General features: G+C 60.4%; 39 protein-coding genes and 2 pseudogenes. 33 read left to right on the top strand and 8 right to left on the bottom strand.

All coding sequences use genetic code 11. The annotated features are described in order from the left end of the window. Positions 1 to 106: 106 nt before the first annotated feature. On the bottom strand, positions 107 to 1204 hold the full coding sequence (locus AB5Y97_RS04145) for a calcium:proton antiporter (protein ID WP_042019692.1): 1098 nt from the start codon (positions 1202 to 1204) through the stop codon (positions 107 to 109). Positions 1205 to 1478: 274 nt separating this feature from the next. On the opposite strand from AB5Y97_RS04145, the gene AB5Y97_RS04140 reads away from it, so the two are divergent. After that, a complete protein-coding gene (locus AB5Y97_RS04140; protein ID WP_098971056.1) occupies positions 1479 to 2129 on the top strand; it encodes a methyltransferase in 651 nt (216 codons plus the stop codon). On the opposite strand, the gene AB5Y97_RS04135 is transcribed toward AB5Y97_RS04140, so the two are convergent. After that, positions 2126 to 3652 carry an EAL domain-containing protein gene (locus AB5Y97_RS04135; protein WP_368157272.1) on the bottom strand — a complete coding sequence of 509 codons (1527 nt, stop codon included), beginning with the start codon at positions 3650 to 3652 and terminating at the stop codon, positions 2126 to 2128. The two genes, AB5Y97_RS04140 and AB5Y97_RS04135, sit on opposite strands and share 4 nt — an antisense overlap. Before the next feature lie 503 nt (positions 3653 to 4155). Here AB5Y97_RS04135 and AB5Y97_RS04130 point away from each other — a divergent pair. Beyond that, the gene (locus AB5Y97_RS04130; protein WP_368157271.1) at positions 4156 to 6084 is read left to right on the top strand and encodes an EAL domain-containing protein; all 1929 of its coding nucleotides are present in this window, start codon (positions 4156 to 4158) and stop codon (positions 6082 to 6084) included. Positions 6085 to 6160: 76 nt separating this feature from the next. On the opposite strand, the gene AB5Y97_RS04125 is transcribed toward AB5Y97_RS04130, so the two are convergent. Next, entirely contained in the window at positions 6161 to 7084 is a 924-nt protein-coding gene (locus AB5Y97_RS04125; RefSeq protein ID WP_368157270.1) for a 1-aminocyclopropane-1-carboxylate deaminase/D-cysteine desulfhydrase, read from the bottom strand. An 87-nt stretch (positions 7085 to 7171) separates the two neighbouring features. On the opposite strand from AB5Y97_RS04125, the gene AB5Y97_RS04120 reads away from it, so the two are divergent. The 26 genes and pseudogenes from AB5Y97_RS04120 (at position 7172) to tldD (ending at position 35740) form a co-directional block, all read left to right on the top strand. Further along, positions 7172 to 8035, top strand: a complete 864-nt coding sequence (locus AB5Y97_RS04120; RefSeq protein WP_047434655.1) for a hypothetical protein — start codon at positions 7172 to 7174, stop codon at positions 8033 to 8035. Further along, positions 8035 to 8628, top strand: a complete 594-nt coding sequence (locus AB5Y97_RS04115; protein ID WP_005348605.1) for a PilN domain-containing protein — start codon at positions 8035 to 8037, stop codon at positions 8626 to 8628. Before AB5Y97_RS04120 ends, AB5Y97_RS04115 begins: the two co-directional genes overlap by 1 nt. Beyond that, positions 8628 to 9275 (top strand): MSHA biogenesis protein MshJ, encoded by a 648-nt coding sequence (locus AB5Y97_RS04110; protein ID WP_201975173.1) that lies wholly within the window; start codon positions 8628 to 8630, stop codon positions 9273 to 9275. Before AB5Y97_RS04115 ends, AB5Y97_RS04110 begins: the two co-directional genes overlap by 1 nt. After that, entirely contained in the window at positions 9268 to 9597 is a 330-nt protein-coding gene (locus AB5Y97_RS04105) for an MSHA biogenesis protein MshK (RefSeq protein ID WP_139740302.1), read from the top strand. Before AB5Y97_RS04110 ends, AB5Y97_RS04105 begins: the two co-directional genes overlap by 8 nt. Before the next feature lie 70 nt (positions 9598 to 9667). Continuing rightward, positions 9668 to 11338, top strand: a pseudogene (gene mshL / locus AB5Y97_RS04100) (pilus (MSHA type) biogenesis protein MshL). 92 nt (positions 11339 to 11430) lie between these two features. Beyond that, a complete protein-coding gene (gene mshM, locus AB5Y97_RS04095; RefSeq protein WP_123173925.1) occupies positions 11431 to 12321 on the top strand; it encodes an MSHA fimbrial biogenesis protein MshM in 891 nt (296 codons plus the stop codon). After that, entirely contained in the window at positions 12318 to 13412 is a 1095-nt protein-coding gene (locus tag AB5Y97_RS04090) for a tetratricopeptide repeat protein (protein ID WP_164461889.1), read from the top strand. Before mshM ends, AB5Y97_RS04090 begins: the two co-directional genes overlap by 4 nt. A 74-nt stretch (positions 13413 to 13486) precedes the next feature. Next, positions 13487 to 15196 carry an MSHA fimbrial ATPase MshE gene (gene mshE / locus AB5Y97_RS04085; protein WP_005340025.1) on the top strand — a complete coding sequence of 570 codons (1710 nt, stop codon included), beginning with the start codon at positions 13487 to 13489 and terminating at the stop codon, positions 15194 to 15196. Between the two features lie 3 nt (positions 15197 to 15199). Beyond that, entirely contained in the window at positions 15200 to 16420 is a 1221-nt protein-coding gene (locus AB5Y97_RS04080; protein WP_043826246.1) for a type II secretion system F family protein, read from the top strand. Between the two features lie 88 nt (positions 16421 to 16508). Next, positions 16509 to 16970: a hypothetical protein gene (locus AB5Y97_RS04075; protein ID WP_047434675.1), complete on the top strand. Its 462-nt coding sequence runs from the start codon at positions 16509 to 16511 to the stop codon at positions 16968 to 16970. 77 nt (positions 16971 to 17047) lie between these two features. Next, positions 17048 to 17719 carry a type II secretion system protein gene (locus AB5Y97_RS04070; RefSeq protein WP_368157269.1) on the top strand — a complete coding sequence of 224 codons (672 nt, stop codon included), beginning with the start codon at positions 17048 to 17050 and terminating at the stop codon, positions 17717 to 17719. Between the two features lie 14 nt (positions 17720 to 17733). Continuing rightward, positions 17734 to 18208 (top strand): annotated as a pseudogene (locus tag AB5Y97_RS04065) (prepilin-type N-terminal cleavage/methylation domain-containing protein). A 59-nt stretch (positions 18209 to 18267) separates the two neighbouring features. Next, the gene (locus AB5Y97_RS04060) at positions 18268 to 18762 is read left to right on the top strand and encodes a prepilin-type N-terminal cleavage/methylation domain-containing protein (RefSeq protein WP_368157268.1); all 495 of its coding nucleotides are present in this window, start codon (positions 18268 to 18270) and stop codon (positions 18760 to 18762) included. Continuing rightward, positions 18749 to 19309, top strand: coding sequence for a prepilin-type N-terminal cleavage/methylation domain-containing protein (locus AB5Y97_RS04055; protein ID WP_103251120.1), 561 nt, complete (start codon positions 18749 to 18751; stop codon positions 19307 to 19309). Before AB5Y97_RS04060 ends, AB5Y97_RS04055 begins: the two co-directional genes overlap by 14 nt. Then, the gene (locus tag AB5Y97_RS04050; protein ID WP_368157267.1) at positions 19309 to 20199 is read left to right on the top strand and encodes a PilW family protein; all 891 of its coding nucleotides are present in this window, start codon (positions 19309 to 19311) and stop codon (positions 20197 to 20199) included. Before AB5Y97_RS04055 ends, AB5Y97_RS04050 begins: the two co-directional genes overlap by 1 nt. Next, complete coding sequence (locus tag AB5Y97_RS04045) at positions 20189 to 20650, top strand: MSHA biogenesis protein MshP (protein ID WP_234887526.1); 462 nt, start codon at positions 20189 to 20191, stop codon at positions 20648 to 20650. Before AB5Y97_RS04050 ends, AB5Y97_RS04045 begins: the two co-directional genes overlap by 11 nt. Positions 20651 to 20675: 25 nt before the next feature. Then, complete coding sequence (locus tag AB5Y97_RS04040) at positions 20676 to 24248, top strand: DUF6701 domain-containing protein (protein WP_368157266.1); 3573 nt, start codon at positions 20676 to 20678, stop codon at positions 24246 to 24248. 216 nt (positions 24249 to 24464) lie between these two features. After that, positions 24465 to 25505 (top strand): rod shape-determining protein, encoded by a 1041-nt coding sequence (locus tag AB5Y97_RS04035; RefSeq protein ID WP_005340051.1) that lies wholly within the window; start codon positions 24465 to 24467, stop codon positions 25503 to 25505. Positions 25506 to 25547: 42 nt separating this feature from the next. Continuing rightward, positions 25548 to 26438, top strand: a complete 891-nt coding sequence (gene mreC / locus AB5Y97_RS04030) for a rod shape-determining protein MreC (protein WP_005340053.1) — start codon at positions 25548 to 25550, stop codon at positions 26436 to 26438. Further along, positions 26438 to 26923, top strand: a complete 486-nt coding sequence (gene mreD / locus AB5Y97_RS04025; protein WP_005340054.1) for a rod shape-determining protein MreD — start codon at positions 26438 to 26440, stop codon at positions 26921 to 26923. The genes mreC and mreD overlap by 1 nt, the downstream gene beginning before the upstream one ends. A 2-nt stretch (positions 26924 to 26925) precedes the next feature. Next, the gene (locus AB5Y97_RS04020; RefSeq protein WP_005340055.1) at positions 26926 to 27513 is read left to right on the top strand and encodes a nucleoside triphosphate pyrophosphatase; all 588 of its coding nucleotides are present in this window, start codon (positions 26926 to 26928) and stop codon (positions 27511 to 27513) included. A 94-nt stretch (positions 27514 to 27607) separates the two neighbouring features. Then, positions 27608 to 29077: a ribonuclease G gene (gene rng, locus AB5Y97_RS04015; RefSeq protein WP_005340056.1), complete on the top strand. Its 1470-nt coding sequence runs from the start codon at positions 27608 to 27610 to the stop codon at positions 29075 to 29077. Continuing rightward, entirely contained in the window at positions 29078 to 32971 is a 3894-nt protein-coding gene (locus AB5Y97_RS04010; protein ID WP_368157265.1) for a YhdP family protein, read from the top strand. A 34-nt stretch (positions 32972 to 33005) separates the two neighbouring features. Next, complete coding sequence (locus AB5Y97_RS04005; protein ID WP_236302373.1) at positions 33006 to 33326, top strand: Dabb family protein; 321 nt, start codon at positions 33006 to 33008, stop codon at positions 33324 to 33326. A 25-nt stretch (positions 33327 to 33351) separates the two neighbouring features. Beyond that, positions 33352 to 34158, top strand: coding sequence for a carbon-nitrogen hydrolase family protein (locus AB5Y97_RS04000; protein WP_368157264.1), 807 nt, complete (start codon positions 33352 to 33354; stop codon positions 34156 to 34158). A 133-nt stretch (positions 34159 to 34291) separates the two neighbouring features. Further along, complete coding sequence (tldD, locus tag AB5Y97_RS03995) at positions 34292 to 35740, top strand: metalloprotease TldD (RefSeq protein ID WP_320545489.1); 1449 nt, start codon at positions 34292 to 34294, stop codon at positions 35738 to 35740. Between the two features lie 132 nt (positions 35741 to 35872). Here tldD and AB5Y97_RS03990 read toward each other — a convergent pair whose 3' ends face one another. The 3 genes from AB5Y97_RS03990 to AB5Y97_RS03980 all read right to left on the bottom strand — a co-directional run bounded on the left by AB5Y97_RS03990 (position 35873) and on the right by AB5Y97_RS03980 (position 38416). After that, positions 35873 to 36076 carry a hypothetical protein gene (locus tag AB5Y97_RS03990; protein ID WP_005340062.1) on the bottom strand — a complete coding sequence of 68 codons (204 nt, stop codon included), beginning with the start codon at positions 36074 to 36076 and terminating at the stop codon, positions 35873 to 35875. Positions 36077 to 36235: 159 nt separating this feature from the next. Continuing rightward, positions 36236 to 36958: a MarC family NAAT transporter gene (locus AB5Y97_RS03985; RefSeq protein ID WP_368157263.1), complete on the bottom strand. Its 723-nt coding sequence runs from the start codon at positions 36956 to 36958 to the stop codon at positions 36236 to 36238. A 138-nt stretch (positions 36959 to 37096) separates the two neighbouring features. Beyond that, positions 37097 to 38416 carry an MFS transporter gene (locus tag AB5Y97_RS03980; RefSeq protein ID WP_368157262.1) on the bottom strand — a complete coding sequence of 440 codons (1320 nt, stop codon included), beginning with the start codon at positions 38414 to 38416 and terminating at the stop codon, positions 37097 to 37099. 166 nt (positions 38417 to 38582) lie between these two features. Here AB5Y97_RS03980 and AB5Y97_RS03975 point away from each other — a divergent pair, with 166 nt between their 5' ends. Beyond that, positions 38583 to 39257 carry an ATP-binding protein gene (locus tag AB5Y97_RS03975; protein WP_113740387.1) on the top strand — a complete coding sequence of 225 codons (675 nt, stop codon included), beginning with the start codon at positions 38583 to 38585 and terminating at the stop codon, positions 39255 to 39257. A 106-nt stretch (positions 39258 to 39363) separates the two neighbouring features. Then, positions 39364 to 40083, top strand: coding sequence for an acid phosphatase AphA (gene aphA / locus AB5Y97_RS03970; protein ID WP_113740388.1), 720 nt, complete (start codon positions 39364 to 39366; stop codon positions 40081 to 40083). A 72-nt stretch (positions 40084 to 40155) separates the two neighbouring features. Here aphA and AB5Y97_RS03965 read toward each other — a convergent pair whose 3' ends face one another. Continuing rightward, complete coding sequence (locus AB5Y97_RS03965; protein ID WP_005348674.1) at positions 40156 to 40422, bottom strand: hypothetical protein; 267 nt, start codon at positions 40420 to 40422, stop codon at positions 40156 to 40158. 169 nt (positions 40423 to 40591) lie between these two features. On the opposite strand from AB5Y97_RS03965, the gene AB5Y97_RS03960 reads away from it, so the two are divergent. Further along, on the top strand, positions 40592 to 41413 hold the full coding sequence (locus tag AB5Y97_RS03960) for an HDOD domain-containing protein (protein ID WP_005357745.1): 822 nt from the start codon (positions 40592 to 40594) through the stop codon (positions 41411 to 41413). Between the two features lie 128 nt (positions 41414 to 41541). Beyond that, positions 41542 to 42039: a GNAT family N-acetyltransferase gene (locus AB5Y97_RS03955; protein WP_113740389.1), complete on the top strand. Its 498-nt coding sequence runs from the start codon at positions 41542 to 41544 to the stop codon at positions 42037 to 42039. Positions 42040 to 42195: 156 nt separating this feature from the next. On the opposite strand, the gene AB5Y97_RS03950 is transcribed toward AB5Y97_RS03955, so the two are convergent. Beyond that, positions 42196 to 42372 (bottom strand): hypothetical protein, encoded by a 177-nt coding sequence (locus AB5Y97_RS03950; RefSeq protein WP_005340085.1) that lies wholly within the window; start codon positions 42370 to 42372, stop codon positions 42196 to 42198. Between the two features lie 552 nt (positions 42373 to 42924). On the opposite strand from AB5Y97_RS03950, the gene AB5Y97_RS03945 reads away from it, so the two are divergent. Then, complete coding sequence (locus AB5Y97_RS03945; RefSeq protein ID WP_368157222.1) at positions 42925 to 44127, top strand: ISL3-like element ISAeme19 family transposase; 1203 nt, start codon at positions 42925 to 42927, stop codon at positions 44125 to 44127. Positions 44128 to 44130: the final 3 nt, after the last annotated feature.

Below are 44130 nucleotides of genomic sequence, written 5' to 3'. Positions count from 1 at the left end.
GGATGAGGGGGAAGCCGCTTCACTGGCGCCGGTGAGATCCGGGAGCAGATGACAAAAGACCGCCCAATCGGGCGGTCTTTTCGTTTCTGGCGTTGGCTAAACGCGGTTATTCGTGTTCGAACATCAGGAACAGATAGACCACGAACAACACCAGATGGGTCGCACCATGGAGCACATTGGTGCGGCCACTGCTGAAGGTCACTTTACAGACCATGAGAGTGGTGACCAGCAGCACCATATCGGCGGCCGAGAGCCCGAGGCGCACCTCTTGCCCCATGATGGCGCCGATAAGAAGTACCGCCGGTACTGTGAGGGCAATGGTAGCCAGCACAGAGCCGAAGTAGAGGTTCATCGCCCGCTGCAGCTGGTTGTTGAAGGCGGCCTTGATGGCACCGACCGCTTCGGGCGCCAGCACGATACAGGCCACGATAAAACCACCCAGTGCTGCAGGGGCCTGCATCACATGTACCCCGTAGTTGATGGGGATGGCCAGCGTCTTGGCCAGCAGGATCACCACCACCAGATAAACGAGTAGCAGCAGGGTGTGATAGACGTTGCTCTGCAGCGGGCCGTGGTGCTCTTCGTAATCCTCGTGATCACTGTCGACGAAGAAGTGGCTGTGGCTGCGGGTCTGGATCAGCAAAAAGACCCCGTAGAGCAGGACTGAAATGATGATCAGCATCCATGACATGGGGCTCGACATGCTGCCGACCGTGCCGCCCCGGGTGAAGTTGGGCAGCACCAGACAGAGCAGCGCCAGCGGGATGATGGCCACCAGATAGGATTTGACCCCGTCCAGATTGAAGCTCTGGGTGTGGTAGCGCCAGCCGCCAAACAGCAGGGTGAAGCCCACCAGCCCGGTGCTCACCAGCATCACCACCGCAAACATGGTATCGCGGGCCATGGTGGGGTTGGGCTCGCCGGTCAGCATCACCGAGGAGATCATCACTACCTCCAGCGAAATGACCGACAGGGTGAGGATCAGGGTGCCGAAGGGTTCGCCCAGCTTGATGGCGAGGGCGTCGGAGTGGCGCACCACCGAGAAGATGGCCCAGGTAACGACGGCCAGCAGAGCCAGCGAGACCGGAAGATAAATCGCGAGCGGAGTTGTCTCTGTCAGCAGGTCGCTGCCCAGGGTCTTGAAAAAGAGCAGGGTCAGCAGGCCAACGGGCAGGGCAATCTCTTGCCGGATAAATGTCTTCATAGGCAATGGTTCTCTTCTGGGGGTCTGAGCGACCGGATGACATAAACAGGCTGCGTAGTTATCGGTTGCGCGATAACCAGCCCCTTATGATAAAGGCAGTGACCCCCATCCGGGCAGATCATTTTGTTGCGGAATGTAAATGAGCGGTTGAAGGGGTTGGGTCGCTCTCCCCGATAGGGATAGGTATCGGGCCCGTGCAGGGGTAGCATGGCGAGGTAGCGGTCGTTGCGGCAATCCTGCCGCTGTGGCTGCTATCCCCGCGATAAGGGTGCTTATGTCAGCGGTTCGTCTGCGTTACCACACCATCGAATTTGGTGAGCTGGATATCCATCTGCGCACATTGCGCGACAATCAGCAGTTCTCCGACGATGGGGGCGAGGCAGAGGCACTCGGCATCTCCTCGGCCTTCTGGCCGCTGTTCGGGATTGTCTGGGACTCTGGCCGGGTGCTGGCCAGCCAGATGGTGTGTCAGGAGGTGACAGGACTGCGGATTCTGGAGGTGGGCTGCGGCATTGGATTGGCCAGTCTGGTGCTCAACCATCGTCATGCCGACATCACGGCCACCGACTATCACCCCGAGGCGGGCGCTTTTCTGGCCCGGAATGTGTTGCTCAATCAGGGGGCCGAGATCCCCTTCATCCGTACCGGTTGGGCTGATGCCGCCACCGATCTGGGTCGTTTCGATCTGATCATCGGCAGCGACTTGCTCTATGAGCGCGGCCATGTGGAGATGCTGGCGGCCTTTATCGAGCAGCATGCCAACTCAAGCTGCAAAGTGATCCTGGTGGATCCGGGGCGCGGTCAGCAGGGGCGCTTTACCCGGCTGATGGCCGGGCTGGGCTACCGGCACAGCCAGCACCAGCCTGATGATGTCGAGCAGCTTGCCCAGCCGTTTCGCGGTCAGATCCTGCAATATCTGCGCTAGCTGGCCTCGCGGTATTGCTGCTGCCACTCCTGTTGCCAGCTGGGCAACATCTTGAAAGGCATGGGCTTGCCGAAGAAGTAGCCCTGGATCAGATAGACGCCGTGCTGGCTCAGATAGTCGACTTGCAGCTGGCTCTCGACCCCTTCGGCGATCATCTCCATGCCGGACTCCCGACCAAAGACGATGATGGCATCCAGCACGCTGCGCTTGAGGTCGTTGGTGCCTATGGTATCGACGAACATCTTGTCGATCTTGATCTGGCGGATCCCCAGGCTCTGCAGGTAGGCAAAGCCGCCGTAACCGGTACCGAAATCATCTAGCTTGAAGTGATAGCCCATCTGCTGCAGCAGGGTGATCTCGTCGGTAGCCGCCTTGATGTCGTGGATCGGTTTGCGTTCGGTCAGCTCAAAGGTGAGCTGGTCAGGGGAGGGGTTATGGTGTTTTGCCAGCAGCTGGCGCAGTAGTGGTTGTTCGATATGGGTGGCGACCAGATTGACGCTGACCCACTGCTCCGGCGCCAGCAGCGGCAGGTCGCTGATCACCTGCTCCAGCAACTGCTCGGTCATCGGCAGGATCAGCCCCTGTTCCTCTGCATAGTCAATAAAGGAACCCGGAGGAATTAACTCGTTTCCACGTTGCCAGCGCAGCAGGGCCTCAAAGCCAACAACCTGGCGAGTTTGGCTATTCACCACTGGTTGGTAAAAAGGCACAAATTCCCGCTTGGCTAGCCCCGTTTGCAGTAGCCCCTTGAGGGAGCGCCGATAGTTGCGCAGTAGCCAGTACGCGGCACTGAGCAGGGTGCCTAGCACTATGCCGGACCAGAGGCCGTAGTGATTGAGCTGGTCATGGGCATATTGCTCCAGCGCCTTTCCCGCCCAGACTGTCTGTCTGGTGAGCTCGCTCGGATCGTAGAAACTCAGGCTGCGGCTGCCCTCTTCGTGCTTGATGGCCTTGTCGCCACGGGGAAAGTTGATGGTCTTTGCATTGGGAGCCTGCCGGCTGAACTCCAGATAGAAGCAGTTGGCACAAGGGCCTTTTAGCTTCGAGTGACCCCAGCTGTTGTCCAGCACCCAGTAGGCGAGGTTGCCGCCGGATTGGTAGTAGACCACCAGCTCCTGCTCGGTATTGAATTTGGCCACAGTGGCAGTAATCCCCAGTTTTCCGTACTTCTGCCCGTTGTTTTGGGCATCTTTGAGCATCGTAATCCCCACTCCCAGACTGGAGCAGCTGGTACCGGAGGCGAGCTCCAGCCCCTGCAAACGGATATGGGTGCGGTAGAACCGGGGATCGCGCAGCAGCATCATGTCCTTGGCACCACAGTCGAATTTAAACTGTGCCAGCTGCTTGCTGATGTCTTCATTCAGATCTTTGTGGCGTTCTGCCATAGCCCCCTTGATCTCGGAGACTTTCTGCTCCAGCAGGTGATAGGCCATCGGTTTGGCAAACCACAGGCCGAGCGACTGGCTACCCACGATAGGCAGGGCGAACAGCAACAGAGAGATCCAGACGGGAGATATGCGCAAAGGGAGTACCTGCCAGTTTCATAAGACACAGTTGGAGATTGTCATCATAATGGATTAGTACAATCAATTTGAATCAGAGTTATCAAACTGATTGGATGGCCTGTTATTTATTTGATTTGTAATGATTTTTATTATTTTCACGCAAGATTCAATCGCTGACCTGTCATAAATGACAATTGCTCAGCTTATCCGAACTGCATTAGAGTAGCCCTGCGGTTTGACTCACCGTGTGTTCAATACTCCTGTATCTGTTTTTTGTCAGTAGCACAGAGTGTTAGTTTTGATATGAGTGTTCCTTTTGGTCCCCTTTGAGGGACCATTTTTCTGTCTGTCATCCCGCCCTTTCCCGCGTCTGTAGCCCGTCATCCTTGGTATTCTCCCTCTGCTTTGGGTTATGCTTGCCCGCTTAAATTGCAGAAGCGGGATCTTCATCCATAGCTGCGGTGCTGACGTCGCTGCTAGCATGAGGTCACATGGATGGTACCGGGCATACGGAAAGGTGCATGAAACTCACTACACAGCTTGTCTCATTTATCACCCTTTGCGTGATCGCAGCCATGGTGACCGTGCTGATTGGCGGGGTGTTCAGCTTTCGCGAGCTGGGCATGGAGTTGCAGCAAAAGAAGGTCGATGCACTGGTCGAAGTGATCGACAAGCAGCTCGATGTTGCTCACGACATGGAAGATATGAGTCACTGGCTGCCCACCCTGCTACGGGCTGCCCATGTGGTGGAGCTGGAGGTTCGTCAGAACGACCAGCGGGTCTACTGGTTCCGCAACGTGCAGGATGTGGTCGATGAACAGCTGCTGCAGCCATACAACCGGCCGTTGCCCCACCAGGCTGACATGCAGGCCAATTTCAAGCTGGAGCGCCCCTTCAAGGAGGCGGAGTACTCCATCAAGGCGATGTCCGGCATCTCGTTCGGCGTCTTTATCGTGGTGTTCGGTCTCTGGTACTCCATTCGCTGGCTGCGCCAGCAGTTGCGCGGTGCCGAGCTGTTGAGCATTCGCGCCCAGCTGATCCTCGATGACAAACTCTCCAAGCTGAATCATGACCCCGCCGAAGAGTGGCCGGTGGCCGCCAGTCAGGCTCTCGACCACCTGCTCGCCGAGCTGGCGGATGCTCGCAAGGAGCGCAGCCGCTTCGACAACTTCATTCGCAGTAACGCCTTCGTCGACAAGATGACCGGCATCGGCAACCGGCTGTTTTTCGACAACCGGCTGGAGAGTGCCATCATGGAGGCGAGCGTGATGAGCGGCGGCGTGCTGCTGATCGATCTCGCCTGTCTGGAGGAGCTGGAGGCCGATCAGTTCGAGCTGCTGGGGCATGATTTGATGATGGAGGCGAGCGCCACCATAGGTGCCTTCGTGCGCAAACACAACGGTGCCCTGCAGGCCCGCTATGCCGGTCAGGTTTTTGCGGTGTTGCTGCCCAATATGTCCGAGAGCGAGATGGTGGATAGCGCCAGCCAGCTGCTCAAGAGCCTGCAACGGCTGCATTGGCCGCAGGAGGTCAATCCGGAGACTGCGGTCTATCTCGGCGCCGTCTGTTATCAGGCACAAGACAGCCTGCTCAAGGTGCAGGAGGAGGCGGAGCTGGCCCTCAAGAGCGCCCGTCTGCAAGGGCACAACGGCTGGTTCCTCTACGAGAAGCAGCTGGATGAGGAGCAGAGCAGCAAGGGCACGGTACGTTGGCGCACCCTGATCAGCCGCCGTCTCGAAGAGCACGGCATCGAATTTTACACCCAGCCGATCCAGCAGGATCGGGGGCAGGTGGTGTTGCAGCAGGAGCTGCTCACCTATCTGCACGACGAGCAGGGACGGGCTTTGCAGGCGGGGATCTTCATGCCGATGGCGGAGAAGGTGGGCCTGTTACTGCAACTGGATCGGCTGGTGGCGGAGCAGACCCTAGCCCTGCTGCGCCAGCGTTCCGAGCAGAGCTGCCCCATCAGCCTGACCCTCAGTGCCCAGAGCCTGCTCAACCGCGAGTTCCAGCGCTGGCTCTTCTTCGCCCTGTTCCAGCTGCCGCGCAGCACCAACGAGCGGCTGATCCTGCAACTCTCGGAATCCCAAGTGACCCGCCACTTCGAGGCGCTCAAGCGGCCGCTGCGCTCTTTGCGGATGCTGGGTTGCCAGCTGGCCATCGATCATGCCGGTCAGGATGTGGTGAGCACCCAGTACATCAAGGAGTTCGAGATCAACTTCCTCAAGCTGCACCCCAGCCTGGTGCGGGAGATCCATGCCCGTCAGGTCAACCAGATGGCGGTACGCAGTCTGGTTGGGGGTTGTGCCAATACCCGCACCCGGGTGCTGGCAGTGGGGGTGGAGAGTGGCGATGAGTGGAAGATGCTGCGCCACCTCGGGGTGCATGCCGGGCAGGGGCCCTGGTTTGCCGAGCCCCAGCGGCTGGTGCTGGAACCGGCTGGTGATTGAGATAAACAAGAGAGGGTCGCCTTGGGGCGACCCTCTCTTGTTTGCGATGCTGTTTGCGGTTGCCGTCAGGCGGGGCTCACAGTCGCCCCAGCTCCCGCAGCCCGGCGAGCCCTTGCATGCCGCCAGTGTGGATAAAGACGATTTTGCTGCCGGGGGCGATACGGCCCGCCGCCAGTTCGCGAAACAGACCCCGCATTGCCTTGCCGCTATAGATGGGTTCAAGGGGCAGATCGGTTGTGGCGCTGAAATCCTGCACCCACTGCCAGAGGGTCGGGCTGAACTTGGCATAGCCACCATCGTGGTGATCGAGCGCGATGCGCCAGCCGGGGATATGGGCCGCCGCGGGATGGAGGCGACACACCTCGTCAGCGATAAAGCCGCCTCCTTTCAGTACCGCAATGGCGAGGATCTGCTCCCGATACCGTTTGCCAGCGATCAGGCCCGCCAGAGTGCCGCCGCTGGCGCAGGGCAGTACCCAGAGATCCGGCGAGAAGGGCACTTCGCCGACCAGTTCCGCCACCCCGGGGATGGCCAGCGGGCTGCTACCCCCTTCCGGCACGATCAGGGTGTCGGGGGCATCGAATTGGGCCAGCCAGTCGGGATCCTGCCGTCGCCGGTAACTCTGGCGGTCGACAAAAACGAGATCCATGCCCCAGTGCCGGGCATCCCGCAGGGTAGAGTTACTGACGGCGTCATATTCGCCCCGTATGATACCGGTAGTACGAAGACCAGATTGGCACCCCGCTGCCGCCAGCGCGTGGATATGATTGGAGTAGGCGCCGCCAAACGAGAGCAGATGCCGTTTGCCGTGCTCTTTGGCATGCAGCAGGTGGTACTTGAGCTTGCGCCACTTGTTGCCGGAGATGGCCGGATGGATCAGATCATCCCGCTTGCACCACAGCTCGACGCCATAGCGGGTCAGCAACGGATGGTGGAGGCGTTGCAGGGGAGAAGGGAGGATGGCTTGACCCTCTGACTCGGCGGAAAGGTTGGCTTGCAATAGTGAGTCCGTCTTTTAATCTGGAGGCTAATCTGCTGTTTATGTTAATATTTCATACATTTAATCACTATTGATGGGCGGGCTTACATGAAACAACTGTTCAGACGGTCGACGCCAAGCCGCCAGGTCGGGCTCTTGCTGGCCAATGACAGGATCATGCTGGCTGCGGTGGGGAATCCCCCCGTCTTCGCAACGCGCACCATCAACGGCCCACAGGAGTGGGCAGTGGCCATGAACGAGCTGTTCAGCCGTCATGGGCTGGCCAAGTCTACGGTGCGGGTGGCCCTCGCCGCCAGCCTTTATCAACAGATCCAGATCGACAAGCCTGCCGTGCCTGACGCCGAGATGGCGGGGGCGCTCCCCTGGGCTATCAAGGATTATGTCAGCGAACCCGTGCTGCAACTGGCGATGGATTATGTGGACTTGCCCACCCCGCCTGCCGGTCGCCCGCGCATCAATGTGATCTGCTTGCCCAAGAGCCGGGTGCAGCAGCTGGCCGATGCCATCAACGGCATCGCGACCCTGCAATCCATCATCAGTGACGAATTGGCGCTGACCTCTCTCTATGACGCTGACGAGACGGTGCGCATGCTGCTGTGGCAGCCCAAGGGGCAGGATCTGCAACTGCTGGTCTTCCATCAGGGCGGGCTCTGCTTCTCCCGCCAGCTGCGCGGTTTTACCAGCCTGACTGGCGAACATGAGCCGGACAGCATGCTGCTCGATTCACTGGCGCTGGAGATCCAGCGCTCCCTCGACTATCTGGCGGGCCAGCTGAAATTGCCCGAGCTGGGGCAGATGCAGTTCGCCGTCGCCTCGCCCTTTATCGGTACCCTGGTGCGCCACATGGAGCAGACCTTCGGCTTTGCCGTCTCCGCCATGGCCAACAAGGCGATCCTGGCCGGCGTCGAATACCTCTCGGCCTACGCAGCCGCCATCGGGGAGGATGCGTGATGAAACGTCAGATAAACCTCTATGGCGCCGAGTTTCGTCCCAAGCGGCAGTGGGCCAGCCTCAATCAGATGGCGCTGGTATGGGGCTTTGCGCTGCTGCTGATCCTGTTGACGGGGGTCGGTTACAGCTGGCAGCAGCAGCAGGTCAGCCGGGCGCTGGCGCAGCGCTCTGCCGAGCTGGAACTCAAGCGAAGCGAGGCGCAGCGGCTCGATGCCGAGCTGGCGCGCCATCAGGCAGATCCCAGGCTGCAACAGCAACTGGTCAACAAGCAGGATGAGCTGACGGCCAAGCAGGGGCTGATGCGCCAATTGGGCAGCTTGACCCTGCAAAAATCCCAGGGCTATGCCAGCGTGATGGCGGATCTCTCCCGCATTCGCAACAGCAACCTCTCGTTGCAGCGCATCGAGATCAACGAAGGGCGGATCAACCTCTCCGGCTTTGCCGGACGCAGTCAGGATGTGCCGGCCTGGGTCAACCGCTTCAAGCAGACCCCGAGTCTGGTGGGCAAGGAGTTTGGTGAACTGACCCTCGGCCGTGACAAGGAGGGGCGTCTGACCTTCCAGTTGAGCGGCATTGCGCGGGAGAAACCCTGATGAACCTGAAAACACAATGGCAGGCATGGGGCCAGCGTATCGCCGTGTTGAGCCAGCGGGAGCGGGTGTTGATCCTGTTGACTGGTCTGGTGCTGCTGGGCGCGGCCGGACTCTACGGCTGGCTCGATGGCGCCGATACCCGCCTGCAGCAGGATCGCATGGCCCTGAGCACCGCCGAGCGTGACCTCGAGATCATGGAGCTGGAAAACCTCGGCAAACAGGCACGGCTCAAGCGGGATCCCAATCAGGGAGTTCGTGACCAGCTGGCGCAAGTCGAGGCGGATCTGGCCCGGATCGACGATGAGCTGAAGGCCCAGACCGTCGATCTGATCCCGGCGCACGAGATGCCGCTGGTGCTGGAGGCGCTGCTCTCCCGCTCCGCCAACCTTCACATGCTGGCTCTCAGTTCGCTGGAGCCGACCCCGCTGATGGCAGGAGAGCAGAAGGTCAATCTCTACAAGCATGGTATCCGGCTTCAGCTTGAAGGCGGCTATTTCGATGTGTATCAATATCTTAAAGCGCTGGAAGCCTTGCCGCGTCACTTCTACTGGAAGCAGTTCGACTATCAGGTCAAAGCCTATCCCGGCGCGGTGGTGGAGATGGAGATCTACACCCTGAGTACCAGCAAGGAGTTTATCCGTGGCTAGAGTATTTGCGTTGTGCTGTTGCCTGTTCAGCTTGCTGGCACAGGCGGAGCAGGTCGAGGTATTGCAGGATCCCACCGCGCCGCTGGCAGATGTGGCGGTTGGCGCCCGTGCGACCGGCGAGAGCAATGCCGGTTTGCCGAAGCTGCAGAGTGTCGTGCTGGGCAATGGCCCGGCACTGGCGGTACTTAATGGCAAGAGTTATCGGGTCGGGCAACAGGTGGACGGCTATACGCTGGTGGCCATCAATGCCGATGCCGTGGTGCTGGAAAAGGCGGGAAAACGCCATGCGGTAACACTGTTTGCCAGCAAGATCCGGGTTTGAGTCGTGCTTGCCTCTCGAGAGGTGAATCGGCTTTATCGAGTTTAATTGCAAGTCAGGGTGCCCTAATTACATGAAAAAACACCGTCTCTGTCTGATCACCGTGGCCATGATGGCTGCAGGCTGTACCACGTATCAGCACCCCGAGCCGACCCAGGCGAAGGATGCTCTCAAACAGGCCATGAACGAACAGCAGAAACAGGCTGCCCCTCTGACCGCGTTGCCCAAATCGGTGCAAAGTGAATTGCTGCAGCTGAACCGGCCGCAGATGCCGGTCGGCATGCCGGAGAAGCGGCTGCGTATCGCGGCTCACGACGTGGAGGCGGTAGAGTTTTTCGGTTCCCTGTTCAAGGGCTCCCGCTACAGCGTGGCGGTTCACCCCGGGGTGGCCGGGCTGGTCTCCGTCGAGCTCAAGGATGTGACTCTGCCAGAGGTGCTGGCGGTGGTGGGCGACATGTACGGCTTCGATGTGCAGCGCAAGGGCAATGTCTTCCATATCTATCCGGCGGGTCTGCGTACCGAAACCATCCCGGTCAACTACCTGATGATGTCCCGTCGTGGTCTCTCCCGCACCTCGGTCAGCACCGGCGGGGTGACGGCCAATGACAGCAATAACAGCAGCGACAGCAGTTTTGACAGTGCATCGAACAACAACAGCACCAATAACTCCTCCAGCAACAACTCGAACGGCAACAGCAGCAATGGCACCCGTATCGAGACCGATACCAACAGCGACTACTGGACCGATCTGCGCGACTCTCTGCAGACCCTGATTGGCACGGGTGATGGTCGCGCGGTGATCACCAGCCCGCAGGCGGGTCTGGTCACCATTCGCGCCTACCCGAAAGAGCTCAAGGCAGTGCGTGAATTCCTGAATCAATCCGATAGTCACCTCAAGCGGCAGGTGGTGCTGGAGGCGCGGATCATCGAAGTTGCCCTCAACGAAGGGTATGAGCAGGGAGTGGACTGGAGCGGTCTCTCCGCCAGCTGGGATGGCAACAAGGGGATTACCGGTGGCGGTTCACTGGCCAATACCTAGTTACCCACCACCCCTAACCAGATCTTCACTGCACTGGGTGGCGGCGCCGGTTTCAAGGTCTCTGACGGCAACTTCAATGTAGCGGTCAACCTGCTCAAGACTCAGGGCGATGTGAATACCCTCTCCAGCCCCCGTGTCACCGCGACCAACAACCAGAAGGCGGTGATCAAGGTGGGGACGGACGAGTATTACGTCACCAATGCGTCCACCACCATTACCACTACCTCGACGGGCACAGACAAGACACCTAACGTGGAGCTGACCCCCTTCTTCTCCGGTATAGCTCTGGACGTAACGCCGCAGATCGATGAAGAGGGGAAGGTGCTGCTGCATATCCATCCCTCGGTTATCGATACCGAAGAGCAAAACAAGGTGATCGACATGGGTACCTCGGGTGGCAAGTTGCAACTGCCGCTCGCCAAGAGCTCGATCCGCGAATCCGATACCGTGGTGCAGGCCAATAACGGTGACATTATCGTTATCGGCGGCCTGATGAAGACCGACAAGCAGGAGATCGTCAGCAAGGTGCCGCTGCTGGGGGATATTCCCTGGGTGGGTGAAGCCTTTACCAACCGCCGCGAGAGCACCAAGAAGGTGGAGCTGGTGATCATGCTCAAACCGACCGTGGTGGAGAAAGATACCTGGCAAAATGAGCTGCAACGCTCCTCCGAGCTGCTCGACAAATGGTATCCGGCCAAGGGCTGACCCATGACACCAGATGCGGTCACCCTTATCCCGAACGGCCTGTGCTGCCTTGCCAGCACAGGCTGCTTGCTTGTCGTGGCAGGTGAGATCTCATGTACCTGACCCACTTCGGCCTGCAGGAGGCGCCGTTCAGCCTCACCCCCAATACCGGCTTCTACTACGGCCTGCCGCCTCACGAAGAGGCGCTGCAGGTGCTCAACTGGGCGCTGGCGCAGGGGGAGGGCTTTATCAAGGTGACCGGCGAGGTGGGTACCGGCAAGACCCTGCTCTGCCGCAAGCTGCTCAGCGAGCTGGGCTCGGAAGCGCGTCCGGTGCGGCTTGCCTGGTTGCCCAATCCCCACCTCACTCCGGCCGAGCTGCGCATCGCGCTGGCGCTGGAGCTGGGGTTGGCGGTACGGGATCAGAGCGAACTGGATCTGACCGATCGTATCCATCGTCACCTGATCAGTCTGCACCAGCAGGGCAGTCGGGTGGTGGTGCTGATTGACGAGGCGCAAGCGCTGCCGGACGAGACACTGGAGGCGATCCGCCTGTTCGGCAATCTCGAGACCGAATCGAGCAAGCTGCTGCAGATCGTGCTGTTCGGCCAGCCGGAGCTGGATGCCAGACTGGCCAAGCCGCATCTGCGCCAACTGCGCCAGCGGATTGGCTTCTCCTACTGCCTGCGGCCGCTACGTTTTGACGAGACTCGCGCCTATCTGGAGCACAGATTGCAGGTCTCCGGTTACCGCGGGGCACCGCTGTTTGCAGGTCGCGCCATGCGTCTGTTGTGGCGGGCATCGCGAGGGATCCCGAGACTGATCAATATCCTGGCGCAGAAGTGTCTGATGCTGGCCTATGGTCAGGGGGTGCGCCAGATCGACAGTCGTCTGGTCCGGCTTGCCATTCGCGATACCGACGATGCCCGCCGCTTTGCGCCACGGCGCTGGTGGCCCCTGTTACTGTTGCTGGGGTGCGTCCTGGCTTATGGAGTCTGGCCATGAGCGTCATCAACCAGATGCTGAAAGATCTGGAGCAGCGTCAGCAAGGATCCGATGGCGCTGCCGTCTATATTGCCCCTGTGCGTCAGCAGGGATGGTGGATGTTGCTGCTGACCCTGATCTGCGGTCTGGCACTGGGGATCCTCGGTTGGCGAACCTGGATCTACTGGCAGCAGACCCATACCGTGACGGCTGCCAGTGAAGTGATCGCCCCCGATGCGGTGACTCCCGATGTTGTGGCAAGGGCCGCCGCGCCAGTCAGCCCGCCCGAGCCGGTCGAGGTGGCGGCCGCGCTGCCGTTGCCAAGTCAGGACGAGGTGAATGATGAGGCAGGCGAGAGTGACTCGGATGGCATGGCCGACGGTGCGCCCTTTGATGCCTCCAGCGATGTTGACGAGACGGAGCCGACCGATGAAGAGCTGCAGCCCGAGCTTTACGCCGAACTGGCGGCAGAGCAGCAGGCAGTCGCCAGCGCGCCGCGCAAACCGAGCGTATTGAAGATCGAGACGGTGGAGCTGTCGGCCAAGGAGCTGGCGGCACTGGCGGAGCGCAAGGCGACTACCGCCATGGCCAAGGGAAGCCTGCGGGATGCGCAGGACAACTACTATCAGGTGCTGGCCCACGATCCCTACAATCAGGGGGCGCGCGAGCAGCTGGCGGGGCTGCTCTACGGCGAGGGCCGTCTGACCGAGGCGCGTCAGCTGCTGGAAGAGGGGATCCGGCTCGATCCCCAACAGGCCGATTTTCGTCTGCTGCTGGCCCGCCTTGCCATCAGCGAGGGGCAACAGCAGCAGGCGCTTGGCTGGTTGTCCGGTTATCAGCCGGATCTCGCCAGCAACATGGACTATTACGCGACCTGGGCCGGGCTGACTCAGGAGCTGGGCCAGAATGCCGATGCGGCGGCGCTCTATGTGAAGCTGCTGCGTCAGCAGCCGGATCAGGGCCGCTGGTGGCTTGGCCTCGGCGTGGCCGAGGATGGTCAGGGTCACAGCCAGCGGGCGCTAGATGCCTATCGCAACGCCTTGCTGCACGGCAACCTCGGCGAGGCGTCGACCAACTGGCTGGAACAACGAATTGGCCAACTAACCCCTTGATAAACAGCAGGCTCGATTAGCAAAGCCTAATCGGATGCGGCAACGGGTGTGAAGTAACAGAGATCGGAGCAAACATGGCACAACCCAGACTGAAAATGCGCCTCGGCGACCTGCTGGTACAAGAGCAGATCATCTCTGATGATCAGCTGCAGCTTGCCCTGCAGCAGCAGCGTCAGACCGGCCGCAAGCTGGGCACCACTCTCATCGACCTCGGCTTTATCAGCGAGGTGCAGCTGTTGCAGTTCCTCGCCCGCCAGCTGGATGTGCCCTTCTTCGATCTCAACAACCTCACCATCGACGCCGCCGCGGTGCCGCTGCTGCCCGAAGTGCAGGCGCGCCGTTATCGGGCGCTGGCGGTCAACCTTACCGACGACAAGGTGACGGTGGCCATGTCGGATCCGGCCGATCTGAGCGCACTGGATGCCATCGCCGCCCTGCTCAGCCCGCGCATCATGGTGCTGGCGGTGGCGCGGGAAGGGCAGCTGCTGGAGTATTTCGACCGCCTCTATCGCCGGACCCGCGAGATTGAGAGTTTCGCCGAACAGCTGCAAGAGGAGTATCAGGACTCCGGCTTCGAGCTGGGCTCCAGCAATCTGGGAGCCAATGACGAGGGGGAGGCGACGGTGGCCAAGCTGCTGCGCTCCCTGTTTGAGGATGCGGTGCAGGTGGGGGCGTCGGATATTCACATCGAGCCAGACGAGAAGGTGCTGCGCATTCGCCAGCGGATCGACGGCATCCTGCACGAGAATATCCTCAACGAGGTGCGCATCGCCCAGGCGCTGGTGCTGCGTCTCAAGCTGGTGGCGGGGCTCGATATCTCCGAGAAGCGCTTGCCGCAGGATGGCCGTTTCAATATGAAGGTGCGCGGTCGCGATGTGGATGTGCGGATGTCCACCATGCCGGTGCAGTATGGCGAGTCTGTGGTGATGCGTCTGCTGGATCAATCCTCCGGCATCTTGTCGCTGACCGAGACCGGCATGCCGCCGGAGATCCTGACCCGTTTCCGTCGCCAGCTCAAACGGCCACACGGGATGATCCTGGTGACCGGCCCGACCGGTAGCGGCAAGACCACCACCCTTTATGGCGCCCTCTCCGAGCTCAACCAGTCCAGCAACAAGATCATCACGGTAGAAGACCCGGTGGAGTATCGTCTCTCCCGCGTCAATCAGGTGCAGGTCAACCCCAAGATCGGCCTCACCTTCTCCAACGTGCTGCGCTCCACCCTGCGTCAGGATCCGGACATCCTGCTGGTGGGGGAGATGCGGGACAACGAGACGGTGGAGATCGGCTTGCGTGGCGCCATCACAGGTCACCTGGTACTGACCACCCTGCACACCAACGATGCGGTGACCAGTGCCTTGCGCCTTATCGACATGGGGGCGCCCGGCTATCTGGTGGCGAGTGCCCTGCGGGCGGTGGTCGCCCAGCGGCTGGTGCGGCGGGTATGTGAGCACTGCGTTGAGGAGAAGGCGCCGGACGAAGGGCAGGCCACCTGGCTCACCGTGCTCTCCGGCGAGGCGCCTGGCCAACACACTTATCACAAGGGCCGGGGTTGCCAGAGCTGCAACTTTACCGGTTATTCCGGCCGGATCGGGGTCTACGAGCTGCTGGAGCTGGATCAGCCGATGATGGATGCCCTGCGCCGCAACGATGCGGAAGGGTTCGCCAAGGCGGCCCGTCAACATGAACACTATCGGCCGCTGGCCCTCACAGCCCTCGATTATGCCCGTCAGGGGATCACCTCGGTGGACGAGGTGCTGCGACTGGCCGAGGATTTGGGGTAAGCGATGGCTAACTTTGCTTACAAGGGGCGTGACAGCCAGGGCAACGCCACCAGTGGCGTGGTCGAAGCGGCCAACGAGATGGCGGCCGCCGAGCAGCTGATGCGCCGTGGCGTGATGCCCACCGAGCTGAAGCCGGGCAAGGCCAAATCCGCTGCCATCGACTGGTCACTGTTGCTGGAAGGGGGCGTCAAGCTGGACGAGCTGGTGATCTTCAGCCGCCAGATGTATGCCCTGACCCGGGCCGGGATCCCGATCCTGCGCGCCATCGCCGGGCTGGAGGAGAGCACTCACAGCAAGCCGCTCAAGCGGGCGCTTCACTCGCTGGGGGAAGATCTTGGCAACGGTCGCCCGCTCTCCAGCTCGATGCAGGCGCACCCCAAGGTATTCAGCAGCCTGTTTGTCGCCATCATCCATGTGGGTGAGAACACAGGTCAGCTGGAAGAGTCCTTTTTGCAGCTCGCCAACTATTTCGAGCTGGAGCTGGAGACCCGCAAGCGGATCAAGACCGCCATGCGCTACCCCAGCTTCGTGATGATCGCCATCGGTATCGCCATGGTGATCCTCAATATCATGGTGATCCCGGTGTTTGCCGGGATGTTCGCCAAATTCGGGGTGGAGTTGCCGCTGGCGACCCGCATTCTGCTCGCCACCTCGCACTTTTTTGTCCACTACTGGTGGCTGCTGCTCGCCATTCTGGCGGGGATGGTGTTCGGTTGGCGCCGCTGGGTTGCCACCACCAAGGGCAAGCTGACCTGGCACCGTTGGCAGCTCAAGTTGCCGATCGTCGGCACCATCATAGAGCGCTCCCTGCTGGCCCGTTTTGCCCGCAGTTTTTCCATGATGCTCAAGGCAGGGGTGCCGCTGAACACGGCGCTGACTCTGGTGGCCGATGCGGTGGATAACGCCTATATGGCGGGGCGAGTGCGGGATATGCGCGCCGGTATCGAGCGGGGCGAGAGCCTGCTGCGCACCGCCAGCAGCAGCGGCCTGTTCACCCCGCTGGTGATGCAGATGATCGCCGTGGGGGAGGAGACCGGTCAGGTCGATGACCTGCTGCACGAAGCGGCCGAGTATTACGAGCGGGAGGTGGATTATGACCTCAAGAGTCTCACCGCTCGGATCGAGCCGATCCTGATCGGGATCGTGGCGGTGATGGTGCTGATCCTGGCGCTGGGTATCTTCACCCCCATGTGGGACATGATGCGTGCAGTTCGCGGCAAGTAATCTTGCTGGAACTGGATATCTTCACGCCTGAGTGGTGGGACATGATGCGAGCCGTAAGAGGCAAGTGAGCGGTGGAGTCGAGGGCTGGATGAACAGACAGACGCAGCAAGATGATCGCTGGCTGACCGGATATCGGCGGATCGCCGTGATCATCCTGTTGATGGTGATTGTTGCTACGTTGGTGCGTAGCTATCAGGGCCACCGGGAAGAGGCGCAGCAGCTCACTCTCACCTTGCTGGGGGAGCAATTTGCCGAGCGGGCACAGCGTTTGCACGGCATTTGGCTCGATGAGCGGCGCCCGCAGACACTGCATGTCGCCGGCAAGGGGTGGCAGTTTGATGCCCGAGGGTGGCCCTTGGGGCTGGTGCCGCTGCAATCTCCTTCGGAAAATTGCCGTCAGTTGTGGTTGGCACTGATGGGTGAGACGAAGGGGGGCATGCCTCCCCTGCAGGTTCTGGCCCGCCCCGATGGCAGTGGTTGCGAGATGGGGTGGGATGGTTATTGGCTGGTTTATCAGTTTTCTGATGGGCGGGTGATGAAAAAGCCTTGAATGAAACTAATCATATGACCCAACTACATGATTTTTTTGGACCTGCATGAAATAATGTAGGGCATTACGGAGGGAGCATGACAATGAAACCAATAGCACCAACAATGCCGGAAAACGGGATGAGGAGACGGTCTGCCGGCTTCTCCCTCATTGAGCTGGTGATCGTTATCGTGATCCTGGGGATCCTGGCGGTGACTGCACTGCCGCGCTTTCTCGATGTGACTGACGAAGCGAAAAAGGCCAGCGTGGAAGGGGTCTCTGGCGGTTTTGCTACCGGCGTTTCACTGGTGCGGGCGCAATGGGAGGCGGAAGGTCGCGCCAAACAGGACGGCCTCAATACTGTGCTCTATGACGGTAGTCGCTTCTATCTGACCACTCCGACCGATACCCAGATCAGCAACGGCGAGCTGTCGCCGGGCTATCCCATGGATACCGTTGCAAGCGGTAATCCCGATGTGGATCCGGCCAATCTGACCGCCGAACGTTGTCTCAATATTTGGGAGGGGTTACTGCAAAACCCGCCCAAGGCTACGGCCAGCTTCAATGAAGTGCGCGGTAGCGGCAATGACCTGAAATTCTATGCCACAGTGAGCAGTAATGGACTGGATTCGGTCTGCCGTTACTATTTGGTCAATAGTTTGAGTAAGGGCAGTGATGGCAAGTATCAGGATCCGCAAGGCAAGACTGATGCATTTATGAGTTTCAGTTACCGTCCGGCGTCCGGTCAGGTGACCACAAATATTAATTAACAGAGGAAAGTGAAATGAAAAAACAGGCGGGTTTTACCCTGATTCGAACTGGTTATCGTGATCATCATTCTGGGTATTCTGGCGGTCACCGCTGCACCCAAGTTCCTGAATCTGCAGGATGATGCAAAAACGGCAGCAGCTAGCGGCGTATTGGCCGCCGTGCAGAGCTCTTCTCAACTGGTATACAGCAAAGCCGCGTTGGAAGGGTTGGAAACAGCCTCTTCCGGTGCTGTATCGAGCTCTGATGGCACCACTATTCAAGTTGTGTATGGTTATCCCAAGGCATCTGCAGACGGTATTGAACAAGCTGTGACTATTGATGGTTCCTGGAAAGGCGTGTCAGCTTCTTCTTCCACATTCCGTTTTGCACCAAACGATGCGAAAGAAAAGTCTGATTGTGTTCTTTACACTCAAGCCACCTCTACTACACCCGCTAAAGCGGAATTGGGTAAATTCGACGCAACCAATGCATGTGTTGTAACCCCATAATCCATAATGTTAAAGCGAGGCTTCGGCCTCGCTTTCTCTTTTCCCTGATGAGAACCTCCATGCCTGCAACCAAGGGCTTTACCCTGATTGAACTGGTACTGGTGATCCTGTTACTCGGGATTCTGGCCGCCTTTGCCGTGCCGAAATGGCTGGGCAAAGGCGGCTTTGAAACTCAAACCGTGCGTGACGAGCTGCTGACCCGGCTGCGGCTGGTACAGACCGTCAATATGCATGAGCCAGCCAATCGTTGTACCCAGCTGGTGGTGGCCTCTCCCCGTTTTGCCCACCGTACTTATGCGGCGTGTCCCGCCAGCGATGATCTGGATACCAGTAGTGGCTGGACTTCCCAATTGGAGACCCGTGGTCGACTGGTTACGCCCTCTGCCGGTATCTCCATCTCCCTAGATAACAACAACCGCTTCGTGCTGCGCTTCGATCAGATGGGGAGACCGCTAGGCAACTGTGCTACCGGTTGTACCTTGCTGGTGAGTGATGGCCGCGAAATCAGCCGTATCAAGATTGAATCCGAGGGGTTTATTCATGAGATCCCTTAAGCGTGGTTTTACCCTGATCGAGCTGATCGTCGGCATAGTGCTGCTGGCGGTGGCGCTGACCGGCATTCTCGGTTTACTCATCAATCAGGCGCCGCAGGCGGTAGACCCGGTGCAGCAGGTACGCGCCGCCCAGCTGGCCCAGCGCCTCTCCGGCGAGATCTTGCAAAAGTCGTTTGATGAACATTCGGATCATAACGGTGGTCGTTATCGTTGTGGCGAGCAGGTGGCTGGGGTGACCATCTCTTCCTGCTCCACCAGTTATGGTCCGGATGGCGAGCCCGCATCCTATGCCTATAACGATGTGGATGATTTCGATACCGCAGGTAACTGGGTGGATGCCAACACGCTGACCCAAACTGAGGTGGGAGTCAGCAGCGAGGAGTATCGCAACTATCAGGTGAAAATTGCGGTGAGTGGAGCCGATTTCAGCGACGGCACCTTCAAGAGTTGTGTCGCCCCCTGCTCTGTGGGCAAGCGCATTGATCTGCAGATCAAGCTACCGGATCAGAGCGTGCTCGACTTCTCCTTCTATCGGGGGAATTACTGATGGATCGCTCCGCTATCAGGTGTTGCCTGTCTACCAGAATTTCAGCGCCCCTAGCCAACTCCGGCGCCAGATTACGCCTGGCGGCCAATCGAACCTACCGTAAACCTCGGGGTAATCGTGGCTTTACCCTGGTCGAGCTGGTGATGGTCATCCTGCTGCTCGGGATAATGGCGACCTTTACCAGCCAGTTTATCGGCATCGGCACCCAGATTTACGGGGATGCCAGCCGCCGCGAGCAACTGATGAGCGATGCCCGTTTCGCCCTGGAGCGGCTCAATCGCGAGGTGCGCGACGCGGTCCCCGGTTCGGTGCGGGTCGAGGACGAAGGGGGCGGTGCCCAGGAGCAGGGGGCCTGTCTGCGGTTCTGGCCCATCGCCACCGCCAGTCGCTACCTGGAGACGGCGAGCAGCACCGTGCTTCGCATCGTCGAGCCTGTCACCATGCCGGCAAAGGAAGATACGGCCATCATCTATCCGCTGCCTGACACGACCTCTGGCAGTACCATCACGCTGGACAAGGGGTGTGTGCAGGGGCGTTGCACTGCCAGAGTGACCGAGGTAGGAACTCCCGTCTCCGGGGCCGTGCCGCTGACCCTGGCTGGTGCGCTCGCCAAGGACTCGCCGGGCCAGCGCATCTATTTTGCGAATCAGCAGGTGCTCTATTGCGTGAGAGGGGGCAACCTCTGGCGCATGGCCAAGTCCCTCGACGACACCCTGAGCAGCAGCGAGACCACCCGGTTGATGGCGGAGCATATTCGTCCCGCCGCCTATTACTTCTATCGGGAACCCGCCGCCTTCAACCAGAGCGAGGTGGGGCTGCGGCTGGAGTTCGAGCAGCGCGACGAGCGCGTCGTCTTCCACCACAAGCTGGAGACCCTCAATGTGCCCTGACACTCCCACCATGGTGAGGTCCCAGCGGGGCAGTGCCATCATGGTCGCCCTGTTTGTCATCGTCATCATGGGGCTGCTCGCCGCCGCCATGGGACGCTTCCTGCTCGACAGCAGCGAGAAGAATACGGTGGAGGTGCGCGGCGTGCGGGCCCTGATGGCGGCCCAGAGCGCCGTCGAAATCGGGCTCTATCGCCTCTACCCCAACGGCCACTGGCAGGGGCAGAGCTGCAGCGATCTCAGCCTGGACCTCCCCGCCGATGCGCTGGGATTGGCGGGTTGCCGAGCCAGCCTGGGTTGTACAGAGGTGATCGTCGACCATAACGCTCGTACCACCAAGGGGTGGCGACTGACGGGTATCGGTCAGTGCGGGGATGACAGCGGCGGCGCCTCCCCCGATTTTGCGGTCAGCCGCAGCGTGATGGCGGAGGCCTTCGATGGCACCACGCCGTGAGACCCCTTGCAAGGAGCCCGCATTCATGACGTCAAAGCAGCCTCTTTGGGGTCCCATGCTGTTCACCATGCTGCTGGGTGCGGCCTCGGTACAGGCGGCCGATCAGTGCATGGGGGTGTTTGATTACCCGGTCCAGAGCCATGCCTCTCCGGGAAAGCTCTCCATGACAGATGGTTCCTCGATCGTGGGGGCCAGCCAGCCGGCCAACTATCCGTTTCTGAGTGCCTCTCTCGGCGGCCAGTCCGGCTGTTCGACCAGTACGGGGAACGCCGGGGGTCAGTATGTGGGCAGTGCCTGGCAATCCTATTGCGGGATCACGGGAGCGTTGGCCACACCACTTGCGGACCAGACCTTCAAGGCCGACCCCAAGGATTTCCCCGCCGCCACCCAGGATTTCCCCAGTTATAGCGGCGGCAGCAATGTGTCTTGTAACGGCGCGATAAACCTGAGCCCTGGCAACTATGGGGCAGGAAACTGGTCTGGCTGGAATTGTCAGGCCACGCTGGAGAGCGGCAAGAATTACTACTTCCAGAGCCTCTCCCTCTCCGGAGGGGCGGCACTGAATGTCAATGGCGCCAATGTGTTCGTCAAGACCCTGACCATGCAAGACTCGAGCAAGCTGCAGGGGACGGGCACGCTGAACGCGAACAGTGTCACCCTCAATGAAGGTGCGACCCTCTCCGGTCTTGCCATCAGGGTCCATGACACCCTGGCGGTGGCGGTCAACCAGGCAGACCAGGTCGCGGCCGCCCGCTTTCAGCCTCACTCATTGAACAGCCTGACTCTGGGGGCGCAGAGCGTCATCACCCTGGCGAATGGGCAGTGGGCGATCCGTACGCTGACGATGAAAAACAACAGCCGGATCAACTTCGTTGATAGCGGTAGTACGACCAAGGCCCACATGGACATCTACACCCTGGCCATGATGAGCGAGTCCAAGATCTACTCAAGCGGGACAGGCTCCCCTCCAGACAACTTACTGATCAAGCTCTATCAGAGCCTGAGCATGCAGGATGGGTCTGCCGTGAAGGGCTATGTGCATGCTCACTATCTCGACCAGCTCAGCCTCAGCGGCACCCACGAGGTCGTGTTCTATCTCTCCGGCGGGGAACATTGGATCGACAAGCTCAGCATCAGCAACACCAATCTGGATGTGGTGGTGGATGATGACAGCACGGCTCGGCTCTATGTGAATGGCGACATTTCCCTGCGTGGTCAGATGAATGTCAACGCAGAGGGCTCGGCAAACAACTTCCTGTTCTACGGGTTTGGCAAGGCCACCCTGAGCGGTAATGCCAAGCTCAACGCCATTCTCTATGTGAAAGCAGGCAATCTGACCATGAGTGACCAGGCTGTGCTGACCGGGGCAGTGTCCGCCGTCAACGTGACCATGTCAGGCTGGGGCAGCAAGATCATCCATGAGCCCTTTACCGGCGACTGGCCCGACGTATGCCAACCGGAAGGCGTCACCCTGCACCACTTCGAACTCGACCATACGGGATCAGGCCTCACCTGCAACCCAGAATCGGTCACGGTCAGAGCCTGTGCCGACCTGGCGTGTACGGCCCTGGTGACGGACCCTGTGGAGGTTCAGCTCTCGGTTACCCCTGAGAGCAACGGGCTCTGGGTCGGTGGGGGCAATATCTCCCTTTCCGGCGGTGCCGCGTCCGTCTCCTTGCGGGGCAACAAGCCCGGAGTGCTGACGATCGGTGTGGCAAGCGCTACCCCTCAGGCCGGGTCTGCCACCCTGTGTCGGGCCGCGGGTGGCGAGCCGAGTGCCGAGGACTGCACCCTGGACTTTGCCGACAGCGGCTTCCTGTTCGAGGTGCAAGATACCTATGCCAACAAGCCGCAGCAGGTGCTGATGAAGGCGGTCAAGAAAGATGACGCCAGCCAGCAGTGCGTGCCGGGCTTTGCCGATGTGAGCAAGCCCGTCAGCTTCTGGAGCGACTACATAGATCCGACTGGCAATGCATTTGGCAGCAAGGTGACGGTCAATGGCAGTGCCGTCGCCACTAGCCAGGCGGCGGCCGCCAGCACGGAACTGGCCTTCGATGCCCAGGGGGAGGTGACCCTGACGGTCAACTACCCGGATGCGGGCAAGATGCAGCTCAACGCCCGCCACGAGGGCAGCGGCGACAGCGCCGGGTTGGTGATGACGGGGGCGGATCAGTTTGTCTCCCGCCCGGTGGGGCTCTGCATCACGCCCACCCAGGGGACCTGCGCGGCAGGTGATATCACCTGCCCTGTGTTCAAGAGGACGGGAGACAGCTTCTCGCTCAATATCCAGGCCATGGCGTGGCAGAGCGACAGCGATGGGGATATCTGCACCGGCAATGGCACCACCCCCAACTTCGTGTTGTCCGACATCGCCCTGACCAGCGAGCTGGTGGCCCCTCAGGGGGGCGTGGTCGCCCAGGTCACCCCGACCAGGTACAGCCACGTTGCAGCCAGTGCCAGCCTCAATACACCCGCCCTCAGCCTCAACGAGGTCGGGGTCTTCAGGATCAAGGCGACGCCACCAGCGGCTACGTTGCCAGAGGGAAGCACAGTATCAACGGGCTATTTCGGTTACACCATCCCTCCCGCCACCAGCGTACCGTTGGGGCGCTTCGTACCCTGGGACTTCAACATGACGAGCGGTACCGTCACCCCGGCCTGCGACGGTTTCAGCTATATGAGCCAGCCATTCGGGATACAGACGGTGGTGGAGGCGCGCAACAAGGAAGGGAGTGTCACGAGGAACTACCGTGATGCCTTTGCCAGAGGGGCCCTCACCCTGGTGGCCGCCAACAATCAGGACGGGGTGGACAGATCCAATCGGCTGGCACCTCTGGCCGCCAGCTGGACCGAAGGAACAGGCAAGCAATCAGGTCAAACCCGCTTTATGCGGCTGCGCGAACTGACCCCTAGCCTGACCGCACCGGAAGAGCCCTTGCCGCTCCTGCGACTAGGGCTCAGAGTGACGGACGGCGAAACGCCGGAGACCACTTTCCTCGACGGACGGAACATGAATCCGTCCGTCAGCGGCACTTGCCAGAGCGGGGTGAACTGCACCGCCAAACAGCTCTCCATTCCGAAGGGATCGGACGATACCATGATCGCCTACTACGGCCGGCTGCTCGCCAGCACCCGTCAGGGGGTCGATAGCGCCCCGCTGGCGCTGCCCCTGCAGGTGCAATATTTCGAAGGGGGCCTGTGGCGAGCCAATTCGCAAGATAGGCGAGCCAATTCGCAAGATATCTGTACCCAGATCTCCCTGGCGGGAGGTGGTATCGTCTTTACCGATGCGGAGCAACGCTATGACTCCGCGACGGGGGATCTGATCCTCAAAGACAGTACCCGCATTCGCCTTGGTCTCGGCAATGTGGCTCCGGGCGGTACTCAGGTCGGTTTCGACGCAGGCGAGACCCGGTTCCACTTCGCGCCTCCCAATCAGGCGGTGCGCATTCCCTATCGGATCGTGCTGGAGCAACAGCCATCCCAACCCGTCTGGTTGGCGGATCCGGCCACGGCGGATCACCTGCTGGGAGAGGCCATTTTCGGCCGGGATCGGGGTAATGACAGAATTATTTATCGCCGCGAAGTGATGCCCTGACACCCGGGCTGACACGGGGAGATAGACGCATTGCTGTACAGTGGCGTCTTATCTCCTTGTTTCGTAGTGTTTGTCGGCCTGAGCGGGTGAGTGATGACTCGCATTTTTGTCGCGCCTGATTGATTGGCGACAGTTTGAGCGCTTGCCCATTGGGGTGGGCATTGGTAAAGTTAGCCGGTTTTCTGCACCTCCAAATTCTTAGGATTTCCCGTAGCCATGTTCAAAAAGCTCAGAGGCGTCTTTTCCAACGATCTGTCGATCGATTTGGGAACTGCCAACACCCTGATCTATGTAAAAGATCAAGGGATCGTCCTTAACGAACCCTCAGTTGTCGCCATTCGCCAAGAGCGCGGGAACGCCAAATCGGTCGCTGCTGTCGGTCATGCCGCCAAGCAGATGCTGGGCCGTACCCCGGGCAACATCTCCGCGATCCGCCCGATGAAAGATGGCGTGATCGCCGATTTCTACGTGACCGAGAAGATGCTGCAGCACTTCATCAAACAGGTTCACGACAACAACTATTTCCGCCCCAGCCCGCGTGTGCTGGTGTGTGTACCGTGTGGTTCAACCCAGGTTGAGCGTCGCGCCATCAAGGAGTCCGCACTGGGCGCCGGTGCCCGCGAGGTCTACCTGATCGACGAGCCTATGGCTGCTGCCATCGGTGCCGGCCTGCCGGTGTCCGAAGCGACCGGCTCCATGGTGGTTGATATCGGTGGTGGTACCACTGAAGTGGCCATCATCTCTCTGAACGGTGTGGTCTACTCCCAGTCCGTCCGTATCGGTGGCGACAAGTTTGACGAAGCCATCATCAGCTACGTCCGTCGCAACTACGGCAGCCTGATCGGTGAAGCGACTGCCGAGCGCATCAAGCACGAGATCGGCTCCGCCTATCCGGGCGAAGAGGTGCGCGAGATTGAAGTCCGTGGTCGCAACCTGGCTGAAGGTGTACCGCGCAGCTTCACGCTCAACTCCAACGAAATCCTGGAAGCGCTGCAAGAGCCGCTGTCCGGTATCGTGGCTGCCGTCATGGTGGCGCTGGAGCAGTCTCCGCCGGAACTGGCTTCCGACATCTCCGAGCGCGGCATGGTGCTGACCGGTGGTGGCGCACTGCTGAAAGATATCGACCGTCTGCTGATGGAAGAGACCGGCATTCCTGTCGTCGTGGCCGAAGATCCCCTCACCTGTGTGGCCCGTGGCGGCGGCAAGGCGCTGGAGCTGATCGATATGCACGGTGGCGATCTGTTCCACTACGAATAAGACCCAAAGCCGGCCAACGTGCCGGCTCTTTTTTGACGACCCATGAAACCCATTTTTGGTAGAGGCCCTTCGCTTCAGTTACGGTTGTTTCTCGCCGTCATCATCTCCATCGCTGCCATCGTCGCGGATTCCCGCTTCGGTGTGTTTACCCATGTCCGCGTCTACCTCAGTTCGTTAGTCAGTCCCCTGCAATACATGGCCAATGCGCCGGGTACCCTGCTCGACACCATGTCGACCCAGGTGCAGACCCGCGCCGATCTCATCGAGCAGACCAAGCAGCAGGAGCAACAGCTGTTTACCCTGCGTGCCCGTCTGCTCAAAATGGATCAGCTGGAGCACGAGAACCAAAGGCTGCGTGAGCTGCTCGGTTCGCCGGTGCACAAAGAGTCCCGCAAGATGGTGGCCGAGCTGCTGTCGGTGGATTCCGACCCCTTCAGCCATCAGGTGCTGATCAACAAGGGGGCGCTGGATGGCGTCTACAACGGTCAGGCGGTGATCAACGATCAGGGCGTGATTGGTCAGGTGCTCCACGTGGGCTCCACCACCAGTCGCGTGCTGCTCATTACCGACTCCAGCCACGGCATTCCGGTGCGGGTGCTGCGCAACGACTTGCGTGCTATTGCCTCCGGCAGTGGCGAGCTCGACAAGCTGGAGCTGCGCAACCTGCCGCGCAACACCGATATTCAGGTGGGTGACCTGCTGGTCACCTCCGGTCTGGGTGGCCGCTTCCCGGAAGGCTATCCGGTGGCGACTGTGACCCGCTCCGAGTATGTGGAAGGCAAGCCCTTCGCTCAGGTCGAGGCCAAGCCGCTGGTGGAGCTGGACAGGCTGCGTTATCTGCTGCTGCTGTGGACCGACAAGAAGCCTGAAGTACATGATGAGGATGGCGAACGGGCGGCTCCCGCTGCGTCCGCCGCAGGAGCCACCCGCTAATGCTAGAACCCGCCAGCGGCAGGATCTGGATCTGGATCTCGATCCTGCTGGCCTTGAGCCTGTCGATCCTGCCGCTTCCTTTTGAATTTGACCCCTTCCGTCCGGACTGGCTGGCCATGGTGCTCATCTACTGGGCACTGGCTTTGCCGCACCGGACCAACGTCGGCACCGCCTGGGTGGCGGGCCTGCTGCTGGATGTGCTGCTTGGCAGCACCCTCGGCGTGCGGGCGATGGCGATGGCCATTACCACCTATCTGGCGGCCTTCCAGTTCCAGAAGATCCGCAACTTCTCCCTCTGGCAGCAGGCACTGATCATCGGTGGCCTCTCGCTGGTGGGTAAAATGACGGTATTCTGGGCCGAGCATCTGTTCAGCCAGGCCAGTCTCAACTTCTCCTACTTTTGGTCGACGTTGACGACGATGCTAATATGGCCCTGGGTGTTTCTGGTGCTGCGCAAGGTGCGGCGCCGCTTCAATATCAGGTAAATATGAACAAAAACAACGAACCACAACTCTATCTCGCCTCGGCTTCTCCCCGTCGCCGTGAACTGCTGACCCAGATTGGCTACCGCTTCGAGGTGCTGAAACTGGATGTGCCCGAGCAGCGGGAAGAGGGTGAAAAGGCGCAGGATTACGTCTGCCGCCTCGCCCGTGACAAGGCGATGGCGGGCGTGGCGTGTGCGCCGACGGCGTTGCCGGTGCTGGGTGCCGACACCATAGTGGTGCTGGGCGACCGGGTACTGGAGAAACCGTCCGATCTGCTGGATGCCAAAGATATGCTGGAGTCCCTCTCCGGCAAGGTGCATCAAGTAATGACGGCGGTAGCGCTGGCCAGCAAGGATCGTTGTGACGTGCGTCTGGTCACCACCAACGTGGCGTTTCGCAAGCTGGACGAGGCCGAGATCGAGGCCTACTGGCAGACCGGTGAGCCCTGTGACAAGGCCGGGGCTTATGGCATTCAGGGTATTGCCGGCAAGTTTGTCAGCCGCATCGAAGGGAGCTATAGCGCCGTGGTCGGCCTGCCCCTGCTGGAGACAGACCTGCTGATCAAGCATCATCTGGAACAGCTCAAATAATTTCCCGTCAGCTGTGCTCTGCTGCGTTTCTCCCTTGCGCGCGTGTACCGGATTGGCTCTATAGAATTCAAAACTGGAACAGGCAAGGTCACTTATGTCGGTAGAACTGCTGGTTAACGTTACCCCCTCCGAAACCCGGGTCGCTCTGGTCGAAAACGGTCTGCTGCAGGAAGTGCATGTAGAACGTCAGGCCAAACGCGGCATCGTGGGCAATATCTACAAAGGCAAGATCAGCCGGGTACTCCCGGGTATGCAGGCGGCCTTCGTCGATATCGGCATGGACAAGGCAGCCTTTTTGCACGCCTCTGATATCGTCCCTCACACCGAGTGTGTGGCGGTGAAGGAGAAGGAACAGTTCCAGGTCGGTAACATCGCCGAGCTGGTGCGTCAGGGGCAGGACATCATGGTGCAGGTGGTGAAAGATCCGCTGGGTACCAAGGGTGCCCGTCTCACTACCGATATCACCCTGCCATCCCGCTATCTGGTCTTTATGCCGGGCAGTGCCCATGTCGGCGTCTCCCAGCGTATTGAGTCCGAAGCGGAGCGGGAGCGCCTCAAGCGCACCGTGGCCGGCTATGTGGACGAGCTGGGTGGCTACATCATCCGCACCGCCGCCGAAGGGGTGGGGGAGCAGGAGCTGGAGCAGGATGCTGCCTTCCTGAAGCGGCTGTGGCGCAAGATCCTCGAGCGCAAGCAGAAGTATCCACCCTGCAAGATCCTCTACGAGGATCCCAGTCTGGCATTCCGGGTGGTGCGCGACTTTGTCGGTGCCGAGCTCGACAAGATCCGCGTCGACTCGCGCCAGAGCTTCGATCAGCTCAAGCGCTTCACCGAAGAGTACGTGCCTGAGTTGGCCAGCAAGCTGGAGTACTATCCTGGCGAGTCGCCCATCTTCGATCTCTACGACGTGGAGAACGAGATCCAGCGGGCGCTGGAGCGCAAGGTGGAGCTGAAATCCGGCGGTTACCTCATCATCGATCAGACCGAAGCCATGACCACGGTGGATATCAACACCGGCGCCTTTGTCGGCCATCGCAATCTGGAAGAGACCATCTTCAACACCAACGTCGAGGCGACGGCGGCCATTGCCCGTCATCTGCGCCTGCGCAATCTCGGCGGCATCATCATCATCGACTTCATCGACATGCAGTCCGAGGATCACCGCCGTCGGGTGCTGCACAGTCTGGAGCAGGCGCTGTCAAAGGATCGTGCCAAGACCAACGTCAACGGCTTCTCCCAGCTCGGTCTGGTGGAGATGACCCGCAAGCGCACCCGCGAGAGTCTGGAGCATGTGCTCTGCTCCGAGTGCCCCGAGTGTAAGGGGCGCGGCCGGGTCAAGACGGTGGAGTCGGTCTGCTTCGAGATCCTGCGGGAGATCATTCGGGTCAATCGTGCCTATGATGCGGATCAGTTCACCGTCTACGCAGCCCCGGCCGTGGCCGACTACCTCCATGGCGAGGAGTCCCACAGTCTGGCTGAGCTGGAAGTGTTCATCGGCAAGCAGGTGCGGGTAGTGAGCGAACCCCTCTGTGGTCAGGAGCAGTTCGACGTGGTGATGATGTAATTGGTCTATCGCTGGCTAAGTCGGGGCTGGTTGGCCCTGGGGGTCCTGTTCGTACTGATGGCCATGCTGGTCACGCTGGTACGGGTCGGGGGCCCTTTGCTGAATCAATACCGGGAGAGTCTGATCCACACTCTGCTGGGTGATTCACAACTCCAGGTCAGCGTGGAGCAAGTGGGGCTGGACTGGACACAGTCCGGGCCCGCCCTCGAACTGCAGCAACTTGCCATCGCCCCGGATTCGGGGCGTTTTACCGTACAGCTCGGCAAAGCCTGGGTGCATCTCGACTTCTGGCGCACCATTAACGAGCTAACGCCGGTGTTTGGCGAGCTGATCCTGAGCGATGGCGATATCACCATCGACTTGCGCCAACCGGCTGACGACAGCCCCTCCGGCGATCCCCAGCAGGGCGCCCTGCTGCGCTTTCTGCTGACCCAGCTCTCTACCTTCGATGTGCACAACACCCGCCTCAGCGTCACCACCGCCCTCGGTGATCTGCGCGCCCTCGACATCGCCCAACTGCGCTGGCAGAACCGTGGCAAGCGCCATCAGGGGGTCGGCAAGGCTTACCTCATCAACGGGGTGGGCGAGAGCACCCTCGATCTGATTCTGGATGTGGACGCCCCGACTGCCCGGCTCGATCGCCTCAAGGGTCAACTCTATCTGGGGGCCCGCCAGCTCGATATCACCCCGACCCTGGCCAAGATCCATGCGGGCGAACCCAAGGTTGCCGGTCAGCTCGACTTCCAGCTCTGGAGCGCGTTTGACAGTGGCAAGCTGGGCAATACCCTGCTGGCGTTTGGCAACAACTACCTGATCTGGAAGGATCCCAAGAAAGGGGAGATGCACCGTTTCGGCCTTGATGGCGGCAAGATCCAGCTGCGCCGTGATGGCACCGACTGGCAACTGGCCAGCCACAACGTCACCTTCAAGCTGGACGGCAAACCCTGGTTGCAGAGCCGCTTGCAGCTGGAGCGGATCGGGGATCGGGTGCAGGGCTATCTGCCCAGCATAGAGTTCGACAAGATCACCCAGATCAGTCAGCTGGTCTCGGCGCTCTACCCCACACTCTGCGAGACCCTGCGCCAGACCAATCCGCAGGGGTCGGTGCAGGATCTGACGCTGCTGGCCAATGCCGACTGGCAGGATCTCTCCCTCAGTGGCCGCTTCAGCAAGGTGCGCCTCAAGGCCTGGCAGGATATACCCGGGATGCAGGATCTCAACGGCGAGTTCTGGCTTACCCCGACCGGCGGTAGCGCCAGATTGGCGCTGGCGAACGACAAGGTGGATCCCGCCCGTCACTTCAAGATGCCGATCCCGGTCGACCACTTCTCGGCCCGTCTCGACTGGTGGCGTGAGGAACAGGGCTGGGTGCTCTACGGGCAGGATATCGCGCTGGATAACCCGGATCTGACCCTGGCCAGCCGTTTCCGCCTCGATTTGTTCGAGCACCCTTTCCTGGCCCTGACCGGCCGCATCGATGTGAAGAACGCGGGCCATGCGGATCGCTACTTCCCGCTGCAGGCGATGGACAAGGGGCTGGTGGATTACCTGAGCGGCGCCATCAAGGGGGGCAAGGCCAAGGGGGCCGACCTGCTCTGGTATGGCGAGTTCAGGGACTTTCCCTACGACAACGGCAAGGGCATCTTCCAGGTGGCGGTGCCGCTGGAGCAGGCCACCTACGAGTTCTTCCCCGGTTGGCAACCGCTCACCGACCTGCAGATCGACCTGTTGTTCCAGAATGCCGGTCTCGATATGCGCAGCCGATCCACCAAACTCGGCAAGGCGAGCTCCGACTCGGTGCATGCCTGGATCCCGGATCTCTCCCCCGGCGCTCATCTCTATGTGGATGCCAAGGTGCAGGGGGAGGGCAAGGCCATCAGCGACTACCTGCAGGACTCCCCGCTGGGCAGTTCGGTGGGACAGGCGCTGCGGGAGATCGAGATCCGCGGCCCGATGGCCGGTTCGGTCAAGCTCGATATTCCTCTCGATGGCGAGAGCGAGGTGAAGGCGAGCGGCGATGCCACCTTCAGCAACAACAAGGTGCGGGTTGCCAGTCTGGATCTGCCGCTGGAGAAGGTGCAGGGGCGGCTCGAATATGACAACGAACAGACCCGCTTCAGCAACCTCAAAGCGAGCCTGTGGAACCAGCCGCTGACCCTCGATTATCAGGGGCGCCAGCATCCGGATCACTATCAGGTCGACCTCGATTTCAAGGGGCAGTGGGATAGTCGCCGCCAACCCGCCGCCATCTCCTCGTACGGTATCCTCAACGGCCGCAGCAACTGGGGCGGCAAGCTCGGGTTGACCTTGCCCGAGAGCAAGCCATTCAGCTTCCAGCTGGCGCTCGACTCCAATCTGCAGGGTATGGGACTGGATCTGCCGCTGCCACTGGCCAAGAGCAGTGCCAGCCGGCTGCCGCTCAAGGTGATCGCCCGTGGCCGGGATGGCAGCGCCGACATTCGCGCCGTGCTGGGGGCCGATGTGGATATGCAGACCCGACTGGTCTACGGCGAGGGTGTGCCTTATCTCAGCCGGGTGCGGGTTGATGTGGGTCAGCCGGGCGCCCGGGTAATGCGCGATGCTCCCATGCTGCTTGCCATCAACCAGCAGGAGGCCAATGTGGGCGGCTGGCTGGCACGACTCAAGCAGTGGCTGCCAGCGCAGAACCAGACTGGCAATGCGGTGGTCGGCCCCGCCTTCCTGCCGCAGGAGTGGTGGGTAGATGGACAGCTGGCTCGCGCCTATATCGGCAGTGCCACCCTCAAGGCGGCGCGTTTCACCGTGGGGCCGACCAATCAGGCGACCGAAGTGATGATCGACAGCCCCGATGTGATGGGGGTGATCCGCCTGCCCGCAGTGGCCAATCGCCCGGTGGATGCCAAGTTTGCCCGCATCTACTGGTCCGGCAAGAGTTCGGATCTCAGCCCGGATCCCGATGCCAGGCAGGATAACGCCATCATGGCATCCATCCCCTGGTTGAAGGTGAGCTGTGTCGATTGCCGCTTTGGCGCATTGCCGCTCGGCGAAGTGAAAGGGGAGCTGGTGCCCGGCGCCAACAAGGTGACCCTCAAGGGGCTGGATGTGCGGCTGGCGGGGAGTCAGCTCACCGGCAGCGTCGACTGGCTGGCCGATGGCAACCGGATGGAGACCCGCGCCCGTGGCAAGCTGACCAGCAACAACAGCGAGCTGCTGCTCAAGCGGCTCGGCTACACCTCACCCATCGGCGACGCTCCCGGTTCACTTGCCTTTGATCTGAACTGGCAGGATGTGCCCTATCGCCCGAGCCTGCCAACCCTGGGGGGCAGTGCCAACTATCAGCTGGAAGGGGGCACCCTGCGGGAGGTCAACGACAAGGGGGCCCGGCTGCTCTCCCTGCTCAGCCTCGACTCCCTGCTGCGCAAGCTGCGGCTCGATTTTCGCGATGTGTTCGACAAGGGCTTCTACTTCGAATCCATGTCCGCCTCTGCCACCATCAAGCAGGGGCAGGTAAGCAACGATGATTTCTATATGAAGGGGGCGGCAGGCAACCTGCGCGGCGAGGGGATCGCCGATCTGGTGCGCTGGCAGCTCGACTACGAGCTGAGCTTCTCCCCCAATCTGGGGGGCACCCTGCCGGTGGTGGCGGCCTTCTCCATCACGCCGGTCACGGGTCTCTATGTGCTGGCCCTCTCCAAACTGCTGGAGCCGGTGGTGGATGTGGTGACCCGCATCGATTTTCGCATCTCGGGCCCGCTCGACGCACCCAAGCTGATCGAGGCGGGGCGAGATCGCGCGCGCATCAAGCTCAACCAGCAGCAGAAAGAGGCGGTAGATGCCGTTGCCCCCAGCCTGCCGACCCAAGAGGTGACCCCTTTCCTGCTGAGCCCCAAACACGCAGGGCCCGCTCAGCGCTGAACGAGCGGCCAGGCACCATCACAAGGAGTGAGCCATGATCCGACATATCCTGCTGATCGCCTTCAAGCCGGGCACCCAGCCTGCCCAGATAGATACGGTGCGTACCGCCTTTCTCGCCATTCCCCATCAGGTCAGCGGCGTGACCGCTGTGGAGTGGGGTCGGGATGACAGCCCGGAGGGACGAGCCGAGGGGTTTACCCACAGCGTGCTGATGACCTTCGCCGACGAAGCAGCCCGCCAGCGCTATCTGCCCCATCCGGATCACGATGCCCTCAAGGCCATCTTTCGCCCAGTGCTGGAGCGAATCATAGTGCTGGATTACACCCTGCAGGCGGGGGATGCTGTCACCGTCTGATGGCTCAAGCGACAAGGAGAACGTCATGTGGTTAGCCGCAATACAGCTGGTATCTGGCCGTCACTGGCAGGATAACCGGGAGCAGATCGCCGCCGAGCTGGCTGCCTTGCCCAAAGAGCGGCCGCTACTGGTGCTGTTGCCGGAGAACTTTGCCCTGTTTGGCGAACGGCAGGGTTATCTGGATGGTACCGAGGCAATAGGTGAGGGCCCGATCCAGCAGCAACTGGCTGAATGGGCCCGCGATTACGGCATCTGGCTGGTGGCCGGAGCCATGCCGACCACCATCTCAGGTTCCGACCATATCCACACCAGCTCGCTGGTGTTTGACCCCAGCGGTGAGCTCAGGGGCCACTACCACAAGATCCACCTGTTCGACGTGGATGTGGCGGACAATCACGGTCGCTACCGTGAGTCGGAGACCTTCAGCCCGGGGGAGGCGCCTGTGTTGGTGGACTCTCCCTTTGGTCCCCTCGGCCTCTCGATCTGTTATGATCTGCGCTTTCCCGAGCTCTACCGCCAGTTGGCCCGTGCCGGTGCCCGTGTGCTGCTGGTGCCTGCCGCCTTTACCGCCGTGACCGGCGAGGCGCACTGGGAGCCGCTGCTGCGGGCCCGCGCCATCGAAAACCAGTGCTACGTAGTCGCTGCCAATCAGGGTGGCTCTCATGAGACGGGGCGCCAGACCTGGGGCCACAGCATGGTGATCGACCCCTGGGGTCGGGTGCTGGCGAGCAAAGAGTCCGGGCGCGGCACAGTGCTGGCGAAGATGGAGCCCGGGCTTATCGATGAATTGAAACGCACCATGCCAGTGCTGCAACACGCCCGTTTGCTCTGATGGTGTGGTGAAAAATTGAAACGCAGCCGTTTGCCCGTGCTGGAGCATGCCCGTTTGTTGTGATGGTGTGGCTTGTCGCCAACCCGTCGGCAAGACGATTTAAAACAGCTCGTTACGAGAGTGGAGAAGAAGATTGAGTCTATTGAGCCAGGTTAGTGCCTCCCTGTTGGCCCCGAACGACCTCGATGAAGGGCGCCTGCAGCAGCTGCTCGGCAGCCTGATGAGTCATCAGGTGGAGTTCGGCGATCTCTATTTCCAGCGCAGCTGGCACGAGTCCTGGATGCTGGAAGATGGCATCGTCAAGGATGGCAGCTACAACATCGATCAGGGGGTCGGGGTGCGCGCCGTCAGCGGCGAGAAGACCGGCTTCGCCTACTCGGACGAGCTGAGCCTGCTGGCCCTGCAACAGTCGGTGACCGCCGCTCGCGGCATCGCCGCCGCCGGTGCTCACGGCAAGGTGAAGGCGTGGGCCCGCACCGAAGCGAACCTGCTCTATCCGGCCATGGATCCGCTGCAGACCCTCGACAAGCATCAGAAGATCGCCCTGCTGGAGCAGATGGACAAGTTCGCCAGAAGTCTGGATCCCGCCATCAATCAGGTGATGGCCTCCATCAGCGGTGTTTACGAAGAGGTGCTGGTGGCCGCCACCGATGGCACCCTGGCCGCCGACGTGCGTCCGCTGGTGCGGCTGTCGGTGACCGTGATCGCCGAGAAGGGCGATCGCCGCGAGCGTGGCAGTGCCGGTGGCGGCGGCCGCTTTGGCTACGACTGGTTCCTCGAACTGGACGGGCTGGAGAGCCGCGCCTTTGGCTATGTGCGCGAAGCGGTGCGTCAGGCGCTGGTCAACCTTGAAGCCATCGACGCGCCAGCCGGTACCATGCCGGTGGTACTGGGCTCCGGCTGGCCTGGCGTGCTGCTGCACGAGGCGGTGGGTCATGGTCTGGAGGGGGATTTCAACCGCAAGGGATCTTCCGCATTTGCTGGCCGCATCGGCGAGCAGGTGGCCTCCAAGCACTGCACCATCGTCGATGATGGCACCCTGCCGGGTCGGCGCGGCTCAGTCTCCATCGATGACGAGGGGACGCCGGGTGGCTACAACGTGCTGATCGAGAACGGTATCCTAAAGGGTTACTTGCAGGACAAGCAGAACGCCCGTCTGATGGGCGTGCCACTCACCGGCAACGGCCGCCGTGAATCCTACGCTGCCATGCCGATGCCGCGCATGACCAACACCTACATGCTGGCGGGTCAGTACGATCCGGCGGAGATCATCGCCTCGGTGAAGAAGGGCATTTATGCCCCCAACTTCGGCGGCGGTCAGGTGGACATCACCTCCGGCAAGTTTGTCTTCTCCGCCTCCGAGGCCTACCTCATCGAGGATGGCAAGATCACTGCCCCCATCAAGGGCGCGACCCTGATCGGCAACGGCCCCGAAGCGATGAGCCAGGTCTCCATGGTGGGCTGCGATCTTGCGCTGGATCGCGGGGTTGGCATCTGCGGCAAGGAGGGGCAGAGCGTGCCGGTCGGTGTCGGCCAGCCCACCCTCAAACTGGATCAGCTCACCGTGGGTGGCACTTCGTAGGTTTGGGTTAGCCGCGCAGCGGCGTAACCCGACGCATTCAAACCCCGGCTCTTGCCGGGGTTTTGCTATTCAGGGGATCGCAAGCAACAAAAAGCCCCCGTCGGTGGATCGGGGCTGGCGGGTTATTCGGTATCAGTTGACGGATATGGCGCGGGCGTCGATGAAATAGCGAGCGTTACCCTGTTTGTCGATCTGGATTTTGGCAACCAGCTGCTCTTGATCTTTATATTCCCAGCGTTGCTCGATCTTGGCGAGGGATGGGCTCGCAATCCCAACCACGTTCAGGTACTCGTGAAACAGGCTATGGCTCCCTATTTCGGTCAGCATCTTGTCCATCTGCATACTCTCCTGAAGTTGAGTGGGTATTCATCAACAAACCTATCAGCGTCCATCTGAATACAGTCTGTATGAAAAACAAACTAACTCATTTGTGTGTCAATAACATGATCAGGAACAAGATCAGTGCAGATCGTCAGGGACTTTTTGATACCGTTTTCAATCAGAGCCGGTGGGCTTTTGCGGCAACTGATCAAACGTGCCGGAAGCCTTTGGGAGCGTCGGTGCGGTTTGCACAGCCTGGCCGCCGTGGAAGACCGGATCCTGTGCCACTTCCTTGATGCCATTGATGCAAAACTGCATACCCATGCAGACCAGCAGGAAGCCCATGATACGGGTCATGGCATCGATGCCGGTGGCGCCCAGGATCTTGCAGACCGGGTCCGCCAGCTTCAATACTCCCCAGCTGATCAGGCTCATCAGGGCAAACGCCGTTACCACACCGGCGTAGATGGTGAGGCGGTTGTACTCGTCAGGCAGCTCGGCAATCTGGGCTGCCCCGCTTATTACCAGCGCCATGGTACCTGGCCCGCACATGCTTGGCATGGTGAGCGGTACGAAGGCAATGCTCTGGTTTATATCGACCCCGCTCTGCTGGCTGGGGGCGGGGAACAGCATGCGAAAGCCGATAAAGCCGATGATGAGGCCACCGGCCAGACGCAAGCCCGGAATGGAGATCCCGAACAGATCCAGGATCGAGGATCCGATAAAGAAGGTGATGCAGAGGGTGCAGAACAGATAGATGGCGGCCAGATTGACCTGACGGCGCACGTGTTCGCGCGACATCCCCTTGCTCAGTCCCAGCAGCAGGGTGGCCGTGGTGGGCGGGTTGACCATGGGCAGCAGCGCCAGCAAGGTGAGTAATACGACCTGAAAGAACATCTTGAGCCTCGGATAAAGAGTTGGACGTCATGGGGCGACGCGGGTGGCAGGCCCCAGAGGGAGGCTATCTTATGCTGGCGAAACTGAACATAAGCAGTACAAAAAAGCCCCGGCAGATGCTGGGGCTTGTTGTTCGGGTCAGGCCGCTTGCGGTGCTTGCTGCTGCCGGATGGCCCGTTGCTGGAACCAGAGCCAGAGACCGATGGCGAAACCCAGCACTGACAGACTCACCACATAGTGGGAGGGGGCCAGCATGTCGCTCTTCATCCAGAGGGTCACCGCCATCGGGGTGAGGCCGCCGAAGATGGCGTAGGCCACGTTGTAGGAGAATGACAGACCGGAGAAGCGCACCACCGGCGGGAAGGCGTTGACCATCACATAAGGCACGGCACCGACAATCCCGACCGCAAAGCCCGCCAGCATATAGAGCGGCACCAGCTGGCTCGTGCCGGCCGCCAGACCGTGATAGAAGGCGTAGCTGGAGCCCGCCAGCAGCAGGGAGCCGAACATGAAGGTGAGACCGCTGCCCAGCAGGTCGATCAGTCGGCCATAGACGATGCAGCCGAGGGTCAGGGCAACAATCGCCAGCGAGTTGGCGGTCAGGGCGTCAGCCGGGCTGATGCCATAGACCTTCTGCAGATAGGTGGGGGTCATCAGGATCACCACCACGATACCGGCGGAGAGCAGCCAGGTGAGCAGCATGGAGACCACCACGCTGCTCTTGTGGTTGCGCAGCACCGTCTTGAGGGGCAGCTCATCGGCCAGGGTCTTGTTGGCCTTCATCTCGGCGAAGACCGGGGTCTCGTGCAACCAGCGACGCAGGTACATGGCGACGATGCCGAAGATACCGCCGAGCAGGAAGGGCACCCGCCAGCCCCAGTCACTCACTTCGGCCGGGGTCAGGCTCTTGTTGACCGCAGTGGCGATGAGGGAGCCAAGCAGGATGCCGGCCGTCAATCCCGCCGTGAGCGTGCCGCAGGCGACCCCGACTCGACGGGCAGGGACGTGCTCGGCGACAAACACCCAGGCGCCCGGCACTTCACCGCCGATGGCGGCGCCTTGCAGGATCCGCAGTCCCAGCAGGGCGATGGGGGCGCCGATACCGAGCACCGCATAGGTGGGCAGCAGACCGATCAACAGGGTCGGCAGCGCCATCATGATGATGCTGAGGGTGAACATCCGCTTGCGACCGATGAGATCGCCAAAGTGTGCCATGATGATGCCGCCAAGCGGGCGGGCCAGATAACCGGCTGCGAAGATGCCGAAGGTCTGGAACTGGCGCAGCCACTCGGGAATATCTGCCGGGAAGAACAGCTCGCCGATGACCACGGCGAAGAAGACGAAGATGATGAAGTCGTAAAACTCCAGCGCGCCGCCGAGGGCAGCCAGGCTCAGGGTTTTGTAATCCTGTCGATTGAGGGGGCGGGCGTGATCGTGCTGTTGTGTGCTTGTGGTCATATCCGTATGTTTCCCATCGGTTTTTTTAGTTATTGTCACCCCGGACAAGGGGCATATACAGGTGATCGAGAGTATGCTGCCTGCCTCTTGTGTGTAAATCGCGCAATTCGCAACACTGTCTTGCATCTTTTTGGGGCAATCCGAGTGCCCCGCTGGCGGAGGAATGATGGAAAAGAAACGTGTACTGCTCTCCTGGAGCAGCGGCAAGGATTGCGCATGGGCACTGCATCAGTTGCGGCAAGATCCCGCCATCGAGGTGGTGGGGCTGTTTACCACCCTCAATCAGGCATTCGAGCGGGTGGCGATGCACGGGGTGCGCAAGCAGCTGTTGACCGAGCAGGCCGCCTGCGTCGGGCTGCCCCTCATCACCATCGATCTGCCCTGGCCCTGCAGCAACGAGGATTACGCCCGCATCATGACCGGCTTTATCGCCGATGTGGTGGCACAGGGGATCCGCCATATGGCCTTTGGCGACTTGTTTCTTGAGGATGTGCGCGCCTACCGTGAAAAGCAGCTGGCAGGTACCGGCATCGAACCACTGTTCCCGCTGTGGGGCAGCAATACCCGTGAACTGGCACCGCAGATGGTGGCCGCTGGGTTGAAGGCGCGGATCAGTGCTCTCGACCCGAACAAGCTGGATGCCAGCCTGGGGGGGCACAATTTTGACGAGGCACTGCTGGCGGCGCTGCCAGAGGGCGTTGACCCATGCGGCGAGAACGGCGAGTTTCACACCCTGGCCTATGATGGCCCCATGTTCTCCCGTCCGCTCGGCATTCGGGTCGGCGAGACAGTGGTGCGCGACGGCTTTGTCTTTACCGATCTGCTGCCAATCAAGGATTAATTATCGGGCGTCAAATGCTCCCTTTTGCAGGAGCATTCACAGATTTGAGAGGTAGGATGGGGGCACTATTGGCCCCCTCTTTTGATTCAAGATGACAACCTGCCTTATGAAACACGTCTCTCGTCCGGCGCTGCTTGCCTCCTTGCTGGCTGCCGCCCTCTCTCTGCCTGCCGTGGCGGGTCAAGCTGCTACCGTTCAGCCGATCCCTGCCGGTGTCACCACCGTCACTCTGGCCCAGCAGGCGCCGATCCACTGGGTATCGGTGGAGCAGATTGCCAAGAGTCTGGATGGCCTGCCCCCGATGGCGGTCGGGTTTGATATCGACGATACCCTGCTCTTCTCCAGCCCGGGTTTTTATCGCGGCAAGCAGGAGTTCTCCCCCAACGACGAGAGCTACCTGAAGAACCCTGCCTTCTGGGAGAAGATGAACAATGGCTGGGATGCGTTCAGCATGCCGAAAGAGGTGGGCAAGGCGCTCATCGCCATGCACCTCAAACGCGGTGACCACATCTATTTCGTCACCGGCCGCTCGGCCACCAAGACCGAAACAGTGAGCCAGACCTTGCAGCAGACCATGAATATTCCGGCCGACCAGCTCAATCCGGTGATCTTCGCGGGTGATCAGCCGGGTCAGAACACCAAGGTGCAGTGGCTCAAGGATAAGCAGATGAAGCTGTTCTACGGCGACGCCGATGGGGATATCAAGGCGGCGCAGGAGGTCGGCATTCGCGGCATTCGTCTGCTGCGGGCCGCCAACTCCAGCTATCGGCCACTGCCGTTGGCAGGGGCGCTGGGGGAAGAGGTGATCGTCAACTCCCAGTTCTGATCCGGAGCGGATCCATGCAAAAGGGCGGGGCCATTGGCACCCGCCCTTTTTGCATCCGTCATCCAGCTCGGGTCAGTCGTCTGCCCACGGCATCTCGGGCAGGCTGTCGAGGAACTCGCCGTAACGGGTCAGATTGAAGGGGCCCTGATCTGCCTCCATCGCCATCAGCTCGGCACCGAGGGCGCAGGCGATATATTGCAGCGCCTCTTCTCGCGGGGTGCCCTTCATTACCAGCCGCATCAGGGTCGCCTTCACATGGGGCGGGTGACCGTCGTTGAGCTGGTTCTCCACCATCTCCAGCAGCGCGTCTTCATCAAAAAATTCCTGAGTGTCGTTCATGGGATATCCGCAACAGTGAATGTGGCGGCCAGTATAGCCTGAATGTGACTAACACCTTGAATGACCAGCGAATAAACAATCCGGTGGGGAGGCCATTTGTTACCCATAATTAGGAGGAGTTTGCCAAGGCAAACAGGTTGGAACACAGATAACATGGATGGACACGCCTATGCCCACGATAGATTCCCTGCTGGCCGAGCCCAAGCTACTGCCCCAGATCCCGGAAGTGATGCGCGATTTGATCCAGACCTTCAATGAAAAGGATCCGGATCTGCTCAAGATCAGCAAGTTGATCAACAAGGACCCTGTCATCTCCGCCAAGTTGCTGCGGCTGGCCAACTCGGCCAAATTCGGCAGCAGTCGTCAGATCGGCACCGTCAATGAAGCCGCAGTGCGGCTGGGGTTGGCGATGGTGCGCAACATGGTGCTGGCCTGCGGGCTCACCGAATCGGTCACTGCGGTGCCCGGCATTGACCTCAAACATTTCTGGGGCTGCGTTTTCAACGTGGCGGAGCTGGCGCGTCGTCTGGCGGTGAAGAAGGGGATGAAGGGGGATGAGGTCTTTACCTGCGCCCTGCTCTACGATCTTGGCCGACTGGTGATGCATGTGGGCCTGCCGGAAAACACCGTCCATCACATCCACGATCTGGAGTTGCACAAGGGACGGGCCAAGGCGGAAGAGCTGGTGGTCGGCTTCAACTATGCCCAGGTCGGGGCGGCCATGGCACGCTACTGGAAGTTCCCCGAGACCATCAGCAATGCGGTGGAGTATCACTACAACCCCATGCTGGCCAAGGAGTTCTCCGCCGAGGCCGGGTTGATCCATCTGGCGATCGTGCTGGCTGCGCAATCCGATGTGGGGGAAGAGGCGCCACCCGAGTGGCCCCACAAGGTGGCAGATGCGCTGGGGTTGAGCTGGGCCGATTGCGCCGCCCAGTTCACTGCGCTGCGCGAGCAGGGTAATGGCTACGCTGGGTTGCTGGCTGCCTGAGCCCGTTTATCCCATCTCATCAGGGGCCAACGCGGCCCCTTTTTCATGGCCGATGGTGCCACAGGCTTGCCAGCCCGGGAGTGACGGGGCACTCTTTGCCCTTCACTTTTTGTTTGAGAGCCCTTGCCATGATTGCCTCCTCCCGTCTGATCCTGCGCGAAATGATCGTCACCGACGCCCCCTTCATCCTTGAGCTGCTCAATGACGGCGACTTTTATCGTTACATCGGTGATCGGGGCATTCGCACCCTCGAACAGGCGCAGGAGTATATCCAGCAGGGACCGGCGGTCAGCTATGCCCGTTATGGTCACGGGCTCTATCTGGTGGAACGCAAGGAGGACGGTGTCAGCCTCGGTATCTGCGGTTTGATCAAGCGCGATACCCTGGCGCAGGTCGATATCGGTTATGCCTTCCTGCCGCAATATCGCGGTCAGGGCTACGCCATTGAAGCGGCGCAGGCCGCCCTTGCCGATGGCAAAAGCCGGTTGGGGATCGGGCAGGTAGTTGCCATCGTCACTCCGGGCAACGAGCGATCCATCGGCCTGTTGGCCAAGCTGGGGCTGGTGCGCAGTCGACTGGTCAAGTTGAGCGAAGATGCAGATGAGTGCCTGCTGTTGGAGCAGTGATCAGGGTCAGAGAGCTGGAAAGCGAATGGTTAGGCGGCTGTCAGGCTGAGTGACAAGCAAGAGCCCAGGTCTGGCTAAAGGCGGAGGGGGATAAGCAAAGAGGCCGCCGTGAGTTGCGGCCTGTCTGCATCGGGCGCTGCCGGAGGGCAGGCAGGATCAGTTGAGGTCTTCGATGGAGAACTCGCCAGCGATACCATCACAGGAGATGGCGAAACCGCCGCTGAAGCGGGTGCTGAACTGGATCAGGAACGCATCATTGTCGTGCTCTTGCACAGGCAGGTTGATGGGCTTGCTGCGACGCAGGGGCTTGTGTGTTTGTACTGCTTTCATCATGGTATTTCTCTATATAAATTAGGTGTTTGCTCCTTGTATTGGCAAATGTCAGGTCAATGGGCGCGGTCGATTGGGTGAACGACAAGCGCGCAGGAATACCCAGCCCGGTTAAGGGGCGTCTGCACTTTCAAGGAATATGCTGATGCATAAATCAAATTGGGTGGGCAGATCGGGTCTGCACCGTGAGAGCCGGGCAACGCAGGCAGACAGCCTGACGGTTCTCAAGGCGAGTAAATCAGAAGAAGGTTATGCGGGTACTGGCAGGATTCATCGTGAGGTGAAGCATTGCAGGGTAAACATAAACAGGGCTGATTAACTAGCCGACGCGCATTCTCTCCTCGAAATGAATAAAAAGCAAACAATAATTTGCCGATGTTGAAGTCAGTACGCTTTTCCTCTGTGTAATCAAGGTGCTATCAGCAGCAAATATCCGCCGCTATCCGCCATAAAAAGAGGTTCTTCGCGGGATCTTGGGGAAGTGGAAGTTGACAGACAGGGTGCTGGTAAACTGGCTGTCTCCAAACACACCACCACCATCACCCTGCTGTCGCCGTGCATCATATTGATATTGCCTCCTTCTGGCCAGGTTATACCGTCATCGCCCAAGCGCTTTCTGCCAACCATCACACCCTGTTTACCCTTGAGCCTCGCGCCGACCTGTTGCCCCGTTGTCGCCGATGCCTGCAACCCACGCCATTGATCCACGACCAACGTATCCGCCGGGTGCGTGAGCGAGACCTATTTGACCGACAAGTCTGGTTACAACTGCCTGTTCGCCGCGTCGACTGTCTGCGCTGTGGTCGCGTCAGTGAACATATCGACTGGCTCCCCTCTGGCTCCCGCCTCACCCGGCGCATGCAGTGCTGGATTGAAGCGCTCGTTCAGTACCTCCCCATCCGCCATGTCAGCCAGCTCACCGGGGTCGGTTGGCACACCATCAAGGAGATCGACAAGCGCCGTTTGCAGACCAGTGTGGGCACCATCGAACTTGGGGAGGTGCGGCGGCTGGTGATGGATGAGTTTGCCCTGCACAAGGGACACCGCTATGCCACCGTGATCATGGATGCCGAGCGAATCCGCGTCCTGTGGGTGGGGCACGGCAACAGCCGGGCCGCTATCCGTCCCTTCTTCGAGCAGCTCGGCGAGCGATGCCAGCAGATTGAAGCGGTGGCGATGGACATGAACACGGCGTTCGACCTGGAGGTGAAGCAACACTGCCCGCAGGCGGAGGTGGTCTACGACCTGTTCCACGTGGTGGCTCGCTATGGCCGAGAGGTGGTGGACCGGGTGCGAGTGGAGCAGGCGAATGCACTGAAAAGCGATAAACCGGCGCGAAAAGTGGTCAAAAGTGCGCGTTGGTTGCTGCTACGTAATCGGGCGAAGTTGAGTGAAAAACAGGATGTGAAGTTGCAGGAGCTGTTGGCGGCGAATCAACCGCTGGCGATGGTGTACGTGCTGAAAGAGGGGTTGAAGGGCATCTGGTATGCGCCGAGCGTGTGGGAAGGATGGCGACGATGGCGGAGCTGGATGCGGCAGGTGAAGGAAAGCGGGCTAGCGCCGCTGCAACGATTTGGTCGAAATTTATCGAAATATATGCGGGGGATCCTGGCGAGTGCAAACTACCCGATGCACACGAGTGTGCTGGAAGGGGTGAACAACAAGATCAAAGTGATAAAGCGCATGGCATATGGATTTAGGGACTCAGAATACTTTTTTCTGAAAATCAAGGCGGCCTTCCCCGGAAAGCCGCGATGAACC

The organism is Aeromonas sp. R10-2 (assembly GCF_040908445.1).
GTDB classification, from domain to species: Bacteria; Pseudomonadota; Gammaproteobacteria; order Enterobacterales; family Aeromonadaceae; genus Aeromonas; species Aeromonas veronii.
The sequence above is the reverse complement of the archived record's forward strand: the minus strand, read 5'-3'. Positions and strand labels throughout refer to the sequence as shown.

Bases quoted from the DNA above. Each gene is read 5' to 3' on its own strand.
- AB5Y97_RS04145 (WP_042019692.1), bottom strand. From the start codon at position 1,204: ATGAAGACATTTATCCGGCAAGAGATTGCCCTGCCCGTTGGCCTGCTG.
- AB5Y97_RS04140 (WP_098971056.1), top strand. From the start codon at position 1,479: ATGTCAGCGGTTCGTCTGCGTTACCACACCATCGAATTTGGTGAGCTG.
- AB5Y97_RS04130 (WP_368157271.1), top strand. From the start codon at position 4,156: ATGAAACTCACTACACAGCTTGTCTCATTTATCACCCTTTGCGTGATC.
- AB5Y97_RS04120 (WP_047434655.1), top strand. From the start codon at position 7,172: ATGAAACAACTGTTCAGACGGTCGACGCCAAGCCGCCAGGTCGGGCTC.
- AB5Y97_RS04115 (WP_005348605.1), top strand. From the start codon at position 8,035: ATGAAACGTCAGATAAACCTCTATGGCGCCGAGTTTCGTCCCAAGCGG.
- AB5Y97_RS04110 (WP_201975173.1), top strand. From the start codon at position 8,628: ATGAACCTGAAAACACAATGGCAGGCATGGGGCCAGCGTATCGCCGTG.
- mshM (WP_123173925.1), top strand. From the start codon at position 11,431: ATGTACCTGACCCACTTCGGCCTGCAGGAGGCGCCGTTCAGCCTCACC.
- AB5Y97_RS04090 (WP_164461889.1), top strand. From the start codon at position 12,318: ATGAGCGTCATCAACCAGATGCTGAAAGATCTGGAGCAGCGTCAGCAA.
- mshE (WP_005340025.1), top strand. From the start codon at position 13,487: ATGGCACAACCCAGACTGAAAATGCGCCTCGGCGACCTGCTGGTACAA.
- AB5Y97_RS04080 (WP_043826246.1), top strand. From the start codon at position 15,200: ATGGCTAACTTTGCTTACAAGGGGCGTGACAGCCAGGGCAACGCCACC.
- AB5Y97_RS04075 (WP_047434675.1), top strand. From the start codon at position 16,509: ATGAACAGACAGACGCAGCAAGATGATCGCTGGCTGACCGGATATCGG.
- AB5Y97_RS04070 (WP_368157269.1), top strand. From the start codon at position 17,048: ATGACAATGAAACCAATAGCACCAACAATGCCGGAAAACGGGATGAGG.
- AB5Y97_RS04060 (WP_368157268.1), top strand. From the start codon at position 18,268: ATGCCTGCAACCAAGGGCTTTACCCTGATTGAACTGGTACTGGTGATC.
- AB5Y97_RS04055 (WP_103251120.1), top strand. From the start codon at position 18,749: ATGAGATCCCTTAAGCGTGGTTTTACCCTGATCGAGCTGATCGTCGGC.
- AB5Y97_RS04050 (WP_368157267.1), top strand. From the start codon at position 19,309: ATGGATCGCTCCGCTATCAGGTGTTGCCTGTCTACCAGAATTTCAGCG.
- AB5Y97_RS04045 (WP_234887526.1), top strand. From the start codon at position 20,189: ATGTGCCCTGACACTCCCACCATGGTGAGGTCCCAGCGGGGCAGTGCC.
- AB5Y97_RS04040 (WP_368157266.1), top strand. From the start codon at position 20,676: ATGACGTCAAAGCAGCCTCTTTGGGGTCCCATGCTGTTCACCATGCTG.
- AB5Y97_RS04035 (WP_005340051.1), top strand. From the start codon at position 24,465: ATGTTCAAAAAGCTCAGAGGCGTCTTTTCCAACGATCTGTCGATCGAT.
- mreC (WP_005340053.1), top strand. From the start codon at position 25,548: ATGAAACCCATTTTTGGTAGAGGCCCTTCGCTTCAGTTACGGTTGTTT.
- mreD (WP_005340054.1), top strand. From the start codon at position 26,438: ATGCTAGAACCCGCCAGCGGCAGGATCTGGATCTGGATCTCGATCCTG.
- AB5Y97_RS04020 (WP_005340055.1), top strand. From the start codon at position 26,926: ATGAACAAAAACAACGAACCACAACTCTATCTCGCCTCGGCTTCTCCC.
- rng (WP_005340056.1), top strand. From the start codon at position 27,608: ATGTCGGTAGAACTGCTGGTTAACGTTACCCCCTCCGAAACCCGGGTC.
- AB5Y97_RS04005 (WP_236302373.1), top strand. From the start codon at position 33,006: ATGATCCGACATATCCTGCTGATCGCCTTCAAGCCGGGCACCCAGCCT.
- AB5Y97_RS04000 (WP_368157264.1), top strand. From the start codon at position 33,352: ATGTGGTTAGCCGCAATACAGCTGGTATCTGGCCGTCACTGGCAGGAT.
- AB5Y97_RS03990 (WP_005340062.1), bottom strand. From the start codon at position 36,076: ATGGACAAGATGCTGACCGAAATAGGGAGCCATAGCCTGTTTCACGAG.
- AB5Y97_RS03985 (WP_368157263.1), bottom strand. From the start codon at position 36,958: ATGTTCTTTCAGGTCGTATTACTCACCTTGCTGGCGCTGCTGCCCATG.
- AB5Y97_RS03980 (WP_368157262.1), bottom strand. From the start codon at position 38,416: ATGACCACAAGCACACAACAGCACGATCACGCCCGCCCCCTCAATCGA.
- AB5Y97_RS03975 (WP_113740387.1), top strand. From the start codon at position 38,583: ATGGAAAAGAAACGTGTACTGCTCTCCTGGAGCAGCGGCAAGGATTGC.
- aphA (WP_113740388.1), top strand. From the start codon at position 39,364: ATGAAACACGTCTCTCGTCCGGCGCTGCTTGCCTCCTTGCTGGCTGCC.
- AB5Y97_RS03965 (WP_005348674.1), bottom strand. From the start codon at position 40,422: ATGAACGACACTCAGGAATTTTTTGATGAAGACGCGCTGCTGGAGATG.
- AB5Y97_RS03960 (WP_005357745.1), top strand. From the start codon at position 40,592: ATGCCCACGATAGATTCCCTGCTGGCCGAGCCCAAGCTACTGCCCCAG.
- AB5Y97_RS03955 (WP_113740389.1), top strand. From the start codon at position 41,542: ATGATTGCCTCCTCCCGTCTGATCCTGCGCGAAATGATCGTCACCGAC.
- AB5Y97_RS03950 (WP_005340085.1), bottom strand. From the start codon at position 42,372: ATGATGAAAGCAGTACAAACACACAAGCCCCTGCGTCGCAGCAAGCCC.